Source organism: Nocardia violaceofusca NBRC 14427, from assembly GCF_963869435.1.
Taxonomy (GTDB): domain Bacteria; phylum Actinomycetota; class Actinomycetes; order Mycobacteriales; family Mycobacteriaceae; genus Nocardia; species Nocardia aobensis.
Window position 1 is genome coordinate 1 of the sequence record NZ_CAWMPM010000013.1, and the last position, 55,312, is coordinate 55,312.

56 protein-coding genes and 1 pseudogene (1 of these 57 cut by a window edge) are annotated in these 55,312 nt (G+C 68.8%); 26 read left to right on the top strand and 31 right to left on the bottom strand.

The features are described 5' to 3' along the window. Positions 1-3,700 (top strand): cation-translocating P-type ATPase (locus AC5592_RS11900; RefSeq protein WP_157121776.1); only part of this gene is annotated, 3,700 nt, incomplete at its 5' end. Positions 3,701-3,843: 143 nt separating this feature from the next. Next, the gene (locus AC5592_RS11905; protein ID WP_232329320.1) at positions 3,844-4,620 is read left to right on the top strand and encodes an IclR family transcriptional regulator; all 777 of its coding nucleotides are present in this window, start codon (positions 3,844-3,846) and stop codon (positions 4,618-4,620) included. 88 nt (positions 4,621-4,708) lie between these two features. On the opposite strand, the gene AC5592_RS11910 is transcribed toward AC5592_RS11905, so the two are convergent. The 4 genes from AC5592_RS11910 to AC5592_RS11925 all read right to left on the bottom strand — a co-directional run bounded on the left by AC5592_RS11910 (position 4,709) and on the right by AC5592_RS11925 (position 8,880). Then, on the bottom strand, positions 4,709-5,890 hold the full coding sequence (locus AC5592_RS11910; RefSeq protein ID WP_063064219.1) for a helix-turn-helix domain-containing protein: 1,182 nt from the start codon (positions 5,888-5,890) through the stop codon (positions 4,709-4,711). 169 nt (positions 5,891-6,059) lie between these two features. Beyond that, positions 6,060-7,085: a 4-hydroxy-2-oxovalerate aldolase gene (gene dmpG / locus AC5592_RS11915; protein ID WP_036502040.1), complete on the bottom strand. Its 1,026-nt coding sequence runs from the start codon at positions 7,083-7,085 to the stop codon at positions 6,060-6,062. Continuing rightward, entirely contained in the window at positions 7,082-8,062 is a 981-nt protein-coding gene (locus tag AC5592_RS11920) for an acetaldehyde dehydrogenase (acetylating) (protein ID WP_036502039.1), read from the bottom strand. Before AC5592_RS11920 ends, dmpG begins: the two co-directional genes overlap by 4 nt. Positions 8,063-8,067: 5 nt before the next feature. After that, positions 8,068-8,880, bottom strand: coding sequence for a 2-keto-4-pentenoate hydratase (locus tag AC5592_RS11925; RefSeq protein WP_063064220.1), 813 nt, complete (start codon positions 8,878-8,880; stop codon positions 8,068-8,070). Between the two features lie 174 nt (positions 8,881-9,054). Here AC5592_RS11925 and AC5592_RS11930 point away from each other — a divergent pair, with 174 nt between their 5' ends. Next, complete coding sequence (locus AC5592_RS11930) at positions 9,055-9,786, top strand: IclR family transcriptional regulator (RefSeq protein ID WP_063064370.1); 732 nt, start codon at positions 9,055-9,057, stop codon at positions 9,784-9,786. 94 nt (positions 9,787-9,880) lie between these two features. Here the strand turns inward: AC5592_RS11930 and AC5592_RS11935 are convergent, their stop codons facing one another. The 3 genes from AC5592_RS11935 to AC5592_RS11945 form a co-directional block, all read right to left on the bottom strand. After that, positions 9,881-10,372, bottom strand: coding sequence for a DUF2231 domain-containing protein (locus AC5592_RS11935; protein WP_063064371.1), 492 nt, complete (start codon positions 10,370-10,372; stop codon positions 9,881-9,883). 288 nt (positions 10,373-10,660) lie between these two features. Beyond that, positions 10,661-10,867 carry an Rv3202a family protein gene (locus AC5592_RS11940; RefSeq protein ID WP_094027173.1) on the bottom strand — a complete coding sequence of 69 codons (207 nt, stop codon included), beginning with the start codon at positions 10,865-10,867 and terminating at the stop codon, positions 10,661-10,663. 119 nt (positions 10,868-10,986) lie between these two features. Continuing rightward, on the bottom strand, positions 10,987-11,424 hold the full coding sequence (locus AC5592_RS11945) for an Hsp20/alpha crystallin family protein (RefSeq protein ID WP_174372305.1): 438 nt from the start codon (positions 11,422-11,424) through the stop codon (positions 10,987-10,989). A 132-nt stretch (positions 11,425-11,556) separates the two neighbouring features. On the opposite strand from AC5592_RS11945, the gene AC5592_RS11950 reads away from it, so the two are divergent. After that, positions 11,557-11,910 (top strand): MerR family transcriptional regulator, encoded by a 354-nt coding sequence (locus AC5592_RS11950; protein ID WP_036502033.1) that lies wholly within the window; start codon positions 11,557-11,559, stop codon positions 11,908-11,910. 15 nt (positions 11,911-11,925) lie between these two features. Here the strand turns inward: AC5592_RS11950 and AC5592_RS11955 are convergent, their stop codons facing one another. Continuing rightward, positions 11,926-12,540 (bottom strand): hypothetical protein, encoded by a 615-nt coding sequence (locus AC5592_RS11955; protein ID WP_036502030.1) that lies wholly within the window; start codon positions 12,538-12,540, stop codon positions 11,926-11,928. Between the two features lie 223 nt (positions 12,541-12,763). On the opposite strand from AC5592_RS11955, the gene AC5592_RS11960 reads away from it, so the two are divergent. The 5 genes from AC5592_RS11960 to AC5592_RS11980 all read left to right on the top strand — a co-directional run bounded on the left by AC5592_RS11960 (position 12,764) and on the right by AC5592_RS11980 (position 15,725). Next, the gene (locus AC5592_RS11960; RefSeq protein ID WP_084506580.1) at positions 12,764-13,792 is read left to right on the top strand and encodes an RNA polymerase subunit sigma-70; all 1,029 of its coding nucleotides are present in this window, start codon (positions 12,764-12,766) and stop codon (positions 13,790-13,792) included. After that, positions 13,792-14,049, top strand: coding sequence for a hypothetical protein (locus AC5592_RS11965; protein WP_036502027.1), 258 nt, complete (start codon positions 13,792-13,794; stop codon positions 14,047-14,049). The genes AC5592_RS11960 and AC5592_RS11965 overlap by 1 nt, the downstream gene beginning before the upstream one ends. 63 nt (positions 14,050-14,112) lie before the next feature. Continuing rightward, entirely contained in the window at positions 14,113-14,376 is a 264-nt protein-coding gene (locus tag AC5592_RS11970) for a hypothetical protein (RefSeq protein ID WP_198163814.1), read from the top strand. Continuing rightward, the gene (locus tag AC5592_RS11975) at positions 14,373-15,107 is read left to right on the top strand and encodes an SDR family NAD(P)-dependent oxidoreductase (protein WP_063064223.1); all 735 of its coding nucleotides are present in this window, start codon (positions 14,373-14,375) and stop codon (positions 15,105-15,107) included. The genes AC5592_RS11970 and AC5592_RS11975 overlap by 4 nt, the downstream gene beginning before the upstream one ends. A 42-nt stretch (positions 15,108-15,149) precedes the next feature. Next, entirely contained in the window at positions 15,150-15,725 is a 576-nt protein-coding gene (locus AC5592_RS11980; protein WP_036502023.1) for a dihydrofolate reductase family protein, read from the top strand. 62 nt (positions 15,726-15,787) lie between these two features. Here the strand turns inward: AC5592_RS11980 and AC5592_RS11985 are convergent, their stop codons facing one another. Both AC5592_RS11985 and AC5592_RS11990 read right to left on the bottom strand, forming a co-directional pair. Further along, positions 15,788-17,029, bottom strand: coding sequence for a fatty acid desaturase family protein (locus AC5592_RS11985; RefSeq protein WP_036502020.1), 1,242 nt, complete (start codon positions 17,027-17,029; stop codon positions 15,788-15,790). 8 nt (positions 17,030-17,037) lie between these two features. Next, a complete protein-coding gene (locus AC5592_RS11990) occupies positions 17,038-18,150 on the bottom strand; it encodes a ferredoxin reductase (RefSeq protein ID WP_036502019.1) in 1,113 nt (370 codons plus the stop codon). A 251-nt stretch (positions 18,151-18,401) separates the two neighbouring features. On the opposite strand from AC5592_RS11990, the gene ilvD reads away from it, so the two are divergent. Both ilvD and AC5592_RS12000 read left to right on the top strand, forming a co-directional pair. Beyond that, entirely contained in the window at positions 18,402-20,093 is a 1,692-nt protein-coding gene (ilvD, locus tag AC5592_RS11995) for a dihydroxy-acid dehydratase (RefSeq protein ID WP_036502017.1), read from the top strand. Positions 20,094-20,154: 61 nt separating this feature from the next. Then, positions 20,155-20,949: a PIG-L family deacetylase gene (locus tag AC5592_RS12000; protein WP_036502015.1), complete on the top strand. Its 795-nt coding sequence runs from the start codon at positions 20,155-20,157 to the stop codon at positions 20,947-20,949. Positions 20,950-21,083: 134 nt separating this feature from the next. Here the strand turns inward: AC5592_RS12000 and AC5592_RS12005 are convergent, their stop codons facing one another. After that, a complete protein-coding gene (locus tag AC5592_RS12005; RefSeq protein ID WP_063064224.1) occupies positions 21,084-22,730 on the bottom strand; it encodes a flavin-containing monooxygenase in 1,647 nt (548 codons plus the stop codon). Positions 22,731-23,056: 326 nt separating this feature from the next. On the opposite strand from AC5592_RS12005, the gene AC5592_RS12010 reads away from it, so the two are divergent. Both AC5592_RS12010 and AC5592_RS12015 read left to right on the top strand, forming a co-directional pair. Continuing rightward, entirely contained in the window at positions 23,057-23,212 is a 156-nt protein-coding gene (locus tag AC5592_RS12010) for a DUF6131 family protein (protein ID WP_086006941.1), read from the top strand. Between the two features lie 51 nt (positions 23,213-23,263). Beyond that, complete coding sequence (locus AC5592_RS12015; RefSeq protein ID WP_036502013.1) at positions 23,264-23,743, top strand: hypothetical protein; 480 nt, start codon at positions 23,264-23,266, stop codon at positions 23,741-23,743. Positions 23,744-23,776: 33 nt separating this feature from the next. On the opposite strand, the gene AC5592_RS12020 is transcribed toward AC5592_RS12015, so the two are convergent. Continuing rightward, positions 23,777-24,211: a hypothetical protein gene (locus AC5592_RS12020; protein WP_063064225.1), complete on the bottom strand. Its 435-nt coding sequence runs from the start codon at positions 24,209-24,211 to the stop codon at positions 23,777-23,779. Positions 24,212-24,454: 243 nt separating this feature from the next. On the opposite strand from AC5592_RS12020, the gene AC5592_RS12025 reads away from it, so the two are divergent. The 6 genes from AC5592_RS12025 to AC5592_RS12050 all read left to right on the top strand — a co-directional run bounded on the left by AC5592_RS12025 (position 24,455) and on the right by AC5592_RS12050 (position 30,673). After that, on the top strand, positions 24,455-26,401 hold the full coding sequence (locus tag AC5592_RS12025; RefSeq protein WP_084506637.1) for a glycoside hydrolase family 15 protein: 1,947 nt from the start codon (positions 24,455-24,457) through the stop codon (positions 26,399-26,401). Between the two features lie 9 nt (positions 26,402-26,410). Then, on the top strand, positions 26,411-26,782 hold the full coding sequence (locus AC5592_RS12030; RefSeq protein WP_232329321.1) for a DUF4186 domain-containing protein: 372 nt from the start codon (positions 26,411-26,413) through the stop codon (positions 26,780-26,782). A gap of 50 nt (positions 26,783-26,832) precedes the next feature. Further along, positions 26,833-28,164, top strand: coding sequence for an APC family permease (locus AC5592_RS12035; RefSeq protein WP_063064226.1), 1,332 nt, complete (start codon positions 26,833-26,835; stop codon positions 28,162-28,164). 154 nt (positions 28,165-28,318) lie between these two features. Next, positions 28,319-28,810, top strand: coding sequence for a beta-class carbonic anhydrase (locus AC5592_RS12040; RefSeq protein WP_036502052.1), 492 nt, complete (start codon positions 28,319-28,321; stop codon positions 28,808-28,810). Positions 28,811-28,896: 86 nt separating this feature from the next. Continuing rightward, a complete protein-coding gene (locus AC5592_RS12045; protein WP_084506582.1) occupies positions 28,897-29,733 on the top strand; it encodes an AraC family transcriptional regulator in 837 nt (278 codons plus the stop codon). Positions 29,734-29,857: 124 nt separating this feature from the next. Beyond that, complete coding sequence (locus AC5592_RS12050; RefSeq protein WP_063064373.1) at positions 29,858-30,673, top strand: sterol desaturase family protein; 816 nt, start codon at positions 29,858-29,860, stop codon at positions 30,671-30,673. A 4-nt stretch (positions 30,674-30,677) separates the two neighbouring features. On the opposite strand, the gene AC5592_RS12055 is transcribed toward AC5592_RS12050, so the two are convergent. The 3 genes from AC5592_RS12055 to AC5592_RS12065 form a co-directional block, all read right to left on the bottom strand. Then, the gene (locus AC5592_RS12055; protein ID WP_063064227.1) at positions 30,678-31,106 is read right to left on the bottom strand and encodes a DUF427 domain-containing protein; all 429 of its coding nucleotides are present in this window, start codon (positions 31,104-31,106) and stop codon (positions 30,678-30,680) included. Positions 31,107-31,142: 36 nt separating this feature from the next. Then, positions 31,143-31,979 carry an acyl-CoA thioesterase gene (locus AC5592_RS12060; protein WP_051024659.1) on the bottom strand — a complete coding sequence of 279 codons (837 nt, stop codon included), beginning with the start codon at positions 31,977-31,979 and terminating at the stop codon, positions 31,143-31,145. Between the two features lie 139 nt (positions 31,980-32,118). Continuing rightward, positions 32,119-33,627: a WS/DGAT/MGAT family O-acyltransferase gene (locus tag AC5592_RS12065; protein WP_083871269.1), complete on the bottom strand. Its 1,509-nt coding sequence runs from the start codon at positions 33,625-33,627 to the stop codon at positions 32,119-32,121. A gap of 312 nt (positions 33,628-33,939) precedes the next feature. Between AC5592_RS12065 and AC5592_RS12070 the strand changes: the two genes are divergently transcribed. Next, complete coding sequence (locus tag AC5592_RS12070) at positions 33,940-34,974, top strand: uroporphyrinogen decarboxylase/cobalamine-independent methonine synthase family protein (protein WP_063064229.1); 1,035 nt, start codon at positions 33,940-33,942, stop codon at positions 34,972-34,974. A 15-nt stretch (positions 34,975-34,989) separates the two neighbouring features. Here AC5592_RS12070 and AC5592_RS12075 read toward each other — a convergent pair whose 3' ends face one another. The 3 genes and pseudogenes from AC5592_RS12075 to AC5592_RS12085 form a co-directional block, all read right to left on the bottom strand. Next, entirely contained in the window at positions 34,990-35,328 is a 339-nt protein-coding gene (locus AC5592_RS12075; RefSeq protein WP_036505585.1) for a histone-like nucleoid-structuring protein Lsr2, read from the bottom strand. Positions 35,329-35,437: 109 nt separating this feature from the next. Further along, positions 35,438-35,770: pseudogene (locus AC5592_RS12080) on the bottom strand (glutathione-dependent formaldehyde dehydrogenase); the annotation flags it as partial. Positions 35,771-36,203: 433 nt separating this feature from the next. Then, positions 36,204-36,986 (bottom strand): hypothetical protein, encoded by a 783-nt coding sequence (locus AC5592_RS12085; protein ID WP_232329323.1) that lies wholly within the window; start codon positions 36,984-36,986, stop codon positions 36,204-36,206. 137 nt (positions 36,987-37,123) lie between these two features. Here AC5592_RS12085 and AC5592_RS12090 point away from each other — a divergent pair, with 137 nt between their 5' ends. Together AC5592_RS12090 and AC5592_RS12095 are read left to right on the top strand one after the other, a co-directional pair. Then, on the top strand, positions 37,124-37,570 hold the full coding sequence (locus tag AC5592_RS12090) for a Zn-ribbon domain-containing OB-fold protein (protein ID WP_439956266.1): 447 nt from the start codon (positions 37,124-37,126) through the stop codon (positions 37,568-37,570). Continuing rightward, positions 37,563-38,762, top strand: a complete 1,200-nt coding sequence (locus tag AC5592_RS12095; RefSeq protein ID WP_036505581.1) for a lipid-transfer protein — start codon at positions 37,563-37,565, stop codon at positions 38,760-38,762. Before AC5592_RS12090 ends, AC5592_RS12095 begins: the two co-directional genes overlap by 8 nt. A gap of 113 nt (positions 38,763-38,875) precedes the next feature. Here AC5592_RS12095 and AC5592_RS12100 read toward each other — a convergent pair whose 3' ends face one another. From AC5592_RS12100 to AC5592_RS12110, 3 genes are all read right to left on the bottom strand, one after another. Further along, positions 38,876-40,516 carry a long-chain fatty acid--CoA ligase gene (locus AC5592_RS12100; RefSeq protein WP_063064232.1) on the bottom strand — a complete coding sequence of 547 codons (1,641 nt, stop codon included), beginning with the start codon at positions 40,514-40,516 and terminating at the stop codon, positions 38,876-38,878. 128 nt (positions 40,517-40,644) lie between these two features. After that, positions 40,645-42,342, bottom strand: a complete 1,698-nt coding sequence (locus AC5592_RS12105; protein WP_036505580.1) for an aldehyde dehydrogenase family protein — start codon at positions 42,340-42,342, stop codon at positions 40,645-40,647. Next, positions 42,339-43,901 carry a GMC family oxidoreductase gene (locus tag AC5592_RS12110; protein WP_063064233.1) on the bottom strand — a complete coding sequence of 521 codons (1,563 nt, stop codon included), beginning with the start codon at positions 43,899-43,901 and terminating at the stop codon, positions 42,339-42,341. The genes AC5592_RS12105 and AC5592_RS12110 overlap by 4 nt, the downstream gene beginning before the upstream one ends. Before the next feature lie 175 nt (positions 43,902-44,076). Between AC5592_RS12110 and AC5592_RS12115 the strand changes: the two genes are divergently transcribed. Further along, positions 44,077-45,252, top strand: coding sequence for a PucR family transcriptional regulator (locus tag AC5592_RS12115; RefSeq protein WP_051025097.1), 1,176 nt, complete (start codon positions 44,077-44,079; stop codon positions 45,250-45,252). Positions 45,253-45,264: 12 nt separating this feature from the next. Here the strand turns inward: AC5592_RS12115 and AC5592_RS12120 are convergent, their stop codons facing one another. Then, complete coding sequence (locus AC5592_RS12120) at positions 45,265-45,615, bottom strand: hypothetical protein (protein WP_036505578.1); 351 nt, start codon at positions 45,613-45,615, stop codon at positions 45,265-45,267. A 148-nt stretch (positions 45,616-45,763) separates the two neighbouring features. Here AC5592_RS12120 and AC5592_RS12125 point away from each other — a divergent pair, with 148 nt between their 5' ends. Further along, a complete protein-coding gene (locus AC5592_RS12125; protein ID WP_157121778.1) occupies positions 45,764-45,925 on the top strand; it encodes a hypothetical protein in 162 nt (53 codons plus the stop codon). A gap of 77 nt (positions 45,926-46,002) precedes the next feature. On the opposite strand, the gene AC5592_RS12130 is transcribed toward AC5592_RS12125, so the two are convergent. Together AC5592_RS12130 and AC5592_RS12135 are read right to left on the bottom strand one after the other, a co-directional pair. Next, positions 46,003-46,689 carry a hypothetical protein gene (locus AC5592_RS12130; RefSeq protein WP_063064234.1) on the bottom strand — a complete coding sequence of 229 codons (687 nt, stop codon included), beginning with the start codon at positions 46,687-46,689 and terminating at the stop codon, positions 46,003-46,005. Between the two features lie 94 nt (positions 46,690-46,783). Beyond that, on the bottom strand, positions 46,784-47,185 hold the full coding sequence (locus AC5592_RS12135) for a cold shock domain-containing protein (protein WP_305080238.1): 402 nt from the start codon (positions 47,183-47,185) through the stop codon (positions 46,784-46,786). 419 nt (positions 47,186-47,604) lie between these two features. Here AC5592_RS12135 and AC5592_RS12140 point away from each other — a divergent pair, with 419 nt between their 5' ends. Both AC5592_RS12140 and AC5592_RS12145 read left to right on the top strand, forming a co-directional pair. Next, positions 47,605-48,744, top strand: a complete 1,140-nt coding sequence (locus AC5592_RS12140; protein ID WP_063064235.1) for a glutathione-independent formaldehyde dehydrogenase — start codon at positions 47,605-47,607, stop codon at positions 48,742-48,744. A 53-nt stretch (positions 48,745-48,797) separates the two neighbouring features. Beyond that, entirely contained in the window at positions 48,798-49,235 is a 438-nt protein-coding gene (locus tag AC5592_RS12145) for a GlcG/HbpS family heme-binding protein (RefSeq protein WP_036505576.1), read from the top strand. 32 nt (positions 49,236-49,267) lie between these two features. Here AC5592_RS12145 and AC5592_RS12150 read toward each other — a convergent pair whose 3' ends face one another. The 7 genes in view from AC5592_RS12150 to AC5592_RS12180 are tightly spaced (at most 33 nt apart) and all read right to left on the bottom strand, a layout consistent with a single transcriptional unit that may run on beyond the window. After that, a complete protein-coding gene (locus tag AC5592_RS12150; RefSeq protein ID WP_063064236.1) occupies positions 49,268-50,215 on the bottom strand; it encodes an ABC transporter substrate-binding protein in 948 nt (315 codons plus the stop codon). A gap of 33 nt (positions 50,216-50,248) precedes the next feature. Then, positions 50,249-50,956, bottom strand: a complete 708-nt coding sequence (locus tag AC5592_RS12155) for a class II aldolase/adducin family protein (protein WP_036505574.1) — start codon at positions 50,954-50,956, stop codon at positions 50,249-50,251. Positions 50,957-50,963: 7 nt separating this feature from the next. After that, positions 50,964-52,133, bottom strand: coding sequence for an LLM class flavin-dependent oxidoreductase (locus AC5592_RS12160; protein ID WP_036505573.1), 1,170 nt, complete (start codon positions 52,131-52,133; stop codon positions 50,964-50,966). Next, complete coding sequence (locus tag AC5592_RS12165; protein WP_063064374.1) at positions 52,130-53,260, bottom strand: LLM class flavin-dependent oxidoreductase; 1,131 nt, start codon at positions 53,258-53,260, stop codon at positions 52,130-52,132. Before AC5592_RS12165 ends, AC5592_RS12160 begins: the two co-directional genes overlap by 4 nt. After that, complete coding sequence (locus AC5592_RS12170) at positions 53,257-54,285, bottom strand: ABC transporter substrate-binding protein (RefSeq protein WP_063064237.1); 1,029 nt, start codon at positions 54,283-54,285, stop codon at positions 53,257-53,259. The genes AC5592_RS12165 and AC5592_RS12170 overlap by 4 nt, the downstream gene beginning before the upstream one ends. A 15-nt stretch (positions 54,286-54,300) precedes the next feature. Continuing rightward, on the bottom strand, positions 54,301-55,053 hold the full coding sequence (locus tag AC5592_RS12175; protein WP_036505594.1) for an ABC transporter ATP-binding protein: 753 nt from the start codon (positions 55,051-55,053) through the stop codon (positions 54,301-54,303). Continuing rightward, positions 55,050-55,312, bottom strand: partial view of an ABC transporter permease gene (locus AC5592_RS12180; RefSeq protein WP_063064238.1) — the end only. The gene runs 577 nt beyond the window's last position; 263 of the gene's 840 nt are visible here — the last part of the coding sequence; the start codon falls outside the window, past its right edge; it ends in the stop codon at positions 55,050-55,052. The genes AC5592_RS12175 and AC5592_RS12180 overlap by 4 nt, the downstream gene beginning before the upstream one ends.

Consider the following 55,312-nt stretch of genomic DNA (forward strand, 5'->3'; position numbering starts at 1 on the left):
CGGGGCCGCTGCCGTGGCCGCGGGGCAGGGCCTGTCGTCGGTGGGCCGGGCGTTGTCGCTCGCGGCGCCGAAGGCCGCGCGGGCGAGCCGGGAAAGTTTCGCGGCGACCGTATCGACGCTGCTGGCGACGTCCGGCGTGCTGACGATGGATCCCTCGGTGTGGCGACGGCTGGATCGATTGAGCGCCCTGGTGATCGACGGCGCCGTGCTGTACGGAAGCGGACGCCTGGTGCTCGATGCCGAAGCCCGCGAATCCGAACCGGGGAATGCCGAGAAATCCGCGTCGGGCTGGACCACGGCTCAGGTGTGGAACGCCGCTCAGCGACTGTTGTGGTCGGCACCGGACGCCGCCGCGGCGACGCCGGATACCGGCGACCTCCGGCTGCGACCGGACCCGGACCGCAATCCCGGCGACTCGATTCCCGGCTGGTACGAAGTCTGTGACGGAACGGACGTGCTGGGCCGGGTCCTGGTCGGCCGCGAACTCGATCCGCGCGCGCGGACACTGATGCTCGCCGCCCGGGCCTCGGGCCTGAAGGTGGTGGTGCGCGGACAGCGTGATGCGTTCGAATTGCGTTCGTTGGCAGACGAATTCGTAGAACGTGAAGGATCGGCGGCGGAACTGGTCTGCCGGTTGCAGTCCGACGGACATGCGGTGGGGCTGGTCGCCACCGACTCCGCCGGGGATCTGAACTGCGCGGATGTCGCCATCGGTGTGAGCCGGATCAGCGCCGTCGAGGTCGAGGCGATGCCGTGGGCGGCCGATGTGGTCTGCGGCGATCTCGATCAGGTCATGCGGGTGCTGCTGACGGTGGCTCCCGCCCGCCAGGTCAGCGAACGCGGGCGCGTCCTGGCGCTCTCGGCGTGTTCGCTCGCGGGCCTACTGCTGGCCGCCGGTCGCTCACGCGACGCGTGGCCGGTGACCGCGGCGCAGGCCAGCGGCCTGTTGCAGGGGACATGGGCGGGCGTACAGGCCGCACGCGGCCGGCTCCCGGAGTCGGGCGCACCGCTGGTTCCCTGGCACAGTCTCGAACCCGACGAAGTGCTGACGCGGTTGCCGGAGCCCGAACGCGGCGAGCCGGCTCCCACGCGATCGTGGACCGCGCCGCTCGCCCGTATTCCCGCGCAACTGTCCCCGGCGACGCGCTTCCTCGCCACTGTGCGGCGCGAGCTGGCCGATCCGCTCACCCCGATTCTCGGTGTCGGCGCCGCGGCCTCCGCCGTGCTGGGGTCGCCCGGCGATGCGGCGCTGGTGGCCGGTGTGGTGGCGGTGAATGCCGTGGTGTCGGCGTTGCAGCGCCAACGCGCCGAGAACGCGCTGCGGGACCTGATCGCGCACGAGCGGATCACCGGCCGCCGCGTCGACCGCGCCGCGCTCGACCACGAACTCGAGCCGCCGAGCGAATCGGTGCCCGGTACGGCCCTGATGGTCGGTGACGTGATCGCGCTGCGCACCGGCGATGTCGTTCCGGCGGATGCGCGGCTGCTGCGAGCCGACGACCTGGAAGTCGATGAATCGGCCCTGACCGGCGAATCGGTCACGGTGCCCAAGGACAGTCCCGCCACTCCGGGCGTGGACCTCAATCACCGGCGCTGCATGGTGTACGAGGCCAGCACGATCGTCAACGGCGCCGCGGTGGCCGTGGTGGTCGCGGTGGGGTCCGACACCGAGACCAACCGCGCCGCCGCGGTCGCGGTGCCGCCGCGCCTCGGGGGAGTGCAGGCACAGCTGCGTGCGCTCAGCGATCAGGCGCTGCCGCTGACACTGGGCGGCGGATCCTTGGTCACGGCGCTGGGCTGGTTGCGAGGCCAGCGCATCCGCGCGGCCATCGCCGACGGGGTCGCGGTCGCGACCGCCGCTGTGCCGGAAGGACTTCCGCTCGTCGCGACGGTCGCGCAGCTGGCCGTCGCCCGGCGCCTGTCTCGCCACGGTCTCCTGGTGCGGGCCAGCCGGACGGTGGAGGCGCTGGGCCGGGTGAACACCATCTGCTTCGACAAGACCGGAACCCTCACCTTCGGCCGCCTGCGGCTGACCACCCTGGCCGACCTCGAGCATCAGTGGTCGCCCGAGGACGAGGACCCCCGTGCCCGCCGGTTGCTGCGGGCCGCGGCGCACGCCTGCCCCGATCCGGACGACGGCCCGATCGTGCACGCCACCGATCAGGCGGTGCTCGACGCCGCGGAGCGGCTCGACCGCGACGAGCGCTGGGATACGGTCGAGGAACTGCCCTTCGAATCGAATCGCGGATACGCCGCGACGCTGGGACAGACGCGGCGGCGGCACTGGCGGCTCATCGTGAAGGGGGCGCCGGAGATCGTGCTCGCCCGCTGCACCGCGATCCGGACCCGTCGCGACGGCGCCGATCACGACGAACCGATGTCCGCCGACCATCGCCGGGCGGCCGACCGCATGATTCATCGCATGGCCGAACGCGGGCTGCGGGTGCTGGTCGTCGCCCGCCGCGACCTGTCCGCGGCGCCGGGGGATGTGGTGAGCGCCGTCGAGAAGCTCACCCTGCTCGGCTTCATCGGACTCGCCGACACCGCGCGTCCGCAGGCGCGCCCACTCGTCGGCGCGTTGCAGCGCAACGACATTCGCGTGCGAATGATCACCGGCGACCATCCCGTCACCGCCGCCGCGATCGCCGCCGATCTGGGTATCGACGCCGATCCGGTGGTGACGGGAAGCGATCTGGCCGAACTCGACGATGCCGCGCAGTCGGAGCTCATCGCGCGCAGCAGCGTCTTCGCCCGCGTCAGCCCACAGCAGAAGGTTCGCATCGTCACCACGCTGCAGCGGCGTGGCGAGGTGGTGGCGATGGCCGGTGACGGCGGCAACGACGCGGCCGCGATCCGCACCGCCGACGTCGGCATCGGACTCACGGCGCAGGGATCGACCGCCGCCCGCAATGCCGCCGATCTGGTGCTGACCGATCCCGACCCGCTGGTGCTGCTGCACGCGCTGATCGAGGGGCGCGGCATGTGGCGGCGCGTCAGCGATGCGGTCGGCATCCTGGTCGGCGGCAATGCCGGTGAGGTCGCGTTCACGGTTCTCGGCACCGCGCTCGCGGGCCGGGCCCCGTTGGGCACCAGGCAGTTCCTGCTGGTCAACATGCTCACCGACATGTTCCCGGCGATGGCCGTGGCGCTGTCGACCGAGCGGTCCGGTGACGAGGAGCCCACCGGCCACCAGGAACGCGCCGATCTGCTCGCCGAACAGCTCGCCGCGCGGCCGCGCACCGATGTCGCCGCGGATCTGCGCCGCACGATCGTGATCCGCGGTTCCACCACCGCGGCCGCCTCGACCGTGGCGTGGTCGATCGCCCGCTGGACCGGTACCGAACGCCGGGCGGCGACCGTGGCCCTGGTCGCGCTGGTGGGGACACAGCTCGGGCAGACGGTCCTGGCCGCCCGCCACAGCCCACAGGTCTGGCTCACCGCGGCCGGCAGCGCGGCCTTCCTGGGCACCGTCGTCATGACGCCCGGACTGTCGACCTACTTCGGTTGCCGCCCCCTCGGTCCGGTCGGCTGGACCACCGCGCTCACGTCGGCGGCGACCGCGACCGCCGTCGGCGCGCTCCTGCCCTCCCGCCGCCCGACCGAGCCAGGACAGCCCACCGTCGCTCCGGAAGACAACGAATACGTCGATCACCGCGAGTACCCGCTGAGCATCGAAAGTGTTGGCGCGCAATCTCATTGACCGTCGCTCGGCGCGTGGTACCGCTGCCGGGTCCTCGATCCGTAACCTCTGCGTGCCAGGTGAAGGCGGGTCTGTCAGCCAGGCGGCTATCGTGGAGCCTGTTCCGATCTGGAGAACGCATCTTTCTGCGGTACAGAAGTGAGGTGGTCGAGTTGGGCCAGCCGTTCAAGGCCCCGCCGGCCTATGCCATCACCAGTGTCGACAACGCGCTCCGCATCGCCGCCATGTTGCAGTTGGAGGGGGCGCTGACCGTGTCGCAGGTGGCGGAGCGGATCGGGGTGGCTCCCTCGACGGCGCATCGTTTGCTGCAGATGCTGGTGTATCGCGACTTCGCGGTGCAGGACTCCGATCGGGCCTATCGGGTCGGTCCGCTGCTCGAGCTCGCCGCGCATTCCCGGTCGGCGGCGTCCCGGCTGCGCACGGCCGCGCTGCCGCAGTTGCGGCGCATCGTCGATCAGCTCGGCGAGTCGGCGAATCTGACCGTCCGGACCGCCGACACCGTGCGGTTCGTCGCCAGTGTCGAGTGCGGTCAGGCGCTGCGGGTGGGAAGCCGGGAGGGAATGGTGTTTCCCGCGCAGCGCACCTCCGGCGGGATGGTGCTGCTCGCCGAGGTGCCGCCGTCCGAGCTCGCGGCGCTCTACGCGCCCGAACGCTTCACCGAACGGCCCGAACCGCCGCCCGACCTGGGGCAGCTGAGCGCCGAACTGGCGAAGATCCGCCGCAACGAGTTCGCGGTCAACGACGGCCGTTCCGAACGGGGCGTGGTGGCGGTCGGGGTCGCGGTGCGCGACGGCAGTGGCGCCGCTGTCGCGGCGTTGTCGGTCTCGATGCCGAGCGTCCGCTACGAGAAGCGGTCGCTGCCGCGCTATGTCGCCGTACTCCGCTCCGCGGCCGCGGAGCTGGGACGCGAATTGGCATGACAGCGGCCGAGATCAGCCGCGCCGGCTCGCGACGATCCCCGCACCCAGCGGCGAGTTGGGCGAGCTGCCCGGTGAGACCACGGCACTTTCAGAGTTGCAGGCCGAGCCAGGAGGCGAATCCGGTGAGGCTGTTGGTTTGTCGGCGTTGTGCTGCGGCGATTCCGTAGACGGTTTCTCGGACGGACGGATGTAGGCGGGTTTGCTGCGGCGCCACCCGCCGCGCCCGATTCAGCGCGGCCAGCGCTTGGTCCGGTTTGCCGATCATCAGCCATGCGCGGCTCACGTCCTGCCAGTGGTGCCCCGCTCGCGGCGGTGCGATGTCTTCGGGGAGTACGAGGGACGAGCCTTCCCGCGCGGCCCGGTCGGGATCGCCGGCCTCCAATGCCACCGCGACAGAATGAATTCCGACATTCGCCGGGCCGAACAACGTGCCGTACATGTCGGATTCACCGGGCATCCTCGGTGCAAGGCGGCGCGCGTGTTCGATATGTTCGGCGGCGGTATCAGGGCGGATTGCCCGGGCGGCCACAATCGCCCCGCACAGGTGCGTGTATCCACGTACGGCGTTCGCAGCTTCGCTGTCGCCTTCGATTCCGTTGAGCGCGTCCTCGACCAGTCGGAGTCCGGTGTCGTTCGCGTCGTGGTACATGAGGACCCTCGCCCGCTTGACCTTGGCCTGGGCCTCGTACAGAGGATCGTCTGCCGACTCGGCAGCCCATTCGAGCCGGTCGAGCACAGTGGGCGCGAGCTGAATGAAGCCGAACCTCCTGCACAGCCGTTCGGTGGTCACGTATGCAGCGCACAACAGCGAGAACACCGCACCGCGCTCGTCTGCACGGGCCTCGCGCAGCGCTCCGTACAAACGGCGAAGCAGACCCGGCATGCGCGCGAGGGCCGAGCGTCCCTTGTCATTTCGATAGGCAAGGTCTACAGCGGCCATCTCGGCGGCCAGCTCGGTCAGCGACGGCGGTTCGACGGCACGCACGTACGTTCCCTCGGCAAGCACGGCGCGCAACTCGGACAGCCCCTCCAGCGGCCCGTCCTCTTCGATGAGGTCGCGGTACGGCGTACCGGTCAGCCGTTCGGGCTCCACCCGCAGTGCGCGCGCAGCGGCAGCCAAGAACGCCGGGCTCGCCGGCTCCCGACCCTGCTCAACCGCCTTGACCATGGCCAGGCTGTAGTTCGCTCGATCGGCCAATTGCCGCTGGCTCAGACCCGCAACTTTCCGCTCAGCCGCAATGATCTGTCCGGCGTGGGACGAAGGGCTCATGGCTCCAGGGTAAGTCCCTGTTCTCGGACCGGTCCTTCGAAAGGTGAACATCAGTAAGGCTTTTCGTCAAGCATGGGTATCGTGGAAATGGCGATGACCCCTCGACTTACCGTCGTTGACGAAAAGCGAAGGGCCACCGAGTAGTTCGTACTCGGTGGCCCTTCGGGTTTCAGGCGGTGGCGGCGCTGGTGTCGCCCAGCAGGTCCAGGGCGATATCGACGATGAGATCTTCCTGCCCGCCGACCAGTCCGCGGCGGCCGACCTCGAGCAGGATGGTGCGCGCGTCCAATCCGTAGCGCTGCGCGGCCGCTTCGGCGTGGCGCAGGAACGACGAATACACGCCGGCGTATCCCAGGGTGAGTGTCTCGCGGTCCACCCGCACCGGGCGATCCTGCAAGGGCCGCACCAGATCGTCGGCGGCGTCCTGCAGGGCGAACAGATCGCAGTTGTGCTTCCAGCCGTACAGGTCGGCGACGGCGACGAACGGTTCGATCGGGCAGTTGCCCGCCCCGGCGCCGTGCCCGGCGAGCGAGGCGTCGACGCGGGTGACCCCTTCCTCCACGGCCACAACGGAATTGGCGACCGACAGCGAGAGATTCTCGTGGGCGTGGATGCCGATCTCGGTGCCGGGATCGAGCACCCGGCGGTAGGCGCGCACGCGATCGCGCACGCCGTCGAGGGTCAACCGGCCACCGGAGTCGGTGACGTAAACGCAGTGCGCGCCATAGCTTTCCATCAATTTGGCCTGTTCGGCGAGCTGCTCGGGTTCGGCCATATGCGACATCATCAGGAAGCCGGACACGTCCATGCCGAGCTCGCGCGCCTTGCCGATGTGCTGCGCGGCGACGTCGGCCTCGGTGCAGTGGGTGGCGACGCGGACCGAGCGGACACCGAGCCGGTAGGCCTGCTCGAGATGTTCGATGGTGCCGATGCCGGGCAGCAGCAGGGTCGTCAACCGGGCGTGGGTGAGGTTGTCGGCCGCGGCCTCGATCCACTCCCAGTCGGTATTGCTGCCGGGTCCGTAGTTCAGGCTGCCGCCGGCCAGGCCGTCCCCGTGGGCGACCTCGACGGCGTCGACGCCCGCCGCGTCCAGCGCCGCCACGATCCTGCCGACATCGTCGGGGGTGATGCGATGGCGAACGGCGTGCATACCGTCGCGGAGTGTGACGTCTTGGATGAACAGTTGCGTGGTCATCGCGAGGCTCCCTGTTCTGCCGGGGCGGCGATCGTGTCGGCGACCGATTCGGCGAAGCGCATCGCCGCGGAGGTCATGATGTCGAGATTTCCCGCGTACGCGGGCAGATAGTGCGCCGCACCCTCCACTTCCAGGAAGACGCTCACCTGATGCGTGGGTGCGGGCCCGTCGTCGGCGGGTTGCAAGGTGTGCACCGGCTGGTCGGCCGGAATCGGGGTGATCTGGATCTGCTGCTTGAGCCGGTAGCCCGGCACATAGGTGGCGACCTGCGCGATCATCTCCTCGATCGATGCGCGGATCGCGGCGTGGGTGGCCGGATCCGGCGCCGCGGTCAGGCAGAGCACGGTGTCGCGCATGATCATCGGCGGTTCGGCCGGATTGAGGATGATGATCGCCTTGCCCCGGCGCGCCCCGCCCACCGTTTCCACCGCGTGCGCGGTGGTCTCGGTGAACTCGTCGATATTCGCCCGCGTCCCCGGCCCGGCGGATTTCGAGGCGATGGACGCGACGATCTCGGCGTAGGGGACCGGTGCGACGCGCGAGACCGCAGCGACGATCGGGATGGTGGCCTGCCCGCCGCAGGTCACCATGTTGACGTTCTCGGCGTGCCGGTGTTGGTCCAGGTTCACCGCCGGGACGACGAACGGTCCCAGCGCGGCCGGGGTGAGATCGATCAGCCGTTTGCCGAGCGGCTCGAGGATCGCCGCGTGCGCCGCGTGCGCCTTGGCCGAGGTCGCGTCGAAGATCACCTCGATCTCGTCGAAATTCGGCAGTTGCAGCAGTCCCTGCACGCCGTCGGCGGTGGTGGGCACGCCCAGCCGCCGGGCGCGGGCGAGACCGTCCGATTCCGGATCGATGCCGACCATCGCGCCCATTTCCAGGACGGTCGAATGCCGGATCACCTTGATCATCAGATCGGTGCCGATATTGCCCGATCCGATGACGGCGACCTTGACGGCGCCACGGTTGTCGCTCATATGTCTCACTCCTCGATGAAGACGGCGGTCACCGAGCCGAGCCCGGAGATGTCGGCCGTGACGGTGGCGGGGGCGGTGATCGCGGCCATCGGCCCGAGCGCGCCGGACAGGATCACCTGGCCCGCGCGCAGGGGTTCGCCGAATTCCCGCGCGGTGCGCGCCAGCCACGCCAATGCGAGCAGGGGATCACCGAGGCAGGCGGCTCCGGTGCCGGTGGACACCTCGACCCCGTCGATCGACATGGTCATCTGCGTCGACACGGGTTCGAACTCGTCGAGGGTGCGGCGCTGCGATCCGAGGACGAACAGTCCGCTGGAGCCGTTGTCGGCGACGGTATCGCCGAAGGTGATGTCCCACTCGGCAATTCGGCTGTCGACGATTTCCAGCGCGGCCACGGCGTAGTCGACCGCGGCGCGCACCTGTTCGTCGTCGAGCGGACCGTCGGCGAGGTCGTGAGCGAGCACGAACGCGACCTCGGCTTCGGCCTTCGGTTGCAGCAGGCGGTTCGCGGGAATGGGTGTGTTCTCGCGGACGTGCATGTCGTCGAACAGGACGCCGAAATCGGGTTGGTCGACACCGAGTTGCTGTTGCACCGCCGGCGAGGTCAGGCCGATCTTGCGGCCGACGATCGTGGCGCCCGCGGCGAGCCGCTCGGCGGTCGACCGCGCCTGCACCGCGTAGGCGGCGGCGACGTCGTCGGTTCCGATCAGGTCCCGCACGGGGCGGCAGGGGGTGGCGGTTCGCGCCGCGGTGCTGAGCCGGTGCGCCGCGGCGGTCGTGGCCGCGGCGATTCGGTCGTCGAGTCGTGGTGTCGGCATCCAAGATCCTGGAGTAGTCGGTGCGGGGAGCCTTCACTGTCGCGCCGGAGCGGACCGCCGCACCAGCATTTCGTTCCGCTGAGCGGAACGCCGGGTAAGCTCGGCGAGGTGAGTACGGCGGAGTCGGGCAATGGCGCACGGACGGTGGACGGTTCCACCGTGCTGGGCAAGGTGATGGCCGTGCTCGAGTCGTTCTCGATCGACGACGGCGGATTGAGCCTGGCCGAGATCGGGCGGCGCACCGAACTGCCGAAGGGAACCCTGCACCGGGTCCTGTCGGCTATGGTCACCGTCCGGCTGCTGGAGCGGACCGAGGTCGGCTATCGCCTCGGCGGCCACCTGTTCGAACTCGGAATGCGCGCGTCGGTGGAGCGCAGCCTGCTGGAGGTCGCGATCCCGTTTCTCGAGGAACTGAACGCGCGCATCCACGAAACCGTGCATCTGGGCGTCCTCGACGGTACGGACGTGGTGTATCTGACCAAGATCGGCGGCCGTCGCCAGGCGAGTGCGCCGTCGCGGATCGGCGGCCGGATGCCGGTGCATTGCACGGCGATCGGGAAAACGCTGCTCGCCCATGCGGATCGGTCGTTGCGCGACCGGGTGCTGGCCGACCCGCTACCCGCCCATACGCCCCGGACGATCGTGCTGCCCGGCACGTTGCGCAAGCAACTCGATCGGATCGCCGCCGAGGGCGTGGCCTATGAATTCGAGGAATCGGCACCGGGATTGGTGTGTGTGGCGGCGCCGGTGCGAGAGGCCGACAGCGTTGTCGCGGCGATCAGCATCGCGGGCGCCTCGCACCGATTCCATCCGGAAAGTCATGTGGCGTCGGTGCGGGCGGCCGCGGACGGCATCGGTGCGACCCTCACCCGCCGCGCACGAATGATGTCGGCCCCGGGCAGCTGATCGCTACAGCGGCAGCCCCTGCTCGAGCAGATCGACGGCCTCGAGCAACGTGGTGAGCATCCCCTCGTCTCTGTGATGAGGATCGCGGCGTCGCTCAGTCGCCGCGGCTCTTCTGCAGGCGTGCGATCTCGTCGCCCCACACCGATTGCGACCCGGCATCGCCGACGCGGTAGGTCTGCACGATCGATGCGATGCCGACGACCACCGCGAGGACGGCGACCCCCACCGTGACCAGCGTGCGCAGATCGGCGCCGCGGCGTTCGGCGAGGTGGAGGCCGGTCAACGCCACCGCGACGACCAGCAGGGCGATGGCGAAGTAGAGCATCGTCTCGCCGCGTTCGGCGTGTTCGCGCAAAATCTCGTCGGGATTGCGACGCAGGTTGTAGAGCCACTGTCCGGCGTGAATGGTGATCGGCGTCAGCACCATGACGATCACCGCCAGCACCAGCGTCAGCCACACCAGAAGGCCGCGGCGCGCGGCCGGCCAGACCGCGCACACGATTTCCAAGATCGCGGTCAACGGCACCAGGACCACGATGAAATGCACGAACAGCACGTGCGCGGGCAGATTGTGGATGACGGTCACCGGGGCTCCTCGGTCACTCGCGATTGTTACGGTGCCGACGACCGCCCCGAACTCGCCGACGCCACGGGTCGCACCGAGCATAGCCAGCGCAGCGGCGGTTTCGACGGTTATTCGCGGCCCGGTCGACGCGCTGCCACAGGTTGCCTCGATCTCCTTTCGGCGTCGGCCGAGACTCGGCGGGCGGGCCGCATGACGGTGTCCCACCACGATTGCAGTGGGCTGGGGTCGGGCCAGTGCACGACCGCTTCCGCCGTCTCGGACCGCCCTGGATGGTGTGGCGACGTGTGGTCAGTAGGCGAGACAGTCGTAGTCGTCATCGGCATGGGGGAGAGTCCAGGACTGATCGATGCGGTCGGCGGTGTCGAAAGCGTCGCGAATGCGTTCGGCCAGGGGATGCACCCTTGTGAAGTCCGGGCCGGTGTCGTGGTCGCGGATGTCGGCCAGGGCCTGCTGTTCGGCGTGGTCGGCGTCGCTGCCTGCGGGAAAGGCGGTCATCACGGACTCCTTCTGCGAGCGATCACCGGCGCGGGCGGCACCGGTGCGGATCGGAAAAGGGGCCGGATGGGCCCGGAAGCCGCAGCTGACCGGGCCCACCCGTGGATACACAGTTCTGGTCAGGCCGTGATCGCCTGCCGGTCGTTGTCGACCCGGTCCACGCTGATCTTGCGTGGTTTGGCCTTGTCCGCCACCGGGATTCGCAACCGGAGTACGCCGTCGCGGTAGTCGGCGCGAATGTGATCGGTATCGAGGCTGTCGCCCAGCATCACCTGTCGCCGGAATACCCCGCGGCCGCGTTCGGCCGCGATCATCGACCTGCCCGAGTCGATTCCGGGCCGCGACGCCCGCACCGTGACCACATTGCGTTCGATATCCACATCCAGCGAATCGGGGTCGATGCCGGGCAGGTCGAACTCCACCACGAACTCGTCACCCTCGCGCCAGGCGTCCATCGGCATCGCTACCGGTCGAGCCTGCGTGCCGAACACCTGCTGCGTCGAACGGTCCAGATCCCGAAACGGATCGGTGCGCATCAGCATGGTCGCCACCTCCAGTTCACTCCTTATATCACTCGAAGGAACCTCAGATAACCTCTGTTACCTGACACAGATTTATTTAGCACTCCGGTGAGGAGAGTGCAAGAACCTGTGGGAGATAAACTGGTTGTGCACGGAGAAGGGAGCAGGATGGGTTCGGATCGGCGCGAGGGACATCTGCCCGGGTCGAGCCAGGCGGTGTACCCGATATCGGTCGCCGCCGAGCTGGCCGGTATCGAAATCCACACCCTGCGCCTCTACGAGCAACACGGCCTGATCACGCCCGCACGCAGCGCCGGCGGGACCCGGCGCTACAGCGGCGACGACCTGGCCCGGCTCCAGCGGATCACCGCCCTCACCCGGCAGGGGATTCACCTGTCGGCCATCGCGCGGATCCTCGATCTCGAAGACGACAACAGCGCGCTGCGCGCCCACAACACCGCCTTGACCGCCGAACGCGACCAACTGCGCGACACGATCACCGACCGGCGACTACCGCACTGACCGCGGCGGTCGCGGTCAGAACCCGAGCGGGTAGACGGCGATCGTGTCCTTACCGTGCGGTGGCAGCGGCGCCGTCCAGGAGACCCGGCCACCGGGGAAGACCCGGCAGCAGCCGCCGACCTCGCGAGCGCGCGCGTGCACGGTCGACACCGTGGCCGTCGGCAGCGCGTCGGCCGTGGTGGTGCCGGTGGGGTCGAGGGTGTCGATGGTGACGGTGAGCACGTCGGCCACGGTGACGGTGACGACGATCGCCGCGACGCCCGCTCGCGCGGCGGCAGCGGAGGCGGTGTCGGCGACCACTGCCTCGACATGGTCGGCCACGGCATCCGGCACCTGCCGCGCCGGGCCGGTCACCGCGACGATACTGCGCAGCTGGGTATGGCCGATGCAGCGCTGCACCGCTCGCTCGACACGCTGGAGCAGTCCGGCGCCCCGCGCGAACGGGATGACGCCGTCGCCCGCCGCTCGCTGAGGGGTGAGGGATACCGCATCGCCGCTACGGGATTGCGGGTCCGCGTAATCGGACCGCAGCATCGCGTCGACCAGTTCGAAGGCCTGCGACAACGCATTCCGTACCGCGACGTGGGCGGTGGGATCGCTGTCGTTGCGGCCAGTGTGGATGGAGCCCATGGATGACGTGAACCTCTTCGTGCCGACACACAACGATCCGACCCTCCGTATAGAGCCGAGAACGTCCTCCGCAGAATGACCGGTATCGGCCTCGCTAAACCGGAAGCGCCCGATTCGGGTCGTGAGGGATCGGACACAGTGCGCCATTGGCTCACCTGGTCGTTTGTCCGAGTGATCGCACGGCTCAGTCGATTTCGGGAGACCGATGACTGATCGATCCCGGATGCGTCATACAGATATGGATCAGCGGGTGGAGGCAGCGCGCGACGGCGACCAGGTCGCGTTCGCGCATCTGGTCGAGCCGGTGCGGCGGGAGCTGCAGGTGCATTGCTATCGCATGCTCGGCTCGGTGGAAGACGCCGAGGATGCCGTGCAGGAGACGCTGTTACGGGCGTGGTCGCGGCTGGACACCTACGCCGGGCGCGCCTCGCTGCGCGCGTGGTTGTACGGGATCGCGACCCATGCCTGCCTGGACGCGCTGCGGCGGCGCAAGGCCCGGGCGTGGCCGGCCGATCTGGCCGGCCCGGCGGACCCGCATCGCTACGAGCTGGGCACGGTGGATGTGCCGTGGCTGCAGCCGTATCCCGATCGGTTGCTGGACGTGGCCGCCGCGGGAGAAGAACCGGAGGCGGTCGTCACCGCGCGGGAGACGATCGAGCTGGCGTTCCTGGCCGCGATCCAGCGGCTGCCCGCGCGTCAGCGCGCCGTGCTGATCCTGCGAGACACGCTGGACTGGTCGGTCGCCGACACCGCCGCCGCGTTGGGGGTCAGCCGGGCGGCGGTCAACAGCGCGCTGCAGCGTGCCCATGCCACCCTGTCGGAACATCTTCCCGCACAACGAGATCGATGGCATCCGGTGTCGACGGCATCCGAGCGCCGGGCGCTGGCGAAACTGATCGGCGCGTGGGAGAGCGCGGATCCGACCGCACTCGTCGCCCTGCTGCGCGACGACGCGACGCTGATCATGCCGCCGGGCACGGTCTGGTTCGCCGGTCGCCGTGACATCGGCACATTTTTCGCCGACCACGTCTTCGGCGAGATGGGCAGCGGCTGGCGGCTTCGGCCGACCGGCGCGAATCGGCAACCGGCGTTCGGGCTGTACTGGCGCGAGCCCGGCGCGGACGCGTTCGACGCGTTCGCGATCGGGGTGCTGACCGTCGACGGCGACGCGCTCGCCGAGATCGCGCTGTTCCATCAGCCGGAGTTGTTCGCCGCGTTCGCGCTGCCGCCCGCGTTGCCGTCGCAGAGCTGATGGACGCTCGGCGCGTGCGGCGCTGGAGCGTGGTGCTGCAGCCGGGGGACGCACTCGATTACGCGGCCGCCGACTGGGCCGACACCCTCGTCGTGGTGACCAGCGGCGAACTGGAGCTGGAATGCCGCAGCGGCAGACGCGCCCGATTCGCCGCCGGAGCTGTCCTCGCCCTCGCCGCCGTACCGGTGCGGCGGCTGTTCAACCCCGGCTCCGAGGCCCTGGTGCTGTCCGCGGTCGCGCGACGACACCACCGATGACGGACCGACCCGGCGTGCGTCACACAGGTGAAGACATCGAAATTCACCGAACAGGAGCACAGCATGTCCGTCCCGAACACTCTGGCCGGCAAGGCACTACTCGTCACGGGGGCCGGGCGCGGCCTCGGCCGCGCGCTCGTCGACGAGGCGCTGCACCGCGGCGCGGACCGGGTCTACGCCGCGGCCCGGAGACCGGCCGACCATCCGGATCCGCTCTTCCCCGATCCGATGTCCGCATCGCTCGAGACGGGGTGGGACGACGGGGTCGTCAAGAGTCTCGAGCGCGCGAATGCCGCTGCCGTGCAAGCAGTGGCGGTGGCGTCATGAACGACATGCGGCCGACGATGGTGGTCGGCGGCAGCCGTGGGCTGGGCCGGGGGATCGCGCTGGCGTTCGCGCGCGCCGGTGCGCCGGTCGTGGCCGTGGCGCGCACGGAGTCCGCGTTGCGCGAGCTGGCCGCCGAGACACCCGGCATCGACATCGAGGTCGCCGACGCGGCCGATCCGACCGTGCCGGGGGCGCTGCTCGACCGCCACCGGCCGGACATCCTGATCATCGTCGCGGGGGCGACACCGCTGATGCGGCCGCTGCACCAGCACACCTGGGAGACGTTCTCCGCGAACTGGAATACGGACGTGCGCATCGCCTTTCATTGGTTGCGCGAAGCGCTGCTGACGCCGCTGCCGCCCGGCGCTCGCGTCATCGTCGTCAGCAGCGGCGCCGCCGTCCACGGTTCACCGCTCAGCGGCGGATACGCCGGAGCCAAGGCGACTCAGCGGTTCATCACCGGCTACGCCCAGGACGAGTCTCGGCGCGCCGGCTCGGACATCACCTTCACGACGGTGCTGCCGCGGATCACTCCCGCCACGAGCCTCGGCCTGCCCGCGGTACGCGCCTATGCGGCCCGTGCCGGCCGGAGCGTGCAGGCGTACATCGAGCAGTCGGGTGAGCCGCTCACTCCCGAGATCGCCGGCGCGGCACTGCTCGAACTCGCCTGCGCGGGTGAACCCGCGGCGTCCTACCAACTCACCGCCGACGGCCTGACGGCCCTGCCGTGATCGGCGGCGTACGCCATTCGACCCACGAAAGAAGAGGAACCGATGCGCAAGCTCATCGCAGCGATGAAGATCTCGGTGGACGGGAAATACGAAGGGCCAGAAGGATATGCGGACTGGGTGCACGGCTGGTCCGATGATTACGGAATCACTCCGCAGATCGACGCCTGTGTGCTCGGTGGCCGGATGTACGAGGGCTACGAACCTTACTGGACCGCGATCGGCGACCACCCGGACGAACCCCTGCCCCAGACCGGCGCGGCGCCGACGCCGGGCGAGCTCGAATGGGTCGAATTCGCCCGGAAGACACCACATTACGTCGTCTCCACAACGAAAAGCGCAGCCACATGGCCGAATACGCGATTTCTGCGTGGTCTCGACGACGTCGCGGCACTGAAATCGCAATCCGGAAAGGACATCTACCTCATGGGCGGCGCCACCCTCACCGGCGCGGCGCTCGACGCGGGCTTGGTGGACGAGATACGCCTGATCGTCTACCCGCTCATCGCGGGAAACGGACCGTCCCTGTTCGCGGCCGCGAGCGGTCGCCATCCGCTCGAGCTCCGGAAATTCGAGCAATTGCCCGACGGCAGGCTGAGCTACGTCTACGACATCGGCTGACCGTCATCGAACGCCGGACCCCTACCCAGTGGCGGTCCGGCGTTCGATGCGGGTTGCCGCGTTCAGGATGCCGCTCGCACCGGCGCCTGCTTCAGTTCGCGCAACGCCGTGCGCAGCCCCCGGCGCTTACCGGTCTCGGGGTCGACGCCGAAATGCGCGCGCATCCCGTCGCGAATCGCGAACCGCAACTCGGAAGCGGTCTCCGGGGCGTCATCGGAGGTCGCGGTGAGCAGGGCGTTGGGCAGGGCCAGTTTCGCGATCGTCCGGAACGACTGCAGATACTGGCGGCCGAGCGAACCGGTCGTGTACGGCAGGTCGTATTTGTCGCACAGTTCCCGGACCCGGACGCCGATCTCCTCGTACCGGTTGCTCGGCAGGTCGGGGAACAGGTGGTGTTCGATCTGGTGGCTGAGGTTACCGCTCATGAAACGCATGAGCGGCCCGGCGCGAAAGTTGGCCGACCCCAGCATCTGTCGCAGATACCAGCGGGGCTGATCCTCCTCCGCGAGTTCCTCGGTGGTGAATTTCTCCGCGCCGTCGGGGAAGTGGCCGCAGAAGATGACCATGTACGCCCAGTAGTTGCGGATGAGATTGGCGGTGGCGTCGGCGGTCAGCGTCGTCTTCCAGTTGCGCCCCGACAACGCCGGATAGATCAGATAATCCTTGGCCGCCTGTTTGCCGACCTTCGTTCCGATGATGCGCAGATCCCGGAACGCCTGCCGCCAGGTCTTGTCCTTGCGGCGAATCTTCTCCACCTCGAGGTGGTGCAGCGCGACGCCCCATTCGAACAGGGTCCCCAATGCCAGGTTGTACACCGGATTTCCGATGTTCCACCACTCCCACCGCTGGTCGCGGGTCACTCGCAGAATTCCGTAGCCCACGTCGTCGTCCTTTCCGACGACGTTCGTGTACTTGTGATGGACGAAATTGTGCGAATGCTTCCATTGCACGCTGGGGCAGGTGGTGTCCCATTCCCAGGACGAGGAATGAATTTCCGGATCGTTCATCCAATCCCATTGCCCGTGCATCACATTGTGGCCGAGCTCCATGTTCTCGATGATCTTGGCCAGCCCGAGCATCGCGGTGCCGGCGAGCCATGCGACCTTGCGATTGCTGAACATCAGCGTGACCCGGCCGCCTGCTGCCAGGGCCCGCTGCAGGGCGATGGTGCGATGGATGTACCGGGCGTCCCGCTCACCGCGGGATTCCTCGATATCGCGGCGGATGGTGTCCAGTTCGGCGCCGAGCGCCTCGATGTCCTCGGGGGTCAGATGGGCGTAGGCGTCGATATCGGTGATGGCCATAGGGGCTCCTACAGATCGAGGGTGCATTCTCCGGACACGCTGCTGATGCATGTCTGGATTCGTTCTCCTTCGCGTCGCTCCGCGCCGTTGCGCAGATCGCGCACATATCCCCCCGCCAGCGGGACGACACACGTTTGGCAGATGCCCATCCGGCATCCGAACGGCATCCCGATGCCCAGCTCTTCTCCTGCTTCGAGAAGTGTTGTGGCGCCATCGATCTCCGCCTTCTTCCCCGATGCGGCGAAGTACACCGTGCCGCCCTCACCGCCGTGGTCGGTACGGGCGATGGTGAATCGCTCGGTGTGCAGACGATGGCGCAGTCCGCCGGCTTCGTAGTGCGATTCCATCTCGTCGAGCAGCGCCGGTGGGCCACACGCCCAGCAGTGGCGTTCGCGCCAGTCGGGCACCCATTCGTCGAGTCGTGCCGCATCGAAATTGCCCATCTCCCGGGTGAGTTGGAGGGTCAGGTCGTAGCCGGGGGTGTCCGCGGCCCGGCTCTGCATCTCGTCCAGGAAGATGACGTCGTCGCGGGTGGGGGCCGAATGGATGTGGCAGATGTCGGGCGCCTGCTCATGGGTCCCGAGGGCGCGAAGCATCGCGATCACCGGCGTGATCCCGCTGCCCGCGGTGACGAACAGCAATTTGTCCGGCACCGGCTCCGGGAGATGGAAATCCCCCTTCGGCGCCGCCAGCCGGATGACGGTGCCCGGCTCGACGCCGTCGACCAGATGTGTCGACAGGAACCCGTCGGGATTCGCCTTCACCGTGATCGAAATGGTCTTGTCGTCGGCCCCGCCGATCGAGGTCAGCGAATACGAACGCCAATGCCAGCGGCCGCCGATCTGCAGTCCGATGCCGACGTACTGACCGGGCGTGTACGTGGTCGGAAAACCCCAGCCGGGACGGATGGTGACGGTGGCCGAATCGGCGGTTTCCTTGACGACGTCGACGACCTTGCCGCGGAGCTCGCGCGCGGTCCACAGCGGATTGACCAAGCGGAGATAGTCGTCGGGAAGCAGGGGTGTGGTGGCCCGCGCCACCAGCCCGCGCACGACGTTGACTCGTGGCTTCTTGGCGCTGATATCGGCGGCAGGCCGCTTACTCCATTTCAACAGATCCATGGAAGCCCTCACTTCCGTGTACACCCGTACACTCGAAATGCCTGTGCCTACGTGCGGTTGTATACCACCTTCCCGCGCGGGTACACACAAGTTCTCGAGGTTCTCCGAAATCGGCCCTGTTGCCCGGGCCGCCGCACGACCGCCGGCGCGATGCGCCCATTCGAGTGGACGAGTGTGCGCCGAAAGCTCACGCCACGCGACCCGGGCCGGATCAACCGCGCCGTGGTTTGCGCCGGTCGTAGGCTTGCCCCATGGCACACGATCGCGACAGGGCGCACGACATCAAGCCTCGTTCCCGGGATGTCACCGACGGGCTGGAGAAGACCGCCGCCCGCGGCATGCTCCGCGCCGTCGGCATGGGCGACGACGACTGGGCCAAGCCGCAGATCGGCGTCGCCTCCAGCTGGAACGAGATCACCCCGTGCAATCTGTCGCTCGACCGCCTGGCCAAGGCGGTCAAGGAGGGCGTGCACGCGGGCGGTGGCTACCCGCTCGAATTCGGCACGATCTCGGTCTCCGACGGGATTTCGATGGGTCACGAGGGGATGCATTTCTCCCTGGTGAGTCGCGAGATCATCGCCGATTCCGTCGAGACCGTCATGATGGCCGAACGGCTCGACGGTTCGGTCCTGCTCGCCGGCTGCGACAAGAGCCTGCCGGGCATGCTGATGGCCGCCGCGCGTCTGGATCTGGCCAGTGTGTTCCTCTACGCCGGTTCCACGCTGCCGGGCAACGTCGACGGCCGCGATGTCACGATCATCGATGCGTTCGAGGCGGTCGGCGCCTGTATGAAGGGGTTGATCAGCCGCGAGGACGTCGACCGGATCGAGCGCGCGATCTGTCCGGGCGAGGGTGCCTGCGGCGGAATGTACACCGCCAACACCATGGCCTCGGCCGCCGAAGCGCTGGGCATGAGCCTGCCCGGATCGGCCGCCCCGCCCGCCCCCGACCGCCGCCGCGACGACTACGCCCGCAAGTCCGGCGAGGCCGTGGTCGGACTGCTCCGCAGCGGCATCACCGCGCGCGACATCCTGACCCGCGAGGCGTTCGAGAACGCCATCACCGTGGTCATGGCGCTCGGTGGTTCCACCAATGCCGTCCTGCACCTGCTGGCCATCGCGCGGGAGGCCGGAGTCGAGCTGACCCTCGCCGACTTCAACCGGGTCGGCGACAAGGTGCCGCATCTGGGTGACCTCAAGCCGTTCGGCCGCTACGTCATGAACGATGTCGACCGGGTCGGCGGCATCCCGGTCGTGATGAAGGCCCTGCTCGACGCGGGCCTGCTGCACGGCGATGTGCTGACCGTGACCGGCGCGACCATGGCCGAGAATCTGGCGCACATCGAGCTGGGTCTCGACGGTGACGTGATCCGCCCGCTCGATCGCCCCATCCACAAGACCGGCGGCCTGACCATCCTGCACGGCACCCTCGCGCCCGAGGGCGCGGTGGTCAAGAGCGCCGGATTCGACTCCGACGTCTTCCGCGGCACCGCGCGGGTCTTCGACGGTGAGCGCGCCGCGATGGACGCGCTCGAGGACGGCACGATCGGCGCGGGCGATGTGGTCGTCATCCGCTACGAAGGCCCCAAGGGCGGACCCGGTATGCGCGAGATGCTCGCCATCACCGGCGCGATCAAGGGCGCCGGGCTGGGCAAGGACGTTCTGCTGCTCACCGACGGCCGATTCTCCGGCGGCACCACCGGTTTGTGCGTCGGTCACGTCGCGCCCGAGGCCGTGGACGGCGGGCCGATCGCCTTCGTCGCCGACGGCGATCCCATCGTTCTCGACGTCGCCAACCGCATCCTCGACGTCGAGATCGACGAGGCCGAACTCGCCGCACGCAAGGTCGGCTGGGAGCCGCTTGCGCCGAAGTACACCTCGGGAGTGCTGGCCAAGTACCGCAAGCTGGTCAGCTCCGCGGCTCACGGCGCCGTGACCGGCTGAGATCTCGGCGCCGTGACCGGTTGAGGCAGACCAGGTCGTGACCGTGCCGTAGCGTTGCGCCATGGCAACGTTGGTCAGTTTCCACGCCCATCCCGACGACGAGGCGATCACCTGTGGCGGGGTGATGCGCAAGGCGTTCGAGCAGGGGCATCGAGTGGTCCTCGTGGTCGCGACACGCGGCGAGCACGGCGAGGTGCCGGACGGATTCCTCGACGAGGGCGAGCCGTTGTGGCAGCGCCGGGTTCGCGAAACCCACGCTGCCGCAGAGATTCTCGGCGTCGCGCGGGTGGAGTTCCTCGGCTACGTCGACTCGGGGATGATGGGGACGCCGACCAACGACGCGGCCGGCTCGTTCTGGACCGCTCCCGTCGAGGACGCCGCGCGGCGGCTGGCCGCGATCCTCGCCGAAGAGGACGCCGAGGTGCTCACCGTCTACGACGACAACGGCGGATACGGTCATCCCGACCATATTCAGGTCCACCGCGTCGGGATGCGTGCCGCCGAATTGGCCGGCACCCCACGGGTTTTCCAGAGCACCATGAACCGCGACGAGGTCGTGCGCGGTATGAAGGAGATCGCCGAGCAGGCCGGGGCGACGGGAATCGAGGCGCCCGACATCAGCGAGGTCGCCGAATTCGGAAAACCGGAATCGATGCTGACCACGGCCGTCGACGTCTCCGCCTATCTGGGCCACAAGCGCGAAGCCATGCGGGCACACCGGAGCCAGATCGACGAGCAGTCCTTCTTCCTCGCGATGCCGGATCCGGCGTTCGCTCGCGCGTTCGGTACCGAATGGTTCATCCGCAGCGGCGCGCGGACGGACATCCTCGAAACGGATCTGTTCGCGCCCCGGTGACACCCGCGCCCACCGACCGCCATTCGCGTCGGCCGCGAGCCGAGGCGAGGACCGGTCGGGACGCGATGCCGTACCGCGGCATCGGCCCCGCTGTCCGGATCGGGACAGCGGGGGCGACGGGGAATCGTCTCCGACTACGTCGGGTCCGAGGGGACGTCGAGGACGTCGAAGCCCTTGTAGTCCGCCGCGGCCACCTCGGCGATGATCTCGCCGTACACGCCGAACCCGCCGACGAAGGGCATGAACACCCGCGGCTTACCCGGCACGTTCGCGCCGAGGTACCACGAATTGGCTTGTGGCATCAATGTTTTCGCCGCCCGCTCGGCGCATTCGGCGACCCAGGCCGAGACCGCGTCGGGCCGCGCCTCGAGGGCGGCCGCGCCGCGGCGGTCCAGGAAGTCGATCGCGTCGGCCACCCAGTCCACGTGCAGTTCCGAATGCAGCACCATATTGGCCAGGACCGAGGGACTGCCGGGCCCGGTGAGGTTGAACAGATTCGGGAAGCCGGTGATGCCCAGGCCCAGATAGGTTTTCGGGCCCTCGCGCCACGCCTCGTTCAGGGTTTCGCCGCCGCGGCCGACGATGTTCATCTTCGCGACCGATCCGGTCATCGCGTCGAAACCGGTGGCCAGGACCAGGGTGTCGAGCGCGTAGTGCGCGTCGGTGGTGTGCACGCCCGCGGCGTCGATCCGCTGGATCGGTGTGGTGCGCAGGTCCACCAGTTCGACGTTGTCGCGGTTGTAGGTCTCGTAGTAGTCGGTGTCGGTGCAGATCCGTTTGGCGCCGATCGGATGGTCGCGCGGGATCAGCAGGTCGGCGACGCGTGGGTCGTCGATCACCGCGCGCACCTTCTGTTCCCAGAACAGGCGCGCCGGCTCGTTCGCCTCGGCGGTCACCATCTGATCCGGGAACGTCTTGCTGAACAGCACTCCGCCGAGCTGCCAGCGCTTCTCGTAGGCGTCGCGGCGCTCCTGCTCGGATACCTCGAGGGTGTTCTTGGGATGCGGCTGATGCGGTGAACCGCCACCGCTGGCCATCGACAGCCGCCGCCGCTCCGGATATCCGGCCTTCTGCTCGCGGCGCGTCTGCTCGTCCAGCGGCGTATTGCCCGCGGGCACACTGTAATTGGGTGTGCGCTGGAAGACGTACAGCCGCTCCGCCTGCTCGGCGAGATGCGGAATGGCTTGGATGCCCGAGGATCCGGTGCCGATGACGCCGACCCGCTGACCGGTGAAGTCGACACCGTCGGCGGGCCAGCTGGAGGTGTGCAGCAGCCGGCCGGCGAAGGTCGGCAGCCCGTCGATGGCCGGGGTGTTGGCATTGGACAGCGGACCGGTGGCCAGCACGACGAACCGCGCCGTCACCTCGGCGCCGCTGTCGACGCGGACCCGCCAGCGCAGCGTGGTCTCGTCGAGCACGATATCGGTTACCCGCGTGCCGAATTCGATGTCGCGGCGCAGATCGTAGCGGTCGGCGACATGTTCGAGATAGGACAGGATCTCGGGCTGGGTGGCGTATTTCTCGCTCCAGTTCCATTCCTGCTGCAGGGCGTCGTCGAACGAGTACGAGTAGTCGACGCTCTCGACGTCGCAGCGCGCGCCCGGGTAGCGGTTCCAGTACCACACGCCGCCCACGCCGTCGCCGGCCTCGAACGCCTGCACGCGCAGACCCTGCCCGCGCAGCCGGTGGATCGCGTAGAGCCCTGCGATGCCTGCGCCGACGATCACCACATCGACGCCGGTACGGATATTCCCAGTGGACGATGTCGTCTCGGGGGTCACAGTCGGATACCTTTCGCCGGAGACCTGTTTCTCCGCCCTCGACGCTAGGAAAGGGCGCGGCTCCCGGGCAGATGTCGTCCCGCTGACCGGCGCTCACGGCGATCCGGCTCCCGATGACCGGGACGCGCGCTGCGCCGGGCATCGGCACCGGGACCACCGGCCGCCGCGACCGGGGAACCGGTTGCAGGCAGGAGTCGAACACCGTTGACACGGTGGGTTCGCGGTGGTTGAGTTGTTTTACAGCGTGTAGCCAAAGGGTAGCTTTGCAGACCGTCGAAGTGCCCTGTACAGGGCTGTCGCGTCATTCGCCGAATCAGGTATCGACCATGATCATTCTCGGAATCATTCTCCTCGTCGTCGGTTTTCTGCTGAAGATCCACATCATCTGGATCATCGGAATCGTGGTCCTCGTCATCGGTCTGGTGCTGCTGGCAATGGGATCGATGGGTCGTGCCGTCGGCGGTCGACGCCACTACTACTGACGCCGGTGCCGGCCGCATGCCGGAACGCCCGAGCGAGTTCGAGGAGTCGAGATGAGTACCACCACGATCGTCGTGATCGTTGTTGTCGTGGTTGTGGCGATCCTGGTCATCGCCGCGCTTGCCCGCGTGGCCGTGGCTCAACGTAAGGAACATCGTCGCGCCGAGGCCGCCGAGATCCGCGAGAAGGCGACCGAGCGTTCCCACGAGGTCGGCCGTCGCCAAGCGCTCGCCGACGAAACCGCGGCCAAGGCCCGGGCGGCGTCGGCCGAGGCCGACATCAAGGCGGCGCAGGCCGCTGGGCTGAAGGAACAGGCAGCCGCTCACCACAACGAGGTCTCGACCTCGCGTGAAGAACTCACCCAGGAGTTCCACCGCGCCGACAAGGTCGATCCGGACGCGCGAACCCCCGAGCCGGGAAAAAACGCCGAGCGCGGTCGCACGTCCGGAGCCGACGCCGCGCGAAACGATGCCCATCGCAGCGATACTCCGCGAAACGACGTCCCGAGAAGCGGGCCCACCGAGGGACGCTGACCTCTGCCTCCGTTACCGCGGAGACCGGCGCGCTCACCGCCCCCACAGCGCGCGGTGAGCGCGCGGCCAGAACTCGAATCCGGCGGTGGCCAGACCGCCGAGGCCGATCACCAGCACCGCCGCATCGACGCTGGTACGCCCTTCGCGTGCCCAGTAGACGTCCTCCAGATCCAGCAGCAGCGCCAGTTCGTCGACGATCAGGGCCGAGCCGGCGCCGTAGGAGGTGGCCACCACCGGATGCCGGCGGGCGCGCTCGGTGCCGCGCAACGCCACCATCCCCACCGCCGCGAGCGTCGCGATCCCGATGTTGTAGTGGTGGAAATACTTGCCGCCCAGACTGATTCCGCCACCGCTGGGCCCGTGGCCGGCGCGGATCCAGTGCGTGAGGGCCCGCGTGGTCCCGAAGGTCGCCGTGAACGCGGCCCACGCCCACACCGCCGACCGCTCGCCGGGCCCGAGAGTCTCCATCCACGCCCGCCGCACCTCGCGGCCTCGATGCTGAACGGTGGCCAGGGTGCTCCTGCCGTCTCGATCGGTCACCCTCTCATGGTCGTCGGGTCACGCGGTCCCCATGCGGTATTCGGCAAATTTCCAGAGAACACGGTTGGTGTCCGCATCGGCTGGTCCGTGCCGGTGGAAACCGTGCACCGGCGGACATACGATCGAAGCAGTGCCCGAGCGGGCCGAGCAGGTGGCGAATGGGAGCACCGCATGAACGACCATCCGGAACACACGCCCCGGGTCACCGCTTTCCCGCGCATCGACGACTATGCGTTCATCTCCGATTCCGAGGTCACAGCCCTGATCGCGCCCAGCGGCGCCATCGAATGGATGTGCTTGCCCCGCATGGATTCCCCCAGCGTCTTCGGCGCGATACTCGATCGCTCCGCCGGGTCGTTCCGCTTCGCACCCGACGACATCGCGACCCCGGCCGATCGCCGGTACATCCCCGGCACGATGGTCATGGAGACGAGCTGGCGCAGTGGCGAAGGATGGGCAACCGTGCGCGACGTCCTGCTCGTCGGCCCCTGGCGGCACCAGCAACCCGGTCGCAGCGCGCACCGTCGCGCACCCACCGACTACGACGCCGAACACATCCTGCTGCGCATCGTGCACTGCGAGACCGGGCAGATCCAGTTCGTGCTCGACTGCCAGCCCGCCTACGATTACGGGCGAGCGCGGGCCGCTTGGGAGTACCTCGACAGCTATCACCTGGCCCAGGCCGACGCCGACGGTGTCGATCTGCCGTTGCGCCTGACCACCGATCTGCGCCTGGGCATCGAGGGCTCGCGCGCGGTCGCCCGCACACTGCTCAAGAGTGGCGACACCCGCTTCTGTGCGCTGTCCTGGGGCAGCCGAGAGGCTCCCGAAACCGTCGATGAGGCCAATCGGCGCCTGGTCGGGACCGTGCATCACTGGCGGCACTGGCTGGCCGGCGGCCGGTTCCCGGATCATCCCTGGAGCGCCCAGCTCACGCGCAGTGCGCTGACCCTCAAGGGCCTGACCTTCGCCCCGACCGGCGCCATCGTCGCCGCGCCGACCACCTCGCTACCGGAAACCCCTGGCGGAGAACGTAATTGGGACTACCGCTACACCTGGGTCCGGGACTCGGCCTTCGCGCTGTGGGGCCTGTACACGCTGGGCTTCAACTGGGAAGCCAACGACTACTTCTCCCACATCATCAATTTGGCCGAGAACGCCGAGGACATGCAGATCGTCTACGGCATCGGCGGCGAAACCGACCTGCGCGAACACACCCTGGACAACCTGCGGGGCTACGAGAACGCCGCACCGGTGCGGGTGGGCAACGACGCGTATCGCCAACGCCAGCACGATGTCTGGGGCGCGGCGCTGGACTCGGTCTACCTCTACGCCCGCCATCAGGACCAGATCGACGCGCGCACCTGGCCGCTGCTGCGCTGGGCGGTCAAGAGCGCGCTCGCGGTGTGGCGCGAACCCGACCACGGTATCTGGGAAGTGCGGGGCAAGCCGCAGCACTTCACCTCCAGCAAGGTCATGTGCTGGGTCGCCGCCGACCGTGGGGCGCGACTGGCCCGCATCCATCAGGACTTCGAACGGGCCGCCCGCTGGCAGCGCGCGGCCGACGAGATCCGCGCCGACGTCTGCGCCAACGCCGTCGACTCGCGGGGTGTGTTCACCCAGTACTACGGCAGCACGGCACTGGACGCCTCGACCCTGCTCATCCCGCTGGTCCGGTTCCTTCCTCCCGACGACGAACGGGTCCGCAAAACGGTGCTCGCCATCGCCGACGAACTCACCAGCGACGGACTCGTCCTGCGCTATCGCACCGACGAAACCGACGACGGGTTCGCCGGGACCGAAGGCACGTTCACGATCTGCTCGTTCTGGCTGGTGTCCGCACTCTCGGAAATCGGTGAGAATCACCGCGCCAAGCAGTTGTGCGAAAAATTGCTCGGCTACGCCAGCCCGCTGGGCCTCTACGCCGAGGAGATCGACCCGGTGACGGGCCGGCACTGGGGCAACTATCCCCAGGCGTTCACGCATCTGGCGTTGATCAATGCCGTCATGCACGTCGTCCGGGACGAGCAGATCGAGTTGCGCACCGCACTCGGGGGAGAGTCCATCGCCCCTCGCCTCGACGACGGCATGCTCACCGGCGGATACATCCATATCTAGGCTGGTGTGGTGCGGCTGGACCACGCGACTCTCGACGCTCGCCTCGACACCATCGCCCGGCAGCCGTTCCGGGCGAAGTTCCACCTGCGCGCGCCCGAGGTGGAGTTCGTCGCGCTGCGCGGCATGACGGTGGTGCGCGAGCACGCCGCCGATCTCATCGGCAAGCGGCTCGCACCGGCTCATCCCGCCAAGGACGGCAAGCAGACTCCCTGGGGCGGTCATCCGGTCTTCCGCGCTCAGCACGCCACCGCCACCTGCTGTCGCAGCTGTCTGCAGCGCACGCACGGCATCGCCAAGGGCCGCGAACTGACCACGCGGGAGCGCGAATACGTCGTGGACATCATCTGCCGCTGGATCGAACTGGAGTGCGCTCGCCGGTAGCGTCGCGAGCGCCACCGGTTCGATGCGCGCGGGACGGGTACGTGGCCGGTATGCCCCGTTCCTTGAAGCGCGCCGTCAGTACGCCCCTGCTGTACTTCTTCATCCTGGGCGACGTGCTCGGGGCGGGGGTCTACGTGCTGATCGGTTCCGTCGCGCAGGCATCGGGTGGTGCGGTGTGGTTACCGCTGGCCGTCGCGCTCGGCATGGCCACCCTCACCGCGGCGTCGTATGCCGAACTGGCGACGAAGTACCCCCGAGCGGGCGGCTCCGCGCATTACGCGACGCGGGCGCTGGGACCGGCCGCCGGCTCACTGGTCGGCTTCTGCATGCTCGCGGCGGGTGTGGTGTCGGTGGGAGCGCTGGCCCGGGCGTTCGCCGGTGACTATCTCCAGGTGCTCGTATCCGCGCCGACCGCGGTCGTCATCGTCGTCTTCCTGGTCGCGCTGGCGGCGCTCAACATCCGCGGGATCAAGGAATCCTTGCGCGCCAATGTGGCGGCGAGCCTGGTCGAGCTCAGCGGGCTGGTGCTGATCATCGGGCTGGGCGCCTGGATCCTGCTGCGCGGTGACGCCGATCCCGGCAGGCTCACCGAGATCGGGACCGCGGAACACGGTCCGGTCGCGGCAGTGCTCGCGGGTACGGTGCTGGCCTTCTACTCCTTCGTGGGGTTCGAGACCTCGGTGAATCTGGCGGAGGAGGTGCGCGATCCGCGGCGCTCCTACCCGATCGCGCTGTTCGGCGCCCTGCTCACCGCCGGGGTGGTGTACGTGCTGGTCGGTGTGGTCGCCAGCGCCGCCGTGCCCACCGGCGAACTCGCACGATCGAGCGGTCCGCTGCTCGAGGTGGTGCGCCGCGCCGGCGGTGTGCCCGACCGGTTGTTCAGCGTCATCGCACTGGTCGCCGTCGCCAACGGCGCACTGCTGACCGGCATCATGGCCTCGCGGCTCGCCTACGGCATGGCTCGCGACGGACTGCTGCCGGCGGTGCTCACCCGGCTGCTTCCCGGCCGCCGCACTCCCTGGGTGGCGGTGGTGGTGACCTCGGGAGCATCGATCGCCCTCGCACTCACCGGCGAGGTCGCCGTGCTGGCCGAAACCCTGGTCCTGCTTCTGCTCGTCGTGTTCGCGGCCGTCAACTGCTCGGTTCTGCTCGAGCGCCGCCATCCCGTCGATACCGACCACTTCCGTGTCCCGACGCTCGTTCCCTGGCTGGCGCTGGCCTCCTGCCTCTACCTGTTCACCCGCATCGACGCCGAGATCTGGGCGCGCGGCCTGATCCTGGTCGGCTTGGGCGCCGTGCTCGCGCTGGTGAACGGCCTGCGTACCCGCCGCGCCCACCCGGAATCCCGCATCACGCAGGCCGTGAAGACGATGCGTCCCTGATCCCCGCACGGTGGCGACCGATCGGGGCGTTTCTGTCACGCGATCGGCAACCGTTGACTTCACGCTGAGCGAATACCTGGTGTTCGCGGCCGCCGGGAGTCACGATCCATGCGCACATGTGAATGTCCGCACTTACCCGACGAAGGGCGCGATCATGACCGTGACAGACGAGCTTCTGGCCAACAATGCCGACTACGCAGCACAGTTCAGCGGACCGCTTCCGCTGCCGCCGAGCAAGCACGTCGCCGTGGTGGCGTGCATGGATGCGCGGCTCGACGTCTACCGCATCCTCGGACTCCAGGAGGGGGAGGCCCACGTCATCCGCAACGCGGGCGGGGTGGTGACCGACGACGAGATCCGTTCGCTGGCCATCAGTCAGCGGTTGCTGGGCACCACGGAGATCATCCTCATCCACCACACCGACTGCGGCATGCTGACCTTCACCGACGACGAATTCAAACGTGGAATCCAGGACGAGATCGGCCTCAAACCAGGCTGGGCGGCCGAGGCTTTCGACGATCTGGATGTGGATGTGCGCCAGTCGATCCGGCGCATCGAGGCCAGCCCGTTCGTGACGAAGACGACCTCGCTGCGCGGCTTCGTGTTCGACGTCGCCACCGGCAAACTCCAGGAGGTCCTCGCCTGATCCCGATCCGGCGATAACTTCGTCGGTCTGCCGCGGCCAGGTGCCGGGACAGGGCGGTCCGAGTGTGCCGCCCTATGGTTCGACGCATGACGAGTGACTTCACCGATAGCGGAGGCTGGTTCCCGGGCGAGCGGGTCCGCGCGGCGGTCGACCGTCCGAAACACGTTGCGGGATCGAATGTTCCGGATCCGCGACGGTGGTCCGGCTCGGCCCTGCTGCTGCCGGGCGTGCTGGCGTACACGGGCGCGATCGGACCGACCGAGCGGCATGCGCACCATGCGGTGCAGCTGATGGTCGCGGCGGGTGAGCTGCGCGTGGTCGATGACGACGGGGGTGTGCACACCGGAAATCGGATGGGGATCCCATCCGATACCGGGCATGCGATCACGGCCGGTGCGCAGCCCGCGCTCGCGCTGTTCGTCGATCCCGAATCCGCGCTGGGTAGCGCGGTGGAAAACCGTCTCGGCGCGTCCTGGGCGGACACCGACGTGCTGGCCGGCCTCGATCCGGCGAGCGGCGATCCGCGCGCCGCGGTATCGGCGCTGACCCGGTCGGTGGGTGCCGGTGCCGTGACGCCGTCGCGGCACCCCGGTGTCAGCGCGGCGCTCGAACTGCTGCCGGAGCTGATCGCGCAGGGCCCGGTGCGCACCGGCGCGCTCGCCGAGCGGGTGGGGATTTCGACGAGCCGGCTGACACATGTGTTCACCGATCAGGTCGGGTTGCCGCTGCGCCGGTACGTGCTGTGGTTGCGGGTCATGACCGCCGTCGCGCGGACGGCCGCCGGCGACGATGTGACCGCGGCGGCGCATGCGGCCGGATTCGCCGACGGCGCGCACCTGTCCCGGACGTGTCGTGCCACCTTCGGCCTGCCACCGTCCGCACTGAGTCGCACCGTCCGCGTGGAGATCGGTTCCGCGATCTAGCCGAATCGTTCAATCGCTTCCGCGGCGGTTCCGCCAGGCTGGAACGGTGACCGACACAGCCACCTCGAATACTGCGAAACTCACTGTTCCCCAGCACATTCTGCGCTACTGCTATGTACCGTTCATGGTGGTGGGTGTCGACGGCGCCGCGATCGCGCTGTCGGCCGCCGGTGCCGCGGAGGCATGGCTGCTACTCCTGCTGGCGATCGCCGTGGTGTCGTCGTTTTTCGCCGAGCGGGTCATCCCGTACGAGCGGTCGTGGAACACCGACCACGACGACATCCGCCGCGACCGCATCCATGCCGCGGTCAACGAGACGATGATCCTGGCCGGTGTGGCGGTGATTCCGCTGCTGGCGTCCGTGGTCCCGGCCCCGGAGCTGTGGCCGCGGCACTGGCCGTTGCTCGCTCAGGTCCTGGTGGCGATCATGGTCGCCGATTTCGGGATCACGACCATGCATCTGGCCAGCCACAAGATCGGCATGCTGTGGCGATTCCATGCCGTGCACCACAGCGTCACCCGATTCTACGGACTCAACGGCCTGATGAAACACCCGCTGCACCAGGCGATCGAAACGGCCGCGGGGGTGGCGCCTTTGATCCTGGTCGGCCTGCCGGCCCCGGTCGCCGGCGTGCTGGCCCTGGCTGTCGCCGTGCAACTGCTGCTCCAGCATTCCAATGCCGACTACCGCGTCGGTCCCGCGACATACGTGCTCGCCCTCAACGAGGGGCACCGCTTCCACCACCTCAGGTGGGCCGGTGTCGGGGACGTGAACTTCGGGCTCTTCACGCTGATCTGGGATCACCTCTACCGGACCTACTCCTACGATCCGGCGCGCCGATTCAGCTCCGCCGAACTCGGTATGGCGGCGAAACCGCACTATCCCTCCGCCTATTCGGCGCAGCTGCGCTATCCCTTCACCCCCGACGGAGGATGCTGAGGGATCACTCGGCGTGCGGTGTCCGGCCGGATTCGGGACGGTGCCGCAGGCCGGACACGGCCGGATCCGCCACACCGATCTCGAGGCGGACCCGATCCTGATAGAAGCCGATGTGGTCCCGGATCAACGCCACCTCCGGATAGGGATCGTGGTACTCCCACGCGATCGGCTCGTCGCTGTCGTTCGGGCGCCAGTACCGGGCCCAGCCCTTGAAGGGGCAGCGGGAGGTGAGCTGTTCGTCCAGGGTGAGCAGGTCGAAGCGGATATCGGCGACCGGAATGTAGAACACGATCCCGTGGTCCTGTTCGGCGACGAGCAGGCTCGCGGTGGTCTCGGCCAGTACCCGATCGTCGTGCAGGACACGAATCAGATTGCGTATTCGCCGCACGTCGACGCGGTAGTCGGGCCAATCGGCGAAGCCGGACGATTCCATATGTTCCTCCGAAGGTGTGCCCCCGAGTGTGGGTGGTCAGAGTACGGTGCCGGCGCGGGTAGGGGTGGCGGTATCGGCGGGCCGGAACGCCCGCACCATCGCGTGCACGCTGTAGGACGCCATGAGCCGTCCGTCGGCGGCGTGTACCTGTCCTTCGCTCTGGGCGTGGCCGCGTCCGGCGTAGACGACGCGGGTGCTGTACAGCAGCCACTGAGTCACATCCGCATCGTCGTGAAAGGTAATGGTGGCCATGGTGATTCCGGTCGAGATCACGGAATGGGCCATCGATTCACCGTAGTCCGGATGCGGGCGCAACGCGGCGGCCACCGTCCAGTGTGCACACGATTGCGCCAGCAGCGCCGCATGCAGATGATCGGCACCCGGCGCGTCGCGGTATCGCGTCCACACGAACAGTTCCGGAGGACCGACGTGTCCGGGGTCGGGACTGTATCCGTCGCCGGCCACGCGTATGTCCCGGCCCTCGACTTCAGTGCCCGGAATATCCAGCGACGCAAGCTGTTCCGGCGGTTCGACCCTCGGCATCGGCGCCGCCGAACGGATCAGATCGGGTGCGCCTGCGTCCAGCAGTACGGTTCCCGCGCTCCGCAGGGCGCCGTCCTGCCGGATCCGGACGTGTGCCGTGCTGTAGGTGCGACCCGAGTGCAGCACCTCGACGTCGACGTCCAGCGGCGCGTCGTGGGCGGCGACCCGCGAGAAGATCATCGACGCCGACACCACGCGCTGCCGGGGTACCTCCTTGGCGGCCGCCACGATGGCGTCGCCGAGCATCTGGCCGGCCTCGACGACGTTGCGGACGGTCGGACCGTGGGCCGGGGCGACGTAATGGCCTGCGCCGCAAGAACGTACGTCCATGAGGCGCAGCAGCTCGGTTTGACTCCACGGTGGCCCGCCCGGCCCCGCTCCGGCATGCGGATCGTCCACCATCGGACCCCTCGCGTATATGATGTTCTCAGTATCGGAGAGTCATATTACCAAAGGGTCGTGCGCCGCATCACGAGCTCTGCTGCAACTCGGCCAGCGCATCCGCGAGGTGTGTGGTGAGGTCCCAGACGTCGGGAACGGCCTCCGGGCAGGCGACGATGCCGAAATCGAGGTGCCCGTCGTAGGACATCACGGTGATGTTCAGGCTGCCGGACAACTCGGTGAGCACCGAGACCGGATAGCTGGCCAGCACGCGAATGCCGTCGAGATACAGCGGAATCTGCGGTCCTGGGACATTCGAGACGATCAGGTTGACCAGAGGGAGGGTGGGGGCGGCGGCGCGCAGCAGCGCCCGCGTCGGCAGGCCGTGCAGGGCCGGTGTGAGCAAGGTGGTCAGTTCGTGCAGCAGGGTCGGTGGCTGTCTGCCGAATCGGTCCTTGGCCACGAGCAGATTGTTGTGCAGCAGTTTCAGCCGGGCGTGCGGATCGTGCTCACCGATCGGCAGCGGGGACAGCATGAGCGAGAACTGATTTCCCGCGGTGCCGAACTGTTCGGGCGTGCGCACCGAGACCGGGATCGCGGCCAGTAGGGGCCGGTCGACGGGGATTTCGCGGTCGAGCATCCAGTTGCGCAGTGCCGAGGTGCACAGGGCCATCACGACATCGTTGACCGTGCCGTCGATCGACTTCTTGATCGCCTTGACCGCATCCAGGGGCAGCGAGGTGTAGGCGACGCTGCGGGTCGTGGTGAGCGGGTGGTTGAACGGGACGGCGTCGTGTTTGGCGCGGAAGGCGTCCCGGGTGCGCAGCAGGGTCGGGACCGCGTCGAGCGCGGCACGCGTGCGAGCAGATTGGCGGGTCACCGCCTTGGGAGCGCTGCGGGCCAGCATCTCCACCATCGACGGCGTGCGGTCACGGCGGATGCCGGCCTCGGGAGGCGGTGTGGGCGTCGGTGTTTCGGAGATGTCGAGGATCGCCCCCATGATCTCCGCCGCGGATACGCCGTCGATCACCGCGTGGTGCACCTTCGTGTAGACCGCCTGGCGGCCGCCCGAGAGTCCGGAGACCAGGTGGCACTCCCACAGCGGACGGGATCGGTCGAGCGGCTGAGCGTGGCGGCGGGCGACATAGTCGGCGAGGTCGGCGTCGGTCGCCCCGTCGGGTAGTCGCACCTCGCGCACGTGGAAACCCAGGTCGACGGTGGCGCAGTCGTCCCAGTACGGCTCGTCGAGGCCCAGTGGCACGGTGCGGACCCGGCGGCGCAGCGGCGCCACCAGGTGCAGCCGGGCGGCGAACAGCCGCCGCAGGGTGCCGACGTCCAGGGCGCCGCGCGGCCCGCGGCCCGAGTCGAGCAGCATGACGGCGCCGATATGCATGGGCGCCGAGGCGGTTTCGCTGTCCAGCAGATGCAGGTCCAGCGCGCTCAACTGCCGTGGCGGTCCGGATTCCGCCGCGGCGGGGATCGTGGTCGACGGCGGCGTCGCCGCGCGCTGCGGTCCGGTGGCGAACGATTCGCCCGGCGTCCGGAGGTGGACGGTGGTCCCTTCCGCGTGCGAGACGGAGCTGGGCGAGACGGCCATCGTTACCTCCCGGGGGACGGTCCGGGGCGGTTCACCGGCGGCACGGGTGCACCGGATCGAGCCCGGACAGCTGGGTGGCGCCTCGGCGAGGCGCGGGACGGTGTTCGCACGGCGCTGGTCGAACGACGAGTCGTCTCGAGGTGCGAGACGTGGCAGCGAGTCTAGGGGCGATCGCGGCCGCCTGGGCTTCGCCGAGAATGCGAGCCCGTAAATTGTGTGCAAACACCCGATGTGGATCGGCCCGCGCCGACCGCGTCCCACCCCGTCTCTCGATGCGTCCCGCGGCGTCGGCCGACCGGTTACGATAGGTAAATGCCTTCGCGCAGCGTGCATTTCGTGGGGAGCTTCCCCGCCGCGAGCACGGATGAGGCGATGCGGGCGATGGCCGACGGTGCCGGTCCGCTGTTACAGACCCTGCCCACCGGTGAGACCCGCCGGTACGAATACTACGTCCGGCCGATCCTGGAGGACCTGGTCGCCCAGGGCGCGCTCGAGGTCACCCGGGCGGGGGAGTGGCGGACTCGGCGCGATCGACCTCGATACCGGGTACCGGAGGGCCGCACGGCGATCGGGGACGGTATGGACCTCGGGTATTCCAGGGAAGCGACCGAAGCGCTGCCGATCTTCTCCGCCGTGCGCGCCGATCTGGGCCGGCCCGGACTCGCGTTGCAGATCGGCATGCCGACCGATCTCACCCTGGCGTTCGTCGCATTGGGGCCCAATGGAATTCGCTCCGAACGCACCGCGTTCACCGAGGCCACCATGGGAGAGATCGCCGCCATCGCGCGGACGGGCGGCGACGATGTCGTCATCCAGTTGGAGGCCACCGCGGAGCTGGTGGCGATGGCGCTGACCCAACCCGCGCACCGCATGGTGGAGCGGCTGCTGGGCTCGGGCCGGGGAATCGCGGCGCTGGCCGCCGCGGCCCCGGAGGGCAGCCGGATCGGCGTGCACCTGTGCTTGGGCAGCCTGCACAACAAGGGCGTGCCGCTGCGCACCGCCCGGCCGTTCGTCGACCTGGCCAATTCCGTTGCGCGACAATGGCCTTCCGGACGTACGCTGGAGTACGTCCATGTTCCCTTCGCCGCGGGCGACAGACCGCCGGCTGCGGAGTCCCGGTTCTACGCGCCCCTCGCCGATCTGTCCCTGCCCGCGGGCACCCGCTTCTACGCGGGTGTCGTCCACGACGTGCCGACCGAGGATGAGCAGCGAAAGACGCTGCACACCATCGAAAATGCGCTGGGCCGCCGCGTCGACGGCGTCGCCTGCGCCTGCGGGCTCGGCCGTCGTCCCCGTGCCGTCGCGGACGCGCTCATGGCGCGCGCCGTGACACTGGCAGATTCGTGACGGGCCGACCGTCGTCTAGCCGGCTTTGTTGTATGCCTCGACGATGTCCTTGTGGATACGGCCACGGCTCGAGATCTCGTAGCCGTTGTTGCGCGCCCACTCCCGGATGGCGGCGGTCTGCTCGCGGTCCGGGGTCGTGCGGGCGGCGCCGGACTTGACGGCGCCCTTGCGGTTTCGGCCGACCTTGCGAGCGGACCCGGTCCACTGCTCGAAGATCTTGCGCAGTTTCTCGGCGTTCTTGGTCGACAGGTCGATTTCGTATTCGACCCCGTCGATGCCGAAGTGCACCGTCTGGTCGGCATCGGACTTGCCGTCGTAGTCGTCCACCAGCTCGACGATGACCTTCTTGGCCATGAAAACCCACCCTCCACTCAGCTCTTATGTGACGCGGCGAAAATGCTAATCGAGTTGGCGAGAGCGTCGTTGAGCAGGGTGAGAACAGTGGCTCGCGGGTCGGTTCGCGTCACGGGCGGAAGATCGCGCGCACGCAGCCTTCTCGTTTGTTCTTGAACAGGTCGTACCCGTGCACGGCGTCCTCCAGCGGGAGGTCGTGGGTGATCAGATAGGACGGATCGAGGTCGCCCGGCTGGATGTAGTCGAAGATGCGGCGGACGTAGCGCTGGCCGTGCTGTTGTGCGCTGCGGATCGTGAGGCTCTTGTTGGTGACGACGGCCATCGGGAACGCCAGCGCCAGACGTTCGCGATAGCGGTCGATGACGATCACGCGTTCGGCGCCGAACAGCCGCGCCGAATGCCCGGCCATCAGCCCGACCCCGCCGCTGCCCCAGATGGCGACCGCGAGCTACCCGGCGCCGCCGGGGGTAAACGCCAATTGCCGGAAGGTCGCGGAGTGTTCGAAACCGTCTCGTTCGCAACTTTTCCGAGTGGTAAGGTCTCGCGTCGCGGTGGCGTCACCACGGGTTCCGGTTCTGCGGAGTGTCCGTGAGTGGTACCGAATTTTCCGAAATGTCTTTCTTTCACAAGATTGCTGAGCTAGGTTCTCCGCTACGCCGGACACTCGGCGGATGAGAAAGTCGGAGGACACCGTGGAATTTCTTGGCTCTGTCGCTGGCATCCTGCAGATGGTGATCGGCACCATCCTTGCCAACACCGGTTCGGGTGGCTCCGGCTCCGGTTGGTGATCGCGACGGATTCGGCTCGCTACCGGCGAGCCGAATCCACCGCTCGGGTGTCGGCGGCGTCGCCGAGTCGCTCATCGGCTCAGTCGTTCACTGGTCGAGCGCATGCTCCGGTTGGCAGACGTGCATCGGTGACGGCAGGTACCGGACCATCGCGTCCAGCAGTGCGGCGGTGTCGTCGGTGCGTGGCGACGCATCGCACAGGATGGGCACCACGTCGCCGATCCGGGTGAGGCGGCGGATCCGGTCGTACAACTGTTGCGGCGGCAACTTCCCGGTGCTCGGCACGCCGGGGCGTGCGGTGTCCTGCGCCAGCACCGCGTCGACGAGCTCGTGATATCGCTGTTCGGCCACCGGCCAGTGGCTGCCGAAGAATTCGACGGCCATCGGTTCGAGTGCCCACATCGGGATCAGATCGACGACGCCCTCGAATGCGGCCCCGATACCGAGCGGAATCTGCACCGTCAGCGGCACCGCTCCGCGCGTGGCGGCGACAGTGCGCACGCAGCGGCCGAAATCCGCCGCGCGATGGTCGAGTCCGTGCACCAGGCACAGGCGGGCGACCTGATGGTCGTCGGCCACCCGCAGAATCGCCTCGACCCGCGCCGCGCTCGCCGCGGCCGCGTTCATCACCGCGACCACCCCGTCGGCTGTCCGCACGGCCCGTTCGAGTTCCGCGATCGGCGCGTGGCTCGACAGCTCGGTCAGGCGAATCGTGTGCTCGACGCGGTCGGTCACCCAGTCGACGGTGACCGCTGAGTGGGACCCGTTTCCGGCGGCCCGGCGGCGCAGCCGGTCGATGAGCGCCGCCGTCTCCCCGGGAGCCCCGACGATCGTGACGTTGCGAATCGACTGCGGGTCAATGATTTTCATGCCCATCGCGGTGTGGTACTCCAGATCGACTCGAGGGTGGGGGCCATCCTCGATCCGGTCACACCGTACCCGGGCGCGCGCATCGGCGGAGCGGATTTCCTCGCCAAAATAGAACGTGTTCCTATATCGTCGGCGCTGTGCAGAAAGAACAACGCCCCGCCGTGGAAGGCTGGTTCACTGCGGACGACGGCACCGTACGTCTCCAGGGAAGTCGCTGCGAGGTCTGCGGCACACCGTACTTCCCGCGGAACACGCTGGCCTGCCGCAACCCGCAGTGCGCGAGTCCGAAGGACGGATCCGAACTGGTCGAGTATCTGTTCTCCACGCGAGGCCGGATCTGGTCGTACGCGGACGCCCGCTACAAACCGCCCGCACCCTATGTGTCGCCGGATCCGTTCGAGCCGTACGTCGTCGCGGCGGTGGAACTCGAGGAAGAGCAGATGGTGATTCTCGGGCAGGTCGTGCGCGGCCTCACCGTGGACGACCTGGCCGTGGGCATGCCGGTCGAGCTGGCGCTGGGCGTGCTGTACGAGGACGAGGAAGCGGAGCACACGGTGTGGATGTGGAGGCCGGTCGATGCCTGACAACGAGCGCGATATCGCCGTCCTCGGTGCGGGTATGCACCAGTGGGGCAAATGGGGTCGCAATTTCGTCGAATACGGCCTGGTGGCCGCGCGGGCGGCACTGGCCGATGCCGGCGTCGACCACCGCGACGTCGGCTACATCGCCGGCGCGGACACGATCCGCAACGGCTACCCCGGATTCGTGTCGGGTGCGACCTTCGCCCAGGCGCTCGGCTGGTCCGGCGCCCGGATCTCGAGCAGCTACGCCGCCTGCGCCTCCGGTGCCCAGGCCATCGCCAACGCCCGGGCCCAGATCCTGGCCGGGCTGACCGATGTGGCGCTCGTGGTCGGTGCGGATGCCGCCCCGAAGGGGTTCTTCCAGCCGGTCGGCGGTGAACGCCGCGACGATCCGGACTGGTTGCGTTTCCATCTGCTCGGCGCCACCAACCCCATCTACTTCGCGCTCTACGCGCGCCGGCGGATGGCGCTGCACGGGGCAACGCTCGACGATTTCGCCGCCGTCAAGGTGAAGAACGCCAAGCACGGCCTGAACAACCCTTACGCGCGCTACCGTAAAGAGGTCGCGGCCGAGGAGGTCGCGGCCTCGGCGATCGTCTCCGATCCGTTGCGACTGCTCGACATCTGCGCGACCAGTGACGGCGGCGCCGCGCTGGTGCTGACGTCGATGGACTACGCCCGCCGCCACGGTATCGCCGATCCGGTCCGCATCCGGGCGCTGTCGACGGTCACGCCGACCTTCCCGAAAACCGTTCTCGATCTGCCGGACTTCGCGACCGACTCCGCGGTGGCCTTCGATACGCCCTCGCGGTCGTTCCGGTCCGCGATCGCGGATGCCGCCTACGCGGAGGCCGGACTCGGTCCCGCCGACCTGTCCTTCGCCGAGGTCTACGACCTGTCCACCGCGCTGGAGCTGGATTGGTACGAAGACATCGGGCTGTGCGAGATCGGCGGCGCCGAGGAGCTGTTGCGCAGCGGCGCAACTACTTTGGGTGGCCGCGTGCCGGTGAATCCCAGCGGTGGCCTGGCCTGCTTCGGTGAGGCCATCCCGGCGCAGGCGATCGCGCAGATCTGCGAACTCACCTGGCAGTTGCGCGGCCAGGCCGACGGGCGGCAGGTGGAGAACGCCCGCGCCGGTATCGCTGTGAACCAGGGCCTGTTCGGCCACGGTTCGGCGATCATCGCCACCCGCTGAACGGCGGTCGCGCAGCGGCCTCGCCACAGAACGATCCGGCCCGCCGCTTTCCGCGGCGGGCCGGACGCGGATGCGGTCATCGCAGCCACCGCGGTAATCCGCGCGGGCTCCGATCAGGTCGCCGAGGTCACGATATCCAGCTCGCCCGACGCATACCGAGCGCGCAGGACCTTCTTGTCGAATTTCCCGACGCTCGTCTTCGGTATCTCGGTGAGGAAGGCCCAGCGTTCCGGCAATTGCCAGCGGGCGAATTTATCGGTCAGGAAGCGCCGCAACTCGGCGGCGCCGGCGTGGGCGCCGGCCCGCAGCACCGTCGCGACGACCGGCCGTTCGTCCCACTTCTCGTCGGGCACACCGAATACCGCGGCCTCCGCGACGGCCGGATGCGCCATCACGGCGTTCTCCAGATCCACCGACGAGATCCATTCCCCGCCCGATTTGATGATGTCCTTGGCCCGGTCCACCAGGGTCAGATAGCCGTCGGGGCTGATGGTTCCGATATCGCCGGTACTCATCCACCCGTCGGGGACCGTGCCGGAATCCGCGGCCGCTTCGTTCGGGGCGTAGTAGGCGCCGGTGATCCACGGACCGCGAACCTGCAACTGGCCCAGTGACTTTCCGTCCCACGGCTGGACGGACCCGTCGTCTCCGATCAGACGCGCCTGCACCGAGGCGGGGAATCGCCCCTGCGTCGCGCGATAACGGAATTCCTCCGCGCCGGACGATCCCGGAGGCGGCCAGGCGATGGTGCCCAGCGGCGAGGTTTCGGTCATCCCCCACGCCTGGATGATCTCGACGCCGTGATCGTCGGCGAAGGCGCGAATCATCTGTGCCGGCACCGCGGCACCGCCGACCACCACCGAGCGCAGATGGGTGATGTCCTGCGGGCTCGCGGCGAGCGCGGCGAGGACCCCGTTCCACACCGTCGGCACCGCCGCGGCGGTGCTCGGACGTTCGGCGGCCATCAGCTCCAGCAGCGCCGCGGGCTGCAGGAACCGATCCGGCATGACGAGCGAGGCGCCGCACATCAGCGCGGCATACGGCAATCCCCAGGCGTTGGCATGGAACATCGGCACGATCGCCAGCATCGAATCCGTGCGCGAGATTCCCATGCCGTCGGAAGTGCACGCGTTCATCGAATGCAGCCAGTTGGAGCGGTGGGAGTAGACCACTCCCTTGGGGTCGCCCGTTGTGCCGGAGGTGTAACACATTGCGGCCGCGGATGTTTCGTCGATTCGCGGATACGGGTAGTCGGTGGCGTGGCCGGCGAGCAGATCGTCGAACGCATGCACCTCGATACCGTCGGGGGCGATCAGGTCGCTCGCATCGCCGTTGGTGACGATCACGTGCCGCACGGTCGTCAGCGTGGGCAGGACCGCGGCGAACGCGGTCGTCAGCGAACCGTCGACGATGATCACGCGGTCGGCGGCGTGCTCGATCACATAGGTCAGTTGCTCCGGAAAGAGCCGGATGTTCACGGTGTGCAGGACCGCGCCCATGGCGGGGACACCCGCGTAGGCGACCAGATGCTCGTTGTTGTTCCACATGAAGGTGCCGACCCGGTCGCCCGGGCGCACCCCCAGTTCGGCGAGCGCATGGGCGAGCCGGGCTGCCTCGGCGCCGAGCTCGGCATAGGTCATGACCCGGGAACCGGTCCCGGTCCAGGTGCGCACGGTGGCGTGGGGATGGGCCCGGGCGGCGAACCGCAGCAGGGTGGCCAGCGACAGGGGTTCGTCCTGCATGGTGCTCGGCATGGGGACGGGGAGGGCGGAGCGAGCCGGGGGTGTCATCGCGCGGAGGTACTTCCTTCATCGGGAGTGTGATGCGGACGTGCAGGCGGGCCGATGGGCCCGCCTGCACGTCAGGGGTGGGACGGGTAGTGCTAGCCGCGCAACGCGGACGCGAAAATGCCCGGCAGCGAGCCGAATCCGGGCTTCGCGGCGAATCCGGTGAGCCGGCGCAGCGTCGTGGCGCCGGTGCGGTTGGTGACGAACCACGGCGGTTTCGGCGAGAGCGTGAATTCGCCGTGGACGATGGATCGCGGCGCCGGCCGGAACGGTCCGTAGACGACCGTGCGCTCCGGCTCGGCGATCAGCAGGGCGTTGTGCACGACGCCGATACCGCTCTGGATGTCGTCGAGGGTGTGGCCGGGGAAGGCGCCCCAGGTGGCCCGCGCGGTGAGATACCCCAATCCGGTCCAGGCGTTGACCGCGACCGTCCCGTAGCGCAATGCCGCTAGGGCCGTGTCGAATTCGCTGCCGAGCCCGGCGATGGTGCGCGGATGCGCGATCAGGTTGACCCCGAGCGTGCCCTCGAACTCGTCGTTGCACACCCGCACCGCCTCGGCGAGGAAATCGTCCGCCGCGCCGGGAATTTCGACCACCCCGAGGACCGGCGCGAAATATTCGGTGTGCAGGGCGGACTCGCCACGGGTGGGCACCAGCCCCTCGATCAGTGTGCGCGGGCCGATCGCCTGGGCCTGCGGGTAGGCCGCGCGGGCCGCGGCCACCCGATCCCCGGAGCCGGGGTAGTAATCCGCCCGCTGGGGCGCCCGCTCGATCGCGGCCCGCAGTTCGTCGAGAAAACGCCGCTTCTGCGGCCACTCGGCGCTGATGACGGCCACCTGCGCGGCGACGCAGTTGTAGCCGTTGTTGTGCAGCCGCTGCGTCGCCAGATGTTCGGCCTGGAAACGCAGATCCGCGTCCGACCAGCGCCCCGGAACCACGATCGTCGGGGACACACCGCCGAGCTCGCTGGTGATCGGCTTGTCCAGCAACGGTTTTCCGCTCGCCTTGCGCTGCGCGCCGGCGCGCCCGGTGCCCCAGACGATGGCGTCGTGGGTGGCCGCGCTGCCGGTCATGTGCACCGCCGTCACCGCGGGGTGATGCACCAGGGCCGCGCCGACGTCGGCGCCGCCGGTGAGGATGCGCACCAGTCCGCGGTCGATCGCGGGAGCGAAGATCCGCTCCAGGACCGGCAGCAGGGGATCGGTGATCGGGTTGAGTTTCAGCGCGACGACGCGATTGTCGGCGAACAACTGGTACAGCACATCGAGCGGCGCGATCGAGAAGATGTTGCCCGCGCCCAGCACCACCCCGATGCCGCCGGTACTGCGGGGTGTCCGCTGGCCCAGCCCTGCCTGCGCGCGCAGCGTCCGCGCGTCCACGCCCGGCCGGGACCAGACCTCGGCGCGAAAACCGTTGAGCAGCAGCCGATCGAACAGTCCGTGCGGGAACACGTCGACCGCCACCCGGCCGCCGGGCGCCGGACGGATCGGGTATCCGTCGATCGGGCTGCGCCCGTTCTCCAGCGCGCGCACACTCTCGGCGAGCGACGCGGTGGCCGTGAGCAGTGAGTACGGTCCGCTCACCCACTCTTCGCCCAGCAGCGGTGAGTCGGCCGGCAGGCCCTTGATGCGGGCGGCGACATCCACCCATTCCCGCGCGTGCGCCGCGGTGGCCGCGTGCACCTGCTCGAGCAGGAGCCGGCGTTGCGCCAGATCGATAGTACCCCAGGTCTTTTCGCCGACGCGCAAGGCGGCGATCGCCGTATCGACGGCGGAGGTCAGCGCGCTGCTCATCGGACCGCTCCTTCGTGGTCGGCGGTGATCAGATCGGCGGCCTTCTCCGCGATCATGATGGTCGGGGCGTTGGTGTTACCGCGCACGACGCTCGGCATGACCGACGCGTCGGCGACCCGCAGACCCTCCAGTCCCAGCACCCGCAACTGCGGGTCGACCACCGAGCCGATGGCGCAGGTCGAGGTCGGGTGATACAGCGTCTGGGCGGTGCGGCGCGCGAAATCGAGCAGATCGTCGTCGAAATCCGATGCGGGAACGCTGAATTCGCCGGTGGTGACCTCGCGGATCGCGGCCCGGTCGGCGATGTCGAGTCCGATCCGCAGGCCGGCGATCATGGCGGCCCGGTCGGCCTCGGTGCCGAGGTAGTTGTGCCGGATACGCGGTGCGGTGGCCGGATCGGCCGAGCGCAGCGTCACCTCACCCCGGCTGGTCGGGTTGATCACGCAGGGGCCGAATCCGAAGCCGTGCGCGACCGCCGGTCCCATACCCTCGTCGTAGAACAGCGCGGGTGCCTGATGGAACTGCACATCCGGTCCCGCCAATCCCGGCCGCGTCTCGAAGAAACCACCCGCCTCACCGACATTCGAGGTCAGCGGGCCGCGGCCCTCGGTCTGCAACAGTGCGAGATTCTCCGGCGACAGCGCGGTCATCAGCGATTCGCGGTCGGTGCGGTAGTTCAGGAAGACCGCCGGATGATCCTGCAGGTTCTGCCCGACCGGCAACTCGCGCAGGACCTCGATCCCGAACGGAGCGATCGCCTCGGCGGGGCCGACGCCGGACAGCATCAGCAGCTGCGCCGAACCGTAGGCGCCGGCCGACAGCACCACCTCGCGCCGCGCGGCGATCAGCTCCGTCTCGGCGCCGCGGGCGATGAGCACGCCGGTCGCCCGGCCGCCGTCGAACACCACCTTGTGGGCGAGGGTGTCGGTGAGGACGGTGAGGTTCGGTCGTTCGAGCGCGGGGTGCAGGTAGGCGACGGATGCGCTGCAGCGCATACCGTTTCGCTGGGTCAGCTGGTAGCGGCCCACGCCCGTCTGGGTTGCCCCGTTGAAGTCGTCGTTGCGGCCGTAGCCGGCCTGTTCGGCCGCGGCGAGGAAGGCCTCGCCGAGGGGGTTGAGGGAGCGGCCGTCGCTGACCGACAGCGGGCCGCCGACGCCGTGATAGGCGTCCTTGCCGCGTTCGTTGTCCTCGGCCCGCAGGAAGTACGGCAGCACCTCGTCGTAGCTCCAGCCCTCGGCGCCGACGGCCGCCCAGCCGTCGTAGTCGGCCCGGGCGCCGCGGATGTAGATCATCGCGTTCATCGAGCTGGAACCGCCGAGCATGCGGCCGCGGGGCAGATACGCGCGGCGGCCGTACAAGCCGGCCTCGGGTTCGGTGTCGAGATCCCAGTCCAACGGCCCCTTGAACAGTGCCGGGAACGCCACCGGAATGTGGATCTCCTCGGCGGTGTCGCGCGGACCGGCCTCGATCAGGGCAACCTGGACATCGGGGTTCTCGGACAACCGGGCGGCCAGCACACAGCCGGCCGAACCCGCGCCTACGACGACGTAGTCGTACACGACGGCACCTCATTTCGATTCGCTACGAACGCGGGCCGATATGGCCCAGATCACTGACGAAGTCGATGGTGCAGGCTGCCGCCGGGGTCGCACCATGTGCCCGAGTCGCCGGTTCGGCGGCGGCCGGTGTGCTCCAGCACACACCACGGGTCGCCGGCTTTCGTACCATCGACTCATGCCAACCCTGATCGGACCGGCCGCGAACGGGTCCGAGGCGGTCGCCCGCACCTTGCTCGCGGGGGTCGACGACCTCACGTGCGAACTGGTCGGGCGTATCCGCACCGGAGACCACGCCTACGCGGAGATCACCGCTGTACCGGAGGCCCTGCTGCGCGCGGCCGTCCACGACAACCTGGGCGCGGTCCTCGGCCAGCTCGCCGGTGCCGACGGGCGGCGCCTGCGGGCCGCCGCCGACGTCGGCCGCACCAAGGCCGAACTCGGGGTCCCGCTGGCCGCGCTCCTGCACGCCTATCGGCTGGCCGGTCGCCTGATCTGGGAACGCTCGCTCGCCACCGCCGGCGGTGACGTCATGCTGCCGGCGCTGGGTTCGGAGATCCTGCGGCTGATCGACGATTATTCGAGTGCCGCCGCCAACGCCTACACCGGCTACCTGGCCGAGCGCGCCGCCCGCGCCGACGCCGATCGCCGCGCACTGCTGGACACGCTGTTCCACGGCGAGATCGACGCGGCGGCGATCGCGGAGATCGGCCGGACATTGCATCTGCCGCGGACCGGTCTGTTCGTCGCGGTGTACGCCGAATCCGGTGTCCCGACCCTCGACCCGCTACCGGGTGCCGAGCGCCGGCTGCGCGTGGCCTATGTGAATTCGGCATGGCAGCAGGACACGGGAACCAGTATCGGGCTGATCAGCCTCGGCAGTCCGCGCGCGCTGGAATCGTCGCTGACCCGGCTCCGGCAGATCGCGGCCGGCCGGGTCGGCGTCAGCCGCACCTTCTCCGCCTTGACGGGTACGGGTGCGGCTGTGCGCGAGGCCGAACTCGCCGCGCGCTGTGCCCGCCCCGGCACCTCGGCCGTCGTCAGCTACGGCAGCGCATCGGTGCCCCTGGTGCTGGCCCATGCGCCCGACGCGGCGCGCGCACTCGCCCACGACATCCTCGGGGCGGTGCTCGAGCTGCCCTGCGAGGACCGGGACACTCTGCTCGACACTCTCGATCTGTGGTTCGACTGCGGCGGCTCCAATACCGAAGTGGCGCAACGCCTCAACTATCACCGCAATACGATCCATCAGCGGCTGCGCCGCATCGAGACATTGACCGGGCGGCGCTGCTCGGACCCGAAATCCGCCGCCGAGCTGTACCTCGCTCTGCGCGCGATCCGGCTCGAGTCCTAGCCGCGGCCCCGCTCATCCCCAGGTGGCCTGGTCCGGCACGGTGGAGGTGAAGATCACGTAGAAGTGCTGGCCCGGCAGCAGTTCGTTGATGTCGTGCCAGCTGCCGGCGGGATCGCGCTGGTAGTAGTGCTCGATGCCGGTGCCGTCGTCGTAGCAGACGATGCCGGCGGTGCCGAACGGACTCCAATACACCTCGGCGCCCGGTCGCTGCGGCTCCAGCGGGGTACGGAACTGCTGGCTGCACGGTGTGATCACCGGATGGTAAATGCTGGGTTGGGCGGCCGCGCCCGACGCCAGTGCCGCGAGTCCCGCGGCCGAGATCGCGGCGGCGGTGAGTACGCGGCGGACGGTGAAATTCGGCAATTCTGCTCCTCGCCGGTCGGAAAAGAGTTCACTGGCCTGTGTCGGCAACCCTACGGTCTCCCTCGTGTGATGAAAAAGTGGTTTGGCAGGCCGCGATCGGGGTTTTCGGTAGTCAGCTGTGATCTTGGGGGAACGAGGAGTGAGCCGCATGCCGAGTAACAGAGATTCCGTATTCGTCGACGATGAAGCCGTGGCCTCGATGCCTGCCGAACAACCGGCCGCAGTGAGCTGGCCGGACCCCAGCCCCCTGGATTCGTGGTGGAACGACATCATGGGTCTGTCGGCCGACCCGCCCCGCCCGAACGCGTAGCCGTCTATCGCAGATCGTCGGCTGCGGGATTCGCCGCCAGGCGCAGTGCGACGACAACAGTGCGAACGAATGAATCCTCAGTGGGGGTGGCCGGGTGAGGGCTCCGCGCCGCGTCCCTCGCGGCTGCCCCGGTAGGCGCTGCGCCGGATGCGAGTGATGAACCGCGGGGCCAGCGCGACGCCCGGCGGATGGTGCAGGGTCGGGTCGACGGCGTCCTCGGGAGGTGGGGCGGCGGTTTCGGCGGTGAGCCGCAGATTCGCGAACGGTTCTTCCGGTCCGTTCAGTCGCGCGGCGGTCAGCGTGAAACCGAGGCCGTGTGTGGTCGTGTAGTCGCGCAGCGTCGCCAGGGAGGCGTCGGCGGGTTGATCGGCGTCCGGCCGGGCGAATATCCACTGCGGGGCGCCGCCGTCGAACCGGTAGGCCATCAGCGTCCCGTAGGTCGCGTGGCGCCACGACGGGACGGGTATCGCGAAGAATCGGGTCAGCGTGCCGGTGGGTGTCGACGCCAGGGCGAGGTCCCAGCGCCCGCCGGGGGTCCGCACGCGCAGACCGATTCCCACGGCGTCGGGCACACGTCCCGGCATGCCGAGCGCTTTGGACAGCCGGACCTCGACGTCGCGTTGTCCGTCGCCGAAATACCTCTCGAAGGCCGGGGCGGGGCGCAGGTGCCCGCTGAACCAGAGGCCGTTCGGATGGAAGACGCGGGCGCGCCGGACGCGGGCGACCAGCTCGAACGATTCCTCGACCAGGCGTTCGGCTTTCACATCTTCGCTTTCGTCGTGACGGTCGGGTGGGGATCGGCGGAAGCCGACATCTGGCCGGTACCCCGTCACGGCCGAGGTATTCGCGCGACCCGGCTCAGGATTCGTCGCGGGCGTACGGGAAGGGAAGAACCTGCGTGGCCTCGGGTCCGCCGCAGGTGTGGGTCAGCGTGAACACCACCGCTTGCCCGGGGCTGAGGGTTTTGTATCCCGGCATGTCGATCGTGCGGTAGTCGACGAAGACCGCGTCGCCGGTGGCGCTGGTCAGGTAACCGAACCCCTTCTCGGCGTTGAACCACGCCACCTGCCCCCGCTGCCAGTCGGGCAGCGTCTCGTCGACCTGCGTGAGGTGCGGATCCGGATGGGTGCTGTGCTCGGCGGGAACAACGGCGGGGGTCCAGGTCACGGTCATGCGCATGCTCATTCCGGTCGCGGTGCGGGTGGGCAATCGGCCGGCGACCGGTTTCCCGGCGCCGCCACCCGCGATACCCGCCCGCACCGAGATCAAACAATCACCTGGCTCCGCGACGGTACCTGCGTGCGTTGGTGCCGGTAGATGTTGATGTGCGGGGTTGAATCATGTTGCGGCGGAGTTGGATTCAGCATCACACCGTCGGTTGTGCAGGGAAGGAGCCGCTCGAGCCCGCGAATCGACAAAACCGTCTCAACCCCTAGCGATCGTGGAGCCACAAGAGGAGACTCCATGGTGGAGGGAACGCGACGCCTGGAACGCACTCACATCGCCGTAACGCGAAACATGGTGGTGTGCCAACGTTTTGGTGTGGTTGTCGGTTCCGTGCGCTGTTGCGTCGTCTGCCCTCGGGAGCACGATTCATTCGGCTGGTCGCTCGCATGTAGCCGCCTGTGGCCGCCGGGCCGGGCATCAACCGGAAACGCCGCATGTGAGGGAGTGTCGAGATGAAAGCGCTTGTGTACGACGGACCACGTCAGGTCCATGTGAAGGATGTGCCCGATGCGAGGATCGAGCAGCCGACCGATGTGCTGGTAAAGATCACCAGCACCAATATCTGCGGATCGGATCTGCACATGTATGAGGGCCGCACCGATCTGGAGCCCGGGATGGTCCTCGGTCACGAGAATTTGGGGATCGTCGCCGAGGTGGGCAACGCGGTGGTCAAGGTCGCGACCGGCGATCGGGTGTGCCTGCCGTTCAACATCGGCTGCGGTTTCTGCCGAAACTGCGAGGAAGGTCTGACCGCGTTCTGCCTGACGGTGCACCCGGATCCGAAGATGGCGGGCGCCGCATTCGGTTTCGCCGGAATGGGACCGTTCTGGGGTGGACAGGCGGAGTATCTGCGGGTGCCGTTCGGCGACTTCAACTGTCTGCGGCTGCCTGAGGACGCCCAGGACAAGGAAACCGACTACGTGATGCTCTCCGACATATTTCCCACCGGATGGCACTGCACTCGCCTGGCCGACATGCAGCCCGGTGACTCGATGGTGATCTACGGGGCCGGGCCGGTCGGTCTGATGGCGGCATACTCGGCGATGATCCAGGGTGCGAGCAAGGTGATGATCGTCGACCGTCACCCCGACCGGCTGCGGCTCGCCGAGCAGATCGGCGCCATACCCATCGACGACTCCACCGGCGACCCGGTCGCGCAGGTCCTCGATCAGACCGACGGACGCGGCGCCGACAAGGGTTGTGAGTGTGTCGGGTACCAGGCGCACGACCCGCAAGGTCACGAAGACGCCGCGATGACGATGAACCGGCTCGTCGACTCGGTGCGCTTCACCGGCCACATCGGCGTGGTCGGCATCTTCCTGCCGCAGGACCGAAACGGCCCCGACGAACTCGAACGCCACGGCAAGATCGCCTTCGACATGGGCAAATTCTGGTTCAAGGGGCAGAAGGTCGGTACCGGACAGGCCAACGTCAAGCACTACAACCGGCAGCTGCGCGACCTGATTCACGAGGGCCGGGCCACACCGTCCTGGATCGTCTCTCACGAACTCCCGCTGGCCGAGGCCGAGTCCGGCTATCAGCATTTCGATGCCCGGGACGACGGGTGGACCAAGGTCGTCATGCATCCGTGAGGCGTCCCCCGGACCGAGAGGAGCACAACCATGGCAACGACAGGGAGCGGGTCATGACAGTGAACCAGACTTCGGTGTCCCTCGATGATGCGCAGCGGATGATCGCCGCCGGCCGGGCCAAAGCCGACGAGATCGAGTCGCCGTCGAACATCGCGGTGGTCGATGCCGGCGGCAACCTCGTCGCCCACGTGCGGATGGATGGTGCCTGGATCGCCAGCATCGACATCTCGATCAACAAGGCGTTCACCGCGCGGGCGCTCGACATCTCGACCGAGGACCTCGCAGCCGACGCTGGTCCGGGCGGGCAGTTCTACGGGATACACGCCTCCAACGGGGGGCGCATCATGATCTTCGCCGGCGGTGTGCCGCTGCGGCGCGACGGTCGGGTCGTCGGCGCGGTCGGCGTCAGCGGTGGCACCGGAGAGCAGGATAAGACCGTCGCCGAGGCGGCCGTGGCGGCGATGGCCACCCGCCGGACCGCCGACGCGTAGTTCCGCGCCGGCGGTCCGTGGAGGTGGCTACGTCAGCCGGCCGGTGCCGGTTCGGGTGCGGTGAACAGCTCCGCGATCGTGGGATCGACCGCGTCACGGACCCGAATCTTCTTGGGCAGCAGGCCGTTTGCGTGCAGCAGGTCGGCGGCGTGCTGTTGTTCGTCGAGGAACTGCCCGGTGACCGGGCCGAGGCCGAACGGGCGGCCGCGCAGCGCGGCTTCCCAGGCGTCCAGGTCGGCGGTGCCGCCGCGGGCGACGATATCGTCGACGAAGTATTGTGCTGCGGCGCGGGGGTTTTCGGTGATCCAGGCGTCGGACTCCCGCAGGGCGGTGATGATCGCTTCGAGCGCCGGGCGGTGGGCTTCGGCGAAGTCGCGGCGGGTGAACCACAGCGAGGGGTGGCTGAAGACGGATTCGGTGTCGACGAGGGTGTGCAGCGGGGTGGCGGCCTCCACGGCGGCCAGGCCGGGATAGGCGCCGACCCAGGCGTCGAGGCTGCCGTCGAGCAGCAGGGCGCCGCCGTCGTGCACGTCGGTATCGACCGGTTCGATGTCGCCCCAGCCCAGACCCGAGCGCTCCAAGGCGAACAGCAGCAGCGTGGTCTGCCAGGAACCGTGCGCGATGCCGACCCGCTTACCTTTCAGGTCGGCCACCGATTCGATGCCGTTGCCGGCCTTGGTGACCAGCCGGCCGTTCTCGATGCGCGGTCCGGAGATGCCGACGTAGACGATGTCGCGGTCGTTGCCGAGCGCGGTGATCGGCGGGGTGAAGCCGGTGCCGATGAAGTCGTAGCCGTCCGCGTCGAACAGGTAGTCCGAATGTACCGACGGCAGTGCGGTTTTCACGTCGGCGCGGGGCGGCTGCGGCAGGGTGCGCAGGTCCACCCATTCCACGTCGGGCAGTGCGCGTTCCAGGATGCCGCGGTGACGCAGGACGAACAGCGAATTGTTGTGCGGGAAGTAGCCGACACGAACGGTCATGGGGTTGCTCCTCGGGAAAGTATGGAAGGGGGGTCAGATCAGCCCGCGACGGCGGGCCTCGTCCGCGAGGCCGGTGCGCCCCCACTGCACCGCGAGGTTGGACTTGTCGAATTCGACGGAGCCGCCGAGCGTTTCGGCGATCGCCTGGTACTGCGCGCCCTCCTCGAGCAACACGACCAGCTTCGCCAGCTCCAGCAGTCCGCCGCGCCCGATGACGTTCGCGCCGCCGTTGGCCTCGAAGATGGCGATGAGGTCGGGGTCGCGGGTCAATTGACCGAGGATGAAATCGCCCGCGCCGATGCTGCGATCGATATGCGGCGGGATCTCCCGCGACAGGGTCAGTCGCTGCACGGCGGCATAGCGGATCGGGAAGACGCGGTGCGTCTGCGCCCAGCCACCCAGCCAGGGGCTGTGCACGTGCACCACGGAAGTGATCTCAGGGTGCGCGCGGAACACCGCGGCGTAGCCGGTGACGAAGCCGGCGGAACCGGTGCCGGACAGTACTTCTCCGTCGAACGTGGCGACCACGGGTCGCACGGTGCGGTCGTCGGCCCAGGGGCCGGGCTCGTTGAGCGCTACCGCGATATCGTGGCCGGGCACGCGTTCGACGAAGTTGACGGTCCCGTTGCCCGCGACGGTGCCGGTTTCGCGGAACACCCGGAACGCCTTCTCGGCGTCGCGGGTGGCGGCGGCGACGAATTCGGTGACGGTGTCGTCGAGCCGGATTTCGGTGGTGGTCACGATTCTCCTAGTGGGCGTGCGTCAGTGCGGGGGTGGCCTCGGGTGCGGTCAGACGGGAGCGGCCGAGCAGCGGCAGCACTTCCTCCCCGACCCGATAGGCCTCTTCCAGATGCGGGTTTCCGGCGAGGATGAAGGCGTCGACGCCGAGGTCGATCAGTTCGTCGAGGCGCTGGGCGACCTGTTCGTAGCTGCCGACCAGCCCGAAGGCGGGCCCGCCGCGGATCAGGCTGAAACCGCACCAGACGTTGGGTTGCACCTCGAGATCCCGGTAGCCGGTGATGGTTTCGGGGACCCAGCCCTTGATCCGCGCCGCTCCCACCGAATCGCCCTGGGCGGCGCGATTGGCGGCCTCGCGGTCGACGAAGGCCCAGCCCTTGCGGATCTCGTCCCACGCGGCCTCTTCGGTGTGCCGGGCCAGGATGTCGATGCGGACCGCGAATTTCGGTGTGCGGCCGATCTTTTCGGCATGGGCGCGAACGCCGTCGAATTTGGCGCGCAGGTCGGCGAAGGGCTCGAGCCAGGACAGGTAGTAGTCGGCGTGGCGTCCGGCGGCCTGCACCGCGGCGCCGGAGGACCCCGAGAAGTACACCTCCGGGAACGGTTGCCCGGCCAGGCCCGGCGGCAGGGCGGCGGCCTCGGTGTGGAAGAACCGGCCGTCGTGGGTGTACGGCCGCCCGTCCCACACTCCGCGCAGCACGTCGAGGAATTCGCTGGTGCGGGCGTAGCGGTCGTCGTGGGAAACCTTGTCGCCCCACCACAATTGGGCCGGGCCCCCGCCGCCGCTGATGATGTTGTAGACGAGCCGCCCGCCGGTGGCGCGCTGCAGACTTGCCGACATGCGGGCGGCCTGCACCGGGTGCAGGAAGCCCGGCTGGAAGGCGACCATGAAGCGGTAGGTGGTGGTCTCGCGGGCCAGCGCGGCGGCGAAGGCCCACGGATCCTCGGTGACCGGGAACGAGGGCAGTAGTCCGCCCAGGAATCCGGCGGATTCGCTCGCTCGCGCGACCGCGGCGACGTGATCGATATAGCTGTAGCCGTCGAGTTCACCGCCGCGCACGGCCGGGGCGATATTGCCCGGACCGTAGCCGCCGGCGTTGCCGCGGTTGTGGCGGCGCGGGGTGCGCAACGAGGCGTGGTCGCCTTCCATACCGATGCGCCAGTAGATGTCGATCGTCACAGCGCGACCTCCTTCAGGGTGCGTCCGGCCGGATCGGCGAGGAACAGCAGATGCTCACCGGCGCGGTGTATCTCCTCGATGTGCGGATGCCCGGACAGCACGATGGTGTCGAAACCCGTTGCGGCGTATACCTGCAGCTGCCGGGCCACCTGCTCGTAACTGCCGACCAGGCCGATGGCCTGCGGATAGCCGAGCAGGTCGAATCCGGCCCAGCGGCCGTCGCCCAGAGCCAGCGATCGCGCGCCCGGCCCGTCCGGGCGTACCTCACGCCATTGCCGTTCCGCACGCGCCCACGCCTCGTCCTCGGTCTCGCGCGCGATGACCGGGATCTCGAGTCCGGCGCGCACGGTGCGACCGGTCTCGCCGGTGCGGGCGCGCAACGCGGCCAGTTGTTCGGCCGGGCCGTCGGGGGATTCGGTGAACACGTGCACATCACCGTGACGCGCCGAGAGATCCAGGGCCTCGGGTGAGGTGCCGGACAGGTACACGGTCGGGAAGGGCAGGCCCGACAGCACGCCGCGGAAACCGCCGTCGATCACGTCGTAGAAGTCGCCCGCGAGATCGAATCCGGTGCCACGGAACCCGGCCGCCGGCACCGCATCGTGGTTCCACACACCACGTGCGACGGTGAGGAATTCCGCGGCGCGCCGGTAGCGGTCGGCGCCGGACACCCGGTCGCCGCGCGAGCGCGCCTCCGCCTCGTCGGTGTCGACCGCCAGTCGCCAGCCCAGCCGCCCCGCCGACAGGCGCTGCAACGTGACCGACATCTTCGCCGCGTAGACGGGAGTGCCGAAGGCGGGCTGGAATTCGACGATCACCCGGCTGTGCCGGGTGGCGCGCAGGGCGCCGCCGGCGACGATCCAGGATTCCTCGCCCAGCGGGTCGTAGGGCGCGAGCACGCCGTCGAGTCCGGCCAGTTCGGCGGCGTCGATCACCTGGTGCAGGTCGTCGAAGGGGCCGAAGCGGCCGGGGCGCACATCGGTGGGTTCACGATCCGGCGCGCGATCCCCGCTGAGCCCGCTCGCCGGGGTGGGCGCCGGATCGCCGAAACCGCCACGATGCCGCAGTTCCGGTCGCGCGCGGCGGCCGTCACCGCGGCTGGGCAGCCGCCACAGGTATTCGGTCATGCCGCCGCCCGTCCGGCCGCGACCAGCTCCCGCGCCCGGGCCAGCGGCTCCGGCGCGACCCACGATTCGAGATCGAAGTCGGTGGCGAGGAAGCCGTGGGTGTAGAGGAACTGTTTCTGCACGCCCAGCAGCTCCAGCCGTTCTTCGTCCAGGCTCGGATGCAGGTTGCGGTGGAAGTCCTCGCCGTAGGCGGCCACGACTCCGGCGGGGCCGGACAGGGTTTCGCGTTGCAGCACCGTGCGGACGCCGTCGAGATTGTCGCCGGCCCAGTCTGCGGCGCGCAGACTCTGCGCGAGGAAGTCGACCACCACCTCGGGCCGGGTGTCGAGTAGTTGCTGATGCACGGTGATGGGGCGCGGGGTGCCGTTGTTGACGCGCAGCCGCAAGCTGTCGGTGGCATCGAGGTCCACCGCCACCCGCAGGCCGTGCTCGGCGGCGACCTCCTGGGCCCGGGCGCCCTTGACGTAGATCGCGTCCACCTCGCCGCGCAGCAGCTCCTCCGCGCCCCAGGTGACGCGGCGATCGCGCTGCTGAACATCGGTGCGCACCTGCGGATCTCGTTCCACGGCGAGTTCGACCACGGTGACATCGGCGAGGGTCAGACCGCCCAGCCGCAGCGCGTTGCCGAAGCCGTGCAACGCCATGGCGCGCGGGAAGCTGCGGGCCTGATCCTGCGCCCAGGCCGGAATACCGACGCGCAGACCGGCCAGATCGGTGGGCGAGGCGACCGGGGAATCCGGGCCCACCAGGATGGCCTGCGATTCGTCGATCCAGGTGAGGCCGATGAGCCGGGTGGGCGAGCCGGCGGCGCGGGCCGCCAGCGCGGGCACATTGCCGCCTTCGCGCACCAGGCCGGCCAGCCCGTGGTCGAAGTGGAATCCGGCCAGTTCGGGTCCGGCGTCCTGCAGGACGCCGAAGGTGAGGCCGCCGCGCTGCGCGGCGTCGCCGAGCCAGCCCAGGCTGTGCGCCAGACCGCTGGCGGTCGGGACGGGGCAACGGGTGTACCAGAGGGTGTTGTCGGTCATGAAAAGCTCCGTGGTTCAGGGAATCCGGTGGTGGTCGGTGGTGTGGCCGACGCCGAGTTCGGCGAGCAGAGCCGCCTGATAACGCAGGGCGGCGGGGTCGGTGCGGTCGCGCGGCCGCGGCAGATCGATATCGATGTCGACGGCGAAACGGCCCCGGTTCAGGACGAGGACCCGGTCGGCCAGCCGGACCGCCTCGTCCACGTCGTGGGTGACCATCAGCACCGCCGGGCGATGCCGCGCCACCAGGTCGCCGACGAGGTCCTGCATCTGCAACCGGGTCAGGGCGTCGAGTGCGGCGAACGGTTCGTCCAGCAGCAGCAGTTCGGGCTCCCGGACCAGTGCGCGCGCGAGTGCGGCGCGCTGGGCTTCGCCGCCGGACAGGGTGGCGGGCCACTGCCGTGCCTTCTCGTCGAGTCCGACCTCGGCGAGGGCGCGCAGGCCCGCCTCCCGGACCGGCTTGGAACGGCGTTGCCCGACAACGACATTCGCCAGCACCCGTTTGGACGGGATGAGCCGGGGCTCCTGATACACGGTGGTGCGGACGGCCGGAACCAGCACCTCGCCCGCATCCGGAGCCTCCAGGCCGGTGAGCAGTCGCAGCAGCGTCGTCTTGCCGGTGCCGCTGGGCCCGAGCAGCACCACGAACTCGCCGCGGCGGATGCTCAGATCCACACCGTCGAGAACAACCTTGTCGCCGAAGGCTTTTCGCAGTCCGGTGATGTGCACGGCCAGCGGTGCGGCGGTCCGGGTTTCGTCCACGGCGGTCATCGGATCGCCACCTGCCCGCGCCACGGCATCGCGAAGCGTTCGATCAGCCGCACCGCGCCGTCGAACACCAGGCCCAGGACGGCGTAGAGCACGACGCACAGCACCATGTAGTCGGTGCGGTTGTATTCCTGCGCGAGGGTGACCAGATAGCCCACGCCCTTGCTGGTGCCGACCTGCTCGGCCGCGATCAGGCCGGTGATGCTGATGGACAGGCAGACTCGCAGCGCCATGAGGATGCCGGGCAGTGCCGACGGCAGGA

Bases quoted from the DNA above. Each gene is read 5' to 3' on its own strand.
- AC5592_RS11910 (WP_063064219.1), bottom strand. From the start codon at position 5,890: ATGAGCCCTTCGTCCCACGCCGGACAGATCATTGCGGCTGAGCGGAAA.
- dmpG (WP_036502040.1), bottom strand. From the start codon at position 7,085: ATGACCACGCAACTGTTCATCCAAGACGTCACACTCCGCGACGGTATG.
- AC5592_RS11920 (WP_036502039.1), bottom strand. From the start codon at position 8,062: ATGAGCGACAACCGTGGCGCCGTCAAGGTCGCCGTCATCGGATCGGGC.
- AC5592_RS11925 (WP_063064220.1), bottom strand. From the start codon at position 8,880: ATGCCGACACCACGACTCGACGACCGAATCGCCGCGGCCACGACCGCC.
- AC5592_RS11930 (WP_063064370.1), top strand. From the start codon at position 9,055: ATGGCCGTGCTCGAGTCGTTCTCGATCGACGACGGCGGATTGAGCCTG.
- AC5592_RS11940 (WP_094027173.1), bottom strand. From the start codon at position 10,867: ATGACCGCCTTTCCCGCAGGCAGCGACGCCGACCACGCCGAACAGCAG.
- AC5592_RS11950 (WP_036502033.1), top strand. From the start codon at position 11,557: ATGGGTTCGGATCGGCGCGAGGGACATCTGCCCGGGTCGAGCCAGGCG.
- AC5592_RS11955 (WP_036502030.1), bottom strand. From the start codon at position 12,540: ATGGGCTCCATCCACACTGGCCGCAACGACAGCGATCCCACCGCCCAC.
- AC5592_RS11960 (WP_084506580.1), top strand. From the start codon at position 12,764: ATGCGTCATACAGATATGGATCAGCGGGTGGAGGCAGCGCGCGACGGC.
- AC5592_RS11965 (WP_036502027.1), top strand. From the start codon at position 13,792: ATGGACGCTCGGCGCGTGCGGCGCTGGAGCGTGGTGCTGCAGCCGGGG.
- AC5592_RS11970 (WP_198163814.1), top strand. From the start codon at position 14,113: ATGTCCGTCCCGAACACTCTGGCCGGCAAGGCACTACTCGTCACGGGG.
- AC5592_RS11975 (WP_063064223.1), top strand. From the start codon at position 14,373: ATGAACGACATGCGGCCGACGATGGTGGTCGGCGGCAGCCGTGGGCTG.
- AC5592_RS11980 (WP_036502023.1), top strand. From the start codon at position 15,150: ATGCGCAAGCTCATCGCAGCGATGAAGATCTCGGTGGACGGGAAATAC.
- AC5592_RS11985 (WP_036502020.1), bottom strand. From the start codon at position 17,029: ATGGCCATCACCGATATCGACGCCTACGCCCATCTGACCCCCGAGGAC.
- AC5592_RS11990 (WP_036502019.1), bottom strand. From the start codon at position 18,150: ATGGATCTGTTGAAATGGAGTAAGCGGCCTGCCGCCGATATCAGCGCC.
- ilvD (WP_036502017.1), top strand. From the start codon at position 18,402: ATGGCACACGATCGCGACAGGGCGCACGACATCAAGCCTCGTTCCCGG.
- AC5592_RS12000 (WP_036502015.1), top strand. From the start codon at position 20,155: ATGGCAACGTTGGTCAGTTTCCACGCCCATCCCGACGACGAGGCGATC.
- AC5592_RS12010 (WP_086006941.1), top strand. From the start codon at position 23,057: ATGATCATTCTCGGAATCATTCTCCTCGTCGTCGGTTTTCTGCTGAAG.
- AC5592_RS12015 (WP_036502013.1), top strand. From the start codon at position 23,264: ATGAGTACCACCACGATCGTCGTGATCGTTGTTGTCGTGGTTGTGGCG.
- AC5592_RS12020 (WP_063064225.1), bottom strand. From the start codon at position 24,211: ATGGAGACTCTCGGGCCCGGCGAGCGGTCGGCGGTGTGGGCGTGGGCC.
- AC5592_RS12025 (WP_084506637.1), top strand. From the start codon at position 24,455: ATGAACGACCATCCGGAACACACGCCCCGGGTCACCGCTTTCCCGCGC.
- AC5592_RS12035 (WP_063064226.1), top strand. From the start codon at position 26,833: ATGCCCCGTTCCTTGAAGCGCGCCGTCAGTACGCCCCTGCTGTACTTC.
- AC5592_RS12040 (WP_036502052.1), top strand. From the start codon at position 28,319: ATGACCGTGACAGACGAGCTTCTGGCCAACAATGCCGACTACGCAGCA.
- AC5592_RS12045 (WP_084506582.1), top strand. From the start codon at position 28,897: ATGACGAGTGACTTCACCGATAGCGGAGGCTGGTTCCCGGGCGAGCGG.
- AC5592_RS12050 (WP_063064373.1), top strand. From the start codon at position 29,858: ATGGTGGTGGGTGTCGACGGCGCCGCGATCGCGCTGTCGGCCGCCGGT.
- AC5592_RS12055 (WP_063064227.1), bottom strand. From the start codon at position 31,106: ATGGAATCGTCCGGCTTCGCCGATTGGCCCGACTACCGCGTCGACGTG.
- AC5592_RS12060 (WP_051024659.1), bottom strand. From the start codon at position 31,979: ATGGACGTACGTTCTTGCGGCGCAGGCCATTACGTCGCCCCGGCCCAC.
- AC5592_RS12065 (WP_083871269.1), bottom strand. From the start codon at position 33,627: ATGGCCGTCTCGCCCAGCTCCGTCTCGCACGCGGAAGGGACCACCGTC.
- AC5592_RS12070 (WP_063064229.1), top strand. From the start codon at position 33,940: ATGCCTTCGCGCAGCGTGCATTTCGTGGGGAGCTTCCCCGCCGCGAGC.
- AC5592_RS12075 (WP_036505585.1), bottom strand. From the start codon at position 35,328: ATGGCCAAGAAGGTCATCGTCGAGCTGGTGGACGACTACGACGGCAAG.
- AC5592_RS12085 (WP_232329323.1), bottom strand. From the start codon at position 36,986: ATGAAAATCATTGACCCGCAGTCGATTCGCAACGTCACGATCGTCGGG.
- AC5592_RS12095 (WP_036505581.1), top strand. From the start codon at position 37,563: ATGCCTGACAACGAGCGCGATATCGCCGTCCTCGGTGCGGGTATGCAC.
- AC5592_RS12100 (WP_063064232.1), bottom strand. From the start codon at position 40,516: ATGCCGAGCACCATGCAGGACGAACCCCTGTCGCTGGCCACCCTGCTG.
- AC5592_RS12105 (WP_036505580.1), bottom strand. From the start codon at position 42,342: ATGAGCAGCGCGCTGACCTCCGCCGTCGATACGGCGATCGCCGCCTTG.
- AC5592_RS12115 (WP_051025097.1), top strand. From the start codon at position 44,077: ATGCCAACCCTGATCGGACCGGCCGCGAACGGGTCCGAGGCGGTCGCC.
- AC5592_RS12125 (WP_157121778.1), top strand. From the start codon at position 45,764: ATGCCGAGTAACAGAGATTCCGTATTCGTCGACGATGAAGCCGTGGCC.
- AC5592_RS12140 (WP_063064235.1), top strand. From the start codon at position 47,605: ATGAAAGCGCTTGTGTACGACGGACCACGTCAGGTCCATGTGAAGGAT.
- AC5592_RS12145 (WP_036505576.1), top strand. From the start codon at position 48,798: ATGACAGTGAACCAGACTTCGGTGTCCCTCGATGATGCGCAGCGGATG.
- AC5592_RS12150 (WP_063064236.1), bottom strand. From the start codon at position 50,215: ATGACCGTTCGTGTCGGCTACTTCCCGCACAACAATTCGCTGTTCGTC.
- AC5592_RS12165 (WP_063064374.1), bottom strand. From the start codon at position 53,260: ATGACCGAATACCTGTGGCGGCTGCCCAGCCGCGGTGACGGCCGCCGC.
- AC5592_RS12170 (WP_063064237.1), bottom strand. From the start codon at position 54,285: ATGACCGACAACACCCTCTGGTACACCCGTTGCCCCGTCCCGACCGCC.
- AC5592_RS12175 (WP_036505594.1), bottom strand. From the start codon at position 55,053: ATGACCGCCGTGGACGAAACCCGGACCGCCGCACCGCTGGCCGTGCAC.